Origin of the sequence: Rhodanobacter sp. C05, from assembly GCF_002001165.1 — a bacterium.
Classification (GTDB): Bacteria; Pseudomonadota; Gammaproteobacteria; order Xanthomonadales; family Rhodanobacteraceae; genus Rhodanobacter.
The window spans coordinates 1-57,671 of sequence record NZ_MUNQ01000020.1 but is presented as its reverse complement, the minus strand read 5'-3'; the positions used below and the strand labels follow the sequence as shown (position 1 = coordinate 57,671).

At 62.6% G+C, this 57,671-nt stretch carries 48 protein-coding genes (1 of these 48 running past the window's edge); 17 read left to right on the top strand and 31 right to left on the bottom strand.

Annotated features, from left to right (window positions below; genetic code table 11):
• On the bottom strand, positions 1-693 hold the 5' portion of the coding sequence (locus B0E51_RS16230; protein WP_077445921.1) for an FAD-binding protein. It extends 255 nt beyond the left edge of the window; only the first 693 of its 948 coding nucleotides appear in the window; its start codon is at positions 691-693; its stop codon lies beyond the left edge, outside the window.
• Positions 694-715: 22 nt separating this feature from the next.
• Positions 716-1,462 (bottom strand): electron transfer flavoprotein subunit beta/FixA family protein, encoded by a 747-nt coding sequence (locus tag B0E51_RS16225; protein ID WP_077445919.1) that lies wholly within the window; start codon positions 1,460-1,462, stop codon positions 716-718.
• 285 nt (positions 1,463-1,747) lie between these two features.
• Between B0E51_RS16225 and B0E51_RS16220 the strand changes: the two genes are divergently transcribed.
• Positions 1,748-2,734 carry a glycosyltransferase family 2 protein gene (locus B0E51_RS16220; protein ID WP_077445917.1) on the top strand — a complete coding sequence of 329 codons (987 nt, stop codon included), beginning with the start codon at positions 1,748-1,750 and terminating at the stop codon, positions 2,732-2,734.
• Positions 2,727-3,662: a glycosyltransferase family 2 protein gene (locus tag B0E51_RS16215; protein ID WP_077445916.1), complete on the top strand. Its 936-nt coding sequence runs from the start codon at positions 2,727-2,729 to the stop codon at positions 3,660-3,662. The genes B0E51_RS16220 and B0E51_RS16215 overlap by 8 nt, the downstream gene beginning before the upstream one ends.
• A 21-nt stretch (positions 3,663-3,683) precedes the next feature.
• Here the strand turns inward: B0E51_RS16215 and B0E51_RS16210 are convergent, their stop codons facing one another.
• The gene (locus B0E51_RS16210) at positions 3,684-5,285 is read right to left on the bottom strand and encodes an electron transfer flavoprotein-ubiquinone oxidoreductase (RefSeq protein WP_077446073.1); all 1,602 of its coding nucleotides are present in this window, start codon (positions 5,283-5,285) and stop codon (positions 3,684-3,686) included.
• Between the two features lie 179 nt (positions 5,286-5,464).
• On the opposite strand from B0E51_RS16210, the gene B0E51_RS16205 reads away from it, so the two are divergent.
• The 5 genes from B0E51_RS16205 to B0E51_RS16185 all read left to right on the top strand — a co-directional run bounded on the left by B0E51_RS16205 (position 5,465) and on the right by B0E51_RS16185 (position 11,187).
• Positions 5,465-6,862, top strand: coding sequence for an amidase (locus B0E51_RS16205; RefSeq protein WP_077445915.1), 1,398 nt, complete (start codon positions 5,465-5,467; stop codon positions 6,860-6,862).
• A 93-nt stretch (positions 6,863-6,955) separates the two neighbouring features.
• Positions 6,956-8,056 carry a glycine cleavage system aminomethyltransferase GcvT gene (gcvT, locus tag B0E51_RS16200; protein ID WP_077445914.1) on the top strand — a complete coding sequence of 367 codons (1,101 nt, stop codon included), beginning with the start codon at positions 6,956-6,958 and terminating at the stop codon, positions 8,054-8,056.
• A gap of 102 nt (positions 8,057-8,158) precedes the next feature.
• A complete protein-coding gene (gcvH, locus tag B0E51_RS16195; RefSeq protein ID WP_077445913.1) occupies positions 8,159-8,554 on the top strand; it encodes a glycine cleavage system protein GcvH in 396 nt (131 codons plus the stop codon).
• A gap of 630 nt (positions 8,555-9,184) precedes the next feature.
• Complete coding sequence (metJ, locus tag B0E51_RS19895) at positions 9,185-9,766, top strand: met regulon transcriptional regulator MetJ (RefSeq protein WP_343124672.1); 582 nt, start codon at positions 9,185-9,187, stop codon at positions 9,764-9,766.
• Positions 9,767-10,152: 386 nt separating this feature from the next.
• A complete protein-coding gene (locus tag B0E51_RS16185; protein WP_077445911.1) occupies positions 10,153-11,187 on the top strand; it encodes an energy transducer TonB in 1,035 nt (344 codons plus the stop codon).
• A 103-nt stretch (positions 11,188-11,290) separates the two neighbouring features.
• Here B0E51_RS16185 and B0E51_RS16180 read toward each other — a convergent pair whose 3' ends face one another.
• Entirely contained in the window at positions 11,291-12,571 is a 1,281-nt protein-coding gene (locus B0E51_RS16180; RefSeq protein WP_077445910.1) for a serine hydrolase domain-containing protein, read from the bottom strand.
• Between the two features lie 55 nt (positions 12,572-12,626).
• On the opposite strand from B0E51_RS16180, the gene B0E51_RS16175 reads away from it, so the two are divergent.
• From B0E51_RS16175 to B0E51_RS16165, 3 genes are all read left to right on the top strand, one after another.
• Entirely contained in the window at positions 12,627-13,214 is a 588-nt protein-coding gene (locus B0E51_RS16175; protein ID WP_077446072.1) for a LemA family protein, read from the top strand.
• A 50-nt stretch (positions 13,215-13,264) separates the two neighbouring features.
• Positions 13,265-15,181, top strand: coding sequence for a M48 family metallopeptidase (locus tag B0E51_RS16170; protein WP_077445909.1), 1,917 nt, complete (start codon positions 13,265-13,267; stop codon positions 15,179-15,181).
• A gap of 303 nt (positions 15,182-15,484) precedes the next feature.
• Positions 15,485-16,750: an MFS transporter gene (locus B0E51_RS16165; RefSeq protein WP_077445908.1), complete on the top strand. Its 1,266-nt coding sequence runs from the start codon at positions 15,485-15,487 to the stop codon at positions 16,748-16,750.
• A 22-nt stretch (positions 16,751-16,772) separates the two neighbouring features.
• On the opposite strand, the gene B0E51_RS16160 is transcribed toward B0E51_RS16165, so the two are convergent.
• The 3 genes from B0E51_RS16160 to mtgA all read right to left on the bottom strand — a co-directional run bounded on the left by B0E51_RS16160 (position 16,773) and on the right by mtgA (position 19,051).
• Positions 16,773-17,201, bottom strand: a complete 429-nt coding sequence (locus tag B0E51_RS16160; RefSeq protein ID WP_077445907.1) for a CBS domain-containing protein — start codon at positions 17,199-17,201, stop codon at positions 16,773-16,775.
• A 106-nt stretch (positions 17,202-17,307) separates the two neighbouring features.
• Positions 17,308-18,246 (bottom strand): glycosyltransferase family 2 protein, encoded by a 939-nt coding sequence (locus B0E51_RS16155; protein WP_077445906.1) that lies wholly within the window; start codon positions 18,244-18,246, stop codon positions 17,308-17,310.
• A gap of 64 nt (positions 18,247-18,310) precedes the next feature.
• Entirely contained in the window at positions 18,311-19,051 is a 741-nt protein-coding gene (gene mtgA, locus B0E51_RS16150; protein WP_077445905.1) for a monofunctional biosynthetic peptidoglycan transglycosylase, read from the bottom strand.
• Between the two features lie 95 nt (positions 19,052-19,146).
• Here mtgA and B0E51_RS16145 point away from each other — a divergent pair, with 95 nt between their 5' ends.
• The gene (locus B0E51_RS16145) at positions 19,147-20,046 is read left to right on the top strand and encodes an Hsp33 family molecular chaperone HslO (RefSeq protein ID WP_077445904.1); all 900 of its coding nucleotides are present in this window, start codon (positions 19,147-19,149) and stop codon (positions 20,044-20,046) included.
• A 35-nt stretch (positions 20,047-20,081) separates the two neighbouring features.
• Here the strand turns inward: B0E51_RS16145 and B0E51_RS16140 are convergent, their stop codons facing one another.
• Positions 20,082-22,985, bottom strand: a complete 2,904-nt coding sequence (locus B0E51_RS16140) for an EAL domain-containing protein (RefSeq protein WP_077445903.1) — start codon at positions 22,983-22,985, stop codon at positions 20,082-20,084.
• A gap of 238 nt (positions 22,986-23,223) precedes the next feature.
• Here B0E51_RS16140 and B0E51_RS16135 point away from each other — a divergent pair, with 238 nt between their 5' ends.
• Entirely contained in the window at positions 23,224-24,135 is a 912-nt protein-coding gene (locus B0E51_RS16135) for a hypothetical protein (protein ID WP_077445902.1), read from the top strand.
• 98 nt (positions 24,136-24,233) lie between these two features.
• Here the strand turns inward: B0E51_RS16135 and B0E51_RS16130 are convergent, their stop codons facing one another.
• From B0E51_RS16130 to B0E51_RS16110, 5 genes are all read right to left on the bottom strand, one after another.
• Positions 24,234-25,139 carry a DUF4097 family beta strand repeat-containing protein gene (locus B0E51_RS16130; protein WP_077445901.1) on the bottom strand — a complete coding sequence of 302 codons (906 nt, stop codon included), beginning with the start codon at positions 25,137-25,139 and terminating at the stop codon, positions 24,234-24,236.
• A 14-nt stretch (positions 25,140-25,153) separates the two neighbouring features.
• A complete protein-coding gene (locus tag B0E51_RS16125; protein ID WP_077445900.1) occupies positions 25,154-25,597 on the bottom strand; it encodes a hypothetical protein in 444 nt (147 codons plus the stop codon).
• Positions 25,594-26,139 (bottom strand): sigma-70 family RNA polymerase sigma factor, encoded by a 546-nt coding sequence (locus B0E51_RS16120; protein WP_077445899.1) that lies wholly within the window; start codon positions 26,137-26,139, stop codon positions 25,594-25,596. Before B0E51_RS16120 ends, B0E51_RS16125 begins: the two co-directional genes overlap by 4 nt.
• A gap of 151 nt (positions 26,140-26,290) precedes the next feature.
• Complete coding sequence (locus B0E51_RS16115) at positions 26,291-28,075, bottom strand: phosphoenolpyruvate carboxykinase (GTP) (RefSeq protein WP_077445898.1); 1,785 nt, start codon at positions 28,073-28,075, stop codon at positions 26,291-26,293.
• A 125-nt stretch (positions 28,076-28,200) separates the two neighbouring features.
• Entirely contained in the window at positions 28,201-28,779 is a 579-nt protein-coding gene (locus B0E51_RS16110) for a TetR/AcrR family transcriptional regulator (RefSeq protein WP_077445897.1), read from the bottom strand.
• Positions 28,780-28,920: 141 nt separating this feature from the next.
• Here B0E51_RS16110 and B0E51_RS16105 point away from each other — a divergent pair, with 141 nt between their 5' ends.
• The 3 genes from B0E51_RS16105 (at position 28,921) to B0E51_RS16095 (ending at position 32,884) form a co-directional block, all read left to right on the top strand.
• Complete coding sequence (locus tag B0E51_RS16105) at positions 28,921-29,832, top strand: alpha/beta hydrolase (RefSeq protein WP_077445896.1); 912 nt, start codon at positions 28,921-28,923, stop codon at positions 29,830-29,832.
• A gap of 13 nt (positions 29,833-29,845) precedes the next feature.
• The gene (locus B0E51_RS16100; protein WP_077446071.1) at positions 29,846-32,314 is read left to right on the top strand and encodes an acyl-CoA dehydrogenase; all 2,469 of its coding nucleotides are present in this window, start codon (positions 29,846-29,848) and stop codon (positions 32,312-32,314) included.
• A gap of 96 nt (positions 32,315-32,410) precedes the next feature.
• Positions 32,411-32,884 (top strand): hotdog fold domain-containing protein, encoded by a 474-nt coding sequence (locus tag B0E51_RS16095; RefSeq protein ID WP_077445895.1) that lies wholly within the window; start codon positions 32,411-32,413, stop codon positions 32,882-32,884.
• A 41-nt stretch (positions 32,885-32,925) separates the two neighbouring features.
• On the opposite strand, the gene B0E51_RS16090 is transcribed toward B0E51_RS16095, so the two are convergent.
• The 8 genes from B0E51_RS16090 to B0E51_RS16055 all read right to left on the bottom strand — a co-directional run bounded on the left by B0E51_RS16090 (position 32,926) and on the right by B0E51_RS16055 (position 44,102).
• Positions 32,926-33,918 (bottom strand): diguanylate cyclase, encoded by a 993-nt coding sequence (locus B0E51_RS16090; protein WP_077446070.1) that lies wholly within the window; start codon positions 33,916-33,918, stop codon positions 32,926-32,928.
• Positions 33,919-33,923: 5 nt separating this feature from the next.
• Positions 33,924-34,493 (bottom strand): chemotaxis protein CheB, encoded by a 570-nt coding sequence (locus B0E51_RS16085; RefSeq protein WP_254424556.1) that lies wholly within the window; start codon positions 34,491-34,493, stop codon positions 33,924-33,926.
• Positions 34,477-35,346: a protein-glutamate O-methyltransferase CheR gene (locus B0E51_RS16080; RefSeq protein WP_077445893.1), complete on the bottom strand. Its 870-nt coding sequence runs from the start codon at positions 35,344-35,346 to the stop codon at positions 34,477-34,479. Before B0E51_RS16080 ends, B0E51_RS16085 begins: the two co-directional genes overlap by 17 nt.
• 5 nt (positions 35,347-35,351) lie before the next feature.
• A complete protein-coding gene (locus tag B0E51_RS16075) occupies positions 35,352-38,990 on the bottom strand; it encodes a response regulator (protein ID WP_077446069.1) in 3,639 nt (1,212 codons plus the stop codon).
• 117 nt (positions 38,991-39,107) lie between these two features.
• Positions 39,108-40,034, bottom strand: coding sequence for a type II CAAX endopeptidase family protein (locus B0E51_RS16070; protein ID WP_077445892.1), 927 nt, complete (start codon positions 40,032-40,034; stop codon positions 39,108-39,110).
• Between the two features lie 86 nt (positions 40,035-40,120).
• Positions 40,121-41,722: a peptide chain release factor 3 gene (locus tag B0E51_RS16065; protein WP_077445891.1), complete on the bottom strand. Its 1,602-nt coding sequence runs from the start codon at positions 41,720-41,722 to the stop codon at positions 40,121-40,123.
• A 511-nt stretch (positions 41,723-42,233) separates the two neighbouring features.
• Entirely contained in the window at positions 42,234-43,598 is a 1,365-nt protein-coding gene (locus tag B0E51_RS16060) for an MFS transporter (protein ID WP_077445890.1), read from the bottom strand.
• 345 nt (positions 43,599-43,943) lie between these two features.
• Complete coding sequence (locus B0E51_RS16055) at positions 43,944-44,102, bottom strand: DUF3309 family protein (protein ID WP_077445889.1); 159 nt, start codon at positions 44,100-44,102, stop codon at positions 43,944-43,946.
• Between the two features lie 428 nt (positions 44,103-44,530).
• On the opposite strand from B0E51_RS16055, the gene B0E51_RS16050 reads away from it, so the two are divergent.
• Both B0E51_RS16050 and B0E51_RS16045 read left to right on the top strand, forming a co-directional pair.
• Positions 44,531-44,731 carry a hypothetical protein gene (locus B0E51_RS16050; protein ID WP_077445888.1) on the top strand — a complete coding sequence of 67 codons (201 nt, stop codon included), beginning with the start codon at positions 44,531-44,533 and terminating at the stop codon, positions 44,729-44,731.
• Positions 44,732-44,825: 94 nt separating this feature from the next.
• On the top strand, positions 44,826-45,068 hold the full coding sequence (locus B0E51_RS16045; protein ID WP_077445887.1) for a DUF6582 domain-containing protein: 243 nt from the start codon (positions 44,826-44,828) through the stop codon (positions 45,066-45,068).
• 295 nt (positions 45,069-45,363) lie between these two features.
• Here B0E51_RS16045 and fusA read toward each other — a convergent pair whose 3' ends face one another.
• From fusA to B0E51_RS15995, 10 genes are all read right to left on the bottom strand, one after another.
• A complete protein-coding gene (fusA, locus tag B0E51_RS16040; RefSeq protein WP_077445886.1) occupies positions 45,364-47,493 on the bottom strand; it encodes an elongation factor G in 2,130 nt (709 codons plus the stop codon).
• Positions 47,494-47,862: 369 nt separating this feature from the next.
• Positions 47,863-48,225 carry a response regulator gene (locus B0E51_RS16035; RefSeq protein ID WP_077445885.1) on the bottom strand — a complete coding sequence of 121 codons (363 nt, stop codon included), beginning with the start codon at positions 48,223-48,225 and terminating at the stop codon, positions 47,863-47,865.
• A complete protein-coding gene (locus B0E51_RS16030) occupies positions 48,225-51,797 on the bottom strand; it encodes a chemotaxis protein CheB (protein ID WP_077445884.1) in 3,573 nt (1,190 codons plus the stop codon). Before B0E51_RS16030 ends, B0E51_RS16035 begins: the two co-directional genes overlap by 1 nt.
• A 106-nt stretch (positions 51,798-51,903) precedes the next feature.
• On the bottom strand, positions 51,904-52,566 hold the full coding sequence (locus B0E51_RS16025) for a M24 family metallopeptidase (RefSeq protein WP_077445883.1): 663 nt from the start codon (positions 52,564-52,566) through the stop codon (positions 51,904-51,906).
• 14 nt (positions 52,567-52,580) lie between these two features.
• Positions 52,581-52,937, bottom strand: coding sequence for a DUF1304 domain-containing protein (locus tag B0E51_RS16020; protein WP_077445882.1), 357 nt, complete (start codon positions 52,935-52,937; stop codon positions 52,581-52,583).
• Between the two features lie 219 nt (positions 52,938-53,156).
• Positions 53,157-53,495 carry an RcnB family protein gene (locus B0E51_RS16015; RefSeq protein WP_168172661.1) on the bottom strand — a complete coding sequence of 113 codons (339 nt, stop codon included), beginning with the start codon at positions 53,493-53,495 and terminating at the stop codon, positions 53,157-53,159.
• 417 nt (positions 53,496-53,912) lie between these two features.
• On the bottom strand, positions 53,913-54,251 hold the full coding sequence (locus tag B0E51_RS16010) for an RcnB family protein (RefSeq protein ID WP_168172660.1): 339 nt from the start codon (positions 54,249-54,251) through the stop codon (positions 53,913-53,915).
• A gap of 233 nt (positions 54,252-54,484) precedes the next feature.
• Entirely contained in the window at positions 54,485-55,672 is a 1,188-nt protein-coding gene (locus B0E51_RS16005) for an acyl-CoA desaturase (RefSeq protein ID WP_077445879.1), read from the bottom strand.
• Positions 55,673-55,767: 95 nt separating this feature from the next.
• Positions 55,768-56,496, bottom strand: coding sequence for a 2OG-Fe dioxygenase family protein (locus B0E51_RS16000; protein WP_077445878.1), 729 nt, complete (start codon positions 56,494-56,496; stop codon positions 55,768-55,770).
• A gap of 62 nt (positions 56,497-56,558) precedes the next feature.
• Positions 56,559-57,575, bottom strand: a complete 1,017-nt coding sequence (locus tag B0E51_RS15995) for a cysteine synthase A (RefSeq protein ID WP_077445877.1) — start codon at positions 57,573-57,575, stop codon at positions 56,559-56,561.
• Positions 57,576-57,671 lie beyond the last annotated feature (96 nt).

Genomic DNA, 57,671 nt, shown 5'->3' with positions numbered 1-57,671 from the left:
AGCGCCGACGGCAGCGCCGATCCGGTCGGCGAACTTGTAGATGATCTCGAAGTTTTCCTTCGAGCCGACACCGCGACCACCGGAGACTACCTTGCCGGCGCTCTGCAGGTCCGGGCGATCGCTGCTGCCCTGCTTCAGTTCGACGAAGCGGGTGTGTGTGGGCAGCGTCACGTTATCGATGGCCAGTGCCTCGATGGGTGCGCTGCTGGCGGCATTGCCTGCGGCAGCCCATGAGGCGGAACGGATCGTGGCGACCACGGTGTGGTTCGCGTCGGCCTCGACCGTGATGATCGCGTTGCCGGCGTAGATCGGGCGCTTGAAGCTGTGCGCGGCTTCCACGCTCATCACGTCGCTGACCTGGGCCACGCCCAGCAGGGCGGCGACGCGCGGGGCGACGTCCTTGCCGAACGTGGTGGATGGCACGAATACGTGGCTGTAGCCAGCGGCGGCCTTGGCGATCTGCGGGGCCAGCACGGCGGCCAGTGCATGCACGTTCTCGGGCCTGGCGACGGTAAGCACCCGGCTCACACCGTCGATCTTTGCCGCCTCGGCGGCGATCGCATCAGGTGCATCGGACAGCACCAGTACGTCGATGGTGTCGGGCTTGACGGCCGCGGCGGCGCTCACGGCGCGTGCGGTGGAGGAATTGAGTTTGTCGCCCAGATGTTCGGCGATGACCAGAATCTTGCTCATACGAAGTCTCCCGTGCGGCTGCTTAGAGCAGACCCTTCTGCTTCAGCGCCGCGACCAGTTCGGCGGCATCCTTCACCATCACGCCCTTGCTGCGCTTGGCCGGCGCCGCGTAGTGCGTGGTCTTCAGATGATCGTGTGCCTCGACACCGAGCGAACCGAGTTCGATGCTGTCGATCGGCTTGGACTTCGCCTTCATGATGTCGGGCAGCTTGATGAAGCGCGGCTCGTTCAGGCGCAGATCGGTAGTGATCACCGCCGGCAATTCGGCCTCGATCACTTCCAGTCCGGCATCGACTTCGCGGGTCACCGTGGCCTTGCCGTCAGTGATCTCGACCTTGCTGGCGAAGGTGGCCTGTGGACGATCCCACAGCGCGGCCAGCATCTGGCCGGTCTGGTTGGCGTCGTCGTCGATAGCCTGCTTGCCCAGGACCACCAGCCCCGGCTGTTCCTTCTCGATCAGCTTGAGGAACACGCGCGCCGCGGTCAGTGGTTGTACCGCGTCGGCAGTGACGACGTGGATCGCGCGGTTGGCACCCATCGCCAGGCCATTGCGCAGGTGGGCGGTAAGATCGGCCGGACCGATGCCGACCACCACGACTTCCGTGGCCACACCTTTCTCGCGCAGGCGCAGTGCCTCTTCCAGTGCGATGTCATCGAACGGGTTGGCGGACAGCTTGACGCCATCGGTCACCACGCCGGTGCCGTCGGGCTTGACCTGGATACGCACGTTGTAATCCACCACGCGCTTGTAGCCGACCAGAATTTTCATCAACGATTCCTTCTACGGGCGCCTGTGGGGCGCATGCGGTAATGAAGCAGCGCACTATTCTAACCCGAGCCGGCATCATGGCTCGGGAGTGGCCTGTATTCATCGTGAGATCGCGCCATGGCGGGCCCGGGGCGATCATTTCAGTATGATGTGACGCCGTCTGGCATGAGAATTGAGGCGAATGGATTCGTGCCGTGTGCCGGAGGGCGATGGCCGGTAACGGCCGGCACGGTTCATATCGATGGCGTCACGTGACGGCCTGGCTATCCGCAGCAACGAGTGACCATGACGCAACCCCGCTTTTCCATCGTGATCTGCACTTACAACGGGGCCACCTACCTGCAGCCGCAGCTGGACAGCCTGCTGGCGCAGACCCGGCTACCCGACGAAATCGTGATCGGCGACGACGGCTCGACCGATGCCACTGCGGACATCCTGGAGCGGTTTGCCGAACGTGCGCGGCATGCCGGCATCGAGGTACAGCTGCGACGCAATCCGGCCAACCTTGGCTACGTCGGGAATTTTTCAGCGGGATTGCGGCAGGCTGGCGGTGACGTGCTGTTCCTGTGTGATCAGGATGATGTCTGGCGAACCGACAAGCTGGCCAGAATGGCCGAGCGCTTTCAGGCCGATCCATCCCTGTTGCTGCTGCACAGCGATGCGCGTCTGGTGGATGCGGATGGCGAGTCCCTAGGGTGTTCGCTGTTCGATGCCTTGCAGCTGACAGCGGAAGAAAAGCAGGCGATCCATGCGGATCGCGCTTTCGAGGTGGTGCTGCGGCGCAGCTTCGTGACGGGAGCCACTGCCGCATTGAGGCGTGAACTGGTCGAGCTGGCGTTGCCGGTAGCGCAGGACTGGATTCACGACGAATGGCTGACCGCGGTGGCGGCCGCGTCAGGCCGCGTCGATTTCATCGACGAGCCGTTGATCGACTACCGCCAGCACGATGCCAATCAGATTGGCATGCGCCGGCGCACGCTGGCGATGAAATGGCGTGACCTCCTGCTTCCGCGTGGCCAGCTGCTGTTCGATGAAGCAGGGCGGCTGCAACGGCTTGAGGAATTTCTTGCGCGAGCGGGATTCCATGAGGGCACCGAGCGTGCCGCGCAGATTCGGCACAAGCGATCCCACTTCGAGCGGCGTGTCGCGATCGGTCGATTGCCAAGGCTGCGGCGGCTGCTGCCGGTTCTGCATGAGGCGCGGGAGGGTTGTTATCGTTTATACGGAACCGGTGGTCGTTCCGTATTGCGGGATCTGCTGCGCCATGACTGAGTCATCCATGACCGACGTCTGCGCGGTGATCGTGAGCTATCACCCCGAACCCTCCGCGATCTCGAATCTGGTCGACAAGGCGGCAATGCAGGTCGGCGCCGTGGTGCTGGTCGACAATGCCAGCGTGGGCGACTGGCAGCCGGCATTGGCCGAGAGCCTGTCGCACCGGGGCGGGGCACTGCTGGTGCAGCCGCACAACCTCGGGCTGGCGGCTGCGCAGAACATCGGCATCGCCTGGGCGCGCTCGCACGGATATCGCCATGTGCTGCTGCTGGATCAGGACAGCGAACCGGGCGCCGGCATGGTGGCGTCACTGCTGCAGGTGCTGCAGGCATTGGCGACGAACCGGGTGGCCGCGGTGGGGCCGCGCTTCCATGACTTGCGCGAGGATCGCGACGCACCCTTCGTGCGCATCGGTTTTCCGCTGAATCGCAAGCTGTGGTGTGCAAGCGACATGCAGCACGTCGCCTGCGATTTCCTGATCAGCTCGGGAACGCTGATTCCGCTGGATGTGCTTGACCGGGTCGGCCCGATGGATGAGAGCCTGTTCATCGACAACGTGGACCTGGAATGGGGTTTTCGCGCACGCGCAAAAGGTTATGCCTTGTATGGCGTATGCGCGGCAACGATGCATCATCGGCTGGGCGATGCCCGTCGTGCGCTGCCTTTCGGCATCGGCCAGGTCGTGGTGCATGGGTCGCTGCGGCTTTACTACATGATGCGCAACCGCTTGCTGCTGTATCGGATGCCGCATACGCCGTGGGTCTGGGTTGCCCAGGACGTGCCGCGCGTGCTGGCCAAGCTGTTCCTGTTCGGCGTGCTGATCGGACCGCGGCTGCACAACCTGCGCTGCATGCTGCGCGGTTTGCATGATGGCTGGCGCGGGCAGCGGGGGGCGTGCCCGGCCGATTTGTCCGGGCACGATTGAGTTCGTGCCCGACGCCGTGACTTACAGGTTCTGGTAATTCGGTCCCGAGCCGCCTTCCGGCGTTACCCAGTTGATGATCTGGTAGGGGTCCTTGATATCGCAGGTCTTGCAGTGCACGCAGTTGGCGGCATTGACCTGCAGGCGCTTGCCGGCTTCGTCCTGCACGATTTCGTAGACATTCGCCGGACAGAAACGGGTGCAGGGATTGCCGTATTCCTCGGCGCACTTGGTCACGCAGACCGAGGTATCGGCGACGTGCAGGTGGATCGGCTGGTCCTCGTCGTGCTCGGTGGCGGCGAAGTAGACGCCGGCGAGGCGATCGCGGGGAGCCAGCGTGCGTTGCACGTAGTCGCGCTTCGGCTCTTCCTGCGCACCAAGCTTGTGCAGCGAGGACCAGTCGGCCTTGTTCTTCAGTGTCCACGGTGAGATGCCGCCGGTCACCGTTTCCCATGCCGCATTCAACATGCCGAACCACAGGCCCTTCTTGAAGCCGGGCTTGATATTTCGGACTTTCTTCAGCTCCGCCATCACCTCGGAGCCACGCAGCTTGGCGTCGAAACCGGCGGGCTGCAGTTCGTTCGCAACCAGGTGTTCGGCGGCGAGCATGCCGCTCCTGATCGCCTGGTGGGTGCCCTTGATCTTGGGCACGTTGAGCAGGCCGGCGGTGTCGCCGATCAGCAGTGCGCCAGGCATCTCGGTCTTCGGCAGCGACTGGTAGCCGCCGGTGACGATGGCGCGCGCACCGGCCGAGAGGATGGTGCCGCCATCCAGCAGTGATTTCATCATTGGGTGGTTCTTCCACTGCTGGAAGGCCTCCCACGGCTGATAGTTCGGGTCGCTGTAGTCGAGTCCACTGACGTAGCCGAGCGCGATCCGGTCCTGGTCCAGGTGATACAAAAAACTGCCGCCGTAGGTATGGTTGTCCGCCGGCCAGCCGAAGCTGTGCACGATCTTGCCCGGCGTGATGCGCCCGGCCGGTAGCTGCCACAGCTCCTTGATGCCGATCGAGTAACCCTGCGGGTCGCTGGCCTGATCCAGCTCGAAGCGCTTGATCAGCTGCTTGGTCAGGCTGCCGCGCGCGCCTTCGGCCAGCACCGTGACCTTGGCCTTGATGTCGATGCCTTCGGTATAGCCGGGCTTGTGCGAACCGTCCTTCGCCACGCCCATGTCGCCGATGCGCACACCGGCGACCGAGCCGTCCTCGTCATGGATGGTGTCGGCGGCGGCGAAACCGGGGAACACGTCCACGCCCAGCGCCTCGGCCTGCGGTGCCAGCCAAGCGCACATCGCGCCCAGCGAGACGATGAAATTGCCGTGGTTATGCATGCCCGGCGGTACCGGCAGCTTGCGACCGCCGGTCTTGCTGAGCAGCCAGAACTCGTCCTCGCCAGCCGGCACGCAAATGGGAGGTGGCCGGTCGCGCCAGCCTGGCAGCAAGGCGTCCAGCGGCTGCGGCTCGATCACCGCGCCGGAGAGGATCTGCGCACCGATGGTCGAGGCCTTCTCGATCACGCATACGGTTACTTCAGGCTTCAACTGCTTGAGGCGGATCGCGAACGACAGCCCGGCCGGCCCGGCGCCGACGACGACAACGTCGTATTCCATTGTTTCGCGTTCGCTCATGGCGGACTCCAGCATGTGGTACGGGCAGGCACAGGCAACAGGCAGGTGCCGTGCGTTAGGGTATGGATCAGGCGGACATTGTCCGGTTTCGCGTGCCGTGCGGCAACGCGTGCTGCGCTACCGCTTGCAATAGTTTCACCCGAGGCGGTGATAATCGCCGGAACTTGCAAGGAGCTTCCATGAATTCGATGCCGCCGATCGCCGATCTCGACCTGCGTCGGGCTTCTCTATGCCAGTTGCTGCACTGGCTGGCGGTGGGGCGTGTGCAACCACAGGCGCTGGCCGACGTCTACCAGCAGGCGATCGAGCGGCTCAATCCCGAACTCAATGCGTATGTCGACCAGCACTCGGGCCTGTTGCAGGAACAGGCTCATATGGCCGATCGGCGCCGTCGTGACGGCGTGATCGGACGGCTCGACGGCATCCCGCTGGCCTTGAAGGACAATTTCGACATGGCCGGCTGGCCGACCCGTGCCGGTTTGCCGGGGCGCAGCAAGCCGGCGCGCGATGACGCGCATGTAGTGGCGCGATTGCGGGCGTCCGGCGCAGTGCTGGTCGGCAAGACCAACATGGACGAGGGCGCACTCGGGGTGACAACCAACAATCCGCACTTTGGCGCAACCCATAATCCGCATCGACACGGCTACACGGCCGGTGGCTCCTCCGGTGGTGCCGCCGCCGCAGTGGCGGCAGGTCTGGCCGTGGCGGCGGCGGGATCGGACAGTCTGGGTTCCATCCGCATACCCGCCAGCTACTGCGGCGTCTATGCACTGAAGCCGACGCATGGCGAGATCTCCGCGCGTGGCCTGGTGCCGGCAGCACGGCGTCTTGATGCGGTCGGTTTGCTGGCGCGCAGTGCGGATGACCTCACCGTGCTGCTGCAGGTGCTGGCCGGCTACGATGCCGATGATGCGCGATCACGCCGGCGCCGGGTCGCGTTTGCGTTGCCTGATTGGGAACCAGGCAACCTGCGCACGGGCCTGTTGCCGGATCTGGCAGCGGTTGGCGTGCAGCCGGATGTGATCGAGGTGTTCGAGACTGCCCTGGCCAAGTTGTCGCACGCACTGGGTGATCGGCGCACGGTGGATTTCGCAGACTGGGACTTTGCACGCACCCGCCGTGCTGGCCTGTTGCTGATGGAGGCCGAGATGCTCGGCACCTTCGCAGGCGATCTGGCCAATACCGAGCATCCGGTATCTGCGGGCTTCCGCGGCATGCTCGGTTATGCGGCGGCCAAGAGCGCGGCTGACTATGCCGTGGCGGATCGCGTACTCGATGCCGCTACCTTGAAGATGCGCCGGCTATTTGCCCAGGTCGACGTACTGGTGTTGCCGACCACGCCGCAGGGTGCATTTCCGCTGGATGGGCCGGTGCCCGATTCGCAGGCCGACCTGACCAGCTTTGCCAGTCTGGCCGGCTGTCCGGCCGTCAGCCTGCCGATGGGCATCCTGCCCAATGGGTTGCCGATCGGTCTGCAACTGGTCGGTGCACGTGGCTCCGACTTGCGTCTGCTCGAGCTGGCGTCGGTGTGTGCGGCAACGCTGGATGTCGAGCCGAGGTATCCGGTGATTGCCTGATTGGCGGCAACTAGCCTCGCTGCTGCGGCATTGCTTGGATTGCCTCGGGTCGGCAGCGATAATGCATGTCTTTCCCCGCCAGGCGACCCCGCGATGACCGAGAAGACCGTACTCAACGCCACCCATCGTGCACTTGGCGCGCGCATGGTGGATTTTGGCGGCTGGGACATGCCGATCAACTACGGCTCGCAGATCGAGGAGCATCATGCGGTGCGCCGCGATGCGGGCATGTTCGATGTCTCGCACATGACGGTGATCGACTTGCACGGTCCCCGCACGCGGGAGTTCCTGCGCCACCTGCTGGCCAACAGCGTCGACAAGCTGAAAGTCACCGGCAAGGCGCTGTACTCGTGCATGCTCAACGAGCAGGGTGGCGTGATCGACGACTTGATCGTCTATTTTTTCGACGAGGCGCATTTCCGGTTGGTGGTGAATGCATCCACGCGCGTGAAGGACCTGGCGTGGATCGAACAGCAGGCGCAGGCGTTCGGCGTGGAGGTAAAGGAGCGTCCGGACTTTGCGATGATCGCAGTGCAGGGGCCGGGCGCCCGCGCGAAGGTGCTCGGCCTGTTGCATGAAGTCGATCGCGCGCGCATCGAGAAGCTGGGCAAGTTCGCCGCCGCCGCCGCCCAGGGGCCGCATGGCATGCCGCTGTTTGTCGCGCGCACCGGTTATACCGGAGAGGATGGTTTCGAGATCATCGTGCCGGACGAACATGCTGTCGCCTTGTGGGAGGCGCTCGCTGCCAGTGGCGTCGCACCGGCTGGCCTCGGTGCGCGCGACACGCTGCGGCTGGAAGCCGGCATGAATCTTTATGGACAGGACATGGACGAGACGGTATCGCCATGGGAGGCGAACCTGGGCTGGACGATTGCGCTGGATGAGGGCCGGGCGTTCATCGGTCGTCCCGCACTGGAGCAGCAGAAGGCGGCCGGCGTGCCACGCGTGATGGTCGGGCTGGTGCTGGACGACAAGGGCGTGCTGCGTCACGGCCAGAAGGTTCTCACCGCCAGCGGTGAGGGTGAGATCCTGTCCGGCAGTTTTGCGCCGACCCTGAACAAGGCGGTGGCGTTTGCGCGCATTCCAGCGGGCACGGCGGGCGACGTGCGTGTCGACATTCGCGGCCGCGAAGTGCCGGTGCGGCTGGTCAAGTATCCGTTCGTACGCGACGGCAAGCCCTGCGAAGGGATTTGAACGAGTTGCTGCGTTGTCATCCATGACACGTTTTTCCCCACGGTGGATGTGGCTAGAATCGCCGCTTGCACCCTCAACTGAACACAACGACTGGACCCGATCATGAGCGAGATTCCTGGCGATCTGAAATTCCTCAAGTCCCACGAGTGGGCCCGCGCCGAAGACGATGGCCTGGTTCGCGTGGGTATTTCCGACCATGCACAAGGCCAGCTCGGAGACCTGGTGTATGTCGAGCTGCCTGAAATCGGTTCGGCCGTGAAGGCGGGTACCGGCGCTGCCGTGGTGGAGTCGGTGAAGGCTGCCTCGGATATTTACGCGCCGATATCCGGCGAGGTGGTCGAGGTCAACGAACTGCTCAACGACAAGCCGGAAACCATCAATGAAGATGCCTACGGTGCAGGTTGGATCTTCCTGGTACGCCCGAGCGATCGCGCCGAACTCGATGAGCTGCTCGATGCGAACGAATATGAAGAACTGGTAGAGAACGACGATCACTGACGTCGGTGATGGTTGTGTGACGTTACCGGCCGCCCAGTGCGGCCGGTAACGTTTCCGGGGGATGCATTCAAGGCACGTGATCCAAGTGCGCGCAACGTAGTCCTGCCGCAGGATCGATGCGAATCGATACGCGCGATGGCAAATTTTCATCATGCCTTCTGCACGCAGCGAGCTTGGTGCGGACGTGCAATGCGCGCAGTGTCAGAGTGTCCTCGCGACGGAATATCTGTTTCGGTTGCCTGATCGGCAGAAGCCTTCCGACTGTTCGTTGATGCTCCGAGTTGAGTGCGTCGACCCCTGTGGGCGACGTTTTGTGCCGATGTCGGGAAGCATGAGCGACTGGCCCCAGTCGTGTTCCGTTCATCTGAAAAGTACGGCGCAAACCGACTGGAAATGAGTCGACGATATGCGACCGGCATTGAGTGAAATTTTTCATCTGGAAATAACATGAATCTCTTGAAAGCCTTGGTGCGCAAGGGTTTCGAGGTTTTTTATGCTTTTTCGTGAATATTTGTATGGCCGTATGGACGTCCATATTAATATGCGTCGAATCTGTCAAAAGCCTTGTCGCGACAGGGTTCCTGCCGGATCGGTGGCGGTGGAGCGGTTTGATTTCATGACTAAAATCAATTGACAGCTGAAATCTTCAGGGATAGCTTTCGCAACAGATCACGGGGAACGCGCTTTATGGCGACAACGAAATTCATCAAGCCGTATATCGAGCACGGTGAAAAAGCCAATGCAGTACGCAAGATCACTGTCTCGATTCCGCTGCATGTTTTGCGGCGGCTTTCCGATTTGCGCACCCACCGTCAAGTGAACAATCTTCGGCACGCTACCAACAGCGACTTGTTGGTTGAAGCGTTCCTGCACGCTTTTACTGGGCAACCACTGCCAACTGATGAGGAGCTGAGACGAACCATGGCCACTGCCAAGAAATCCGCTGCAAAGAAACCGGCCGCCAAGAAGGCCGCCAAGAAAGCCACCGTGAAGAAGGTTGCCGCCAAGAAGCCGGCAGCCAAGAAAGCCGCCGTGAAGAAGGTTGCCGCCAAGAAGCCGGCCGCCAAGAAAGCTGCTGCCAAGAAGCCGGCGGCCGCCAAGAAAGTTGCTGTGAAGAAGGTTGCCGCCAAGAAGCCGGCTGCCAAGAAAGCTGCTGCCAAGAAAGCTGCGCCGGCCAAGGTGGTGAAGGCCACCAAGACCGCCAAGAAGTAAGCAACACGCAATACGCGACACGTAATACCCAACAAGAAACGTAATCGACTTCTCTCCCCGCGGTGCCCAGCGCGGGGAGAGCACTTCGAGAAGCCTTCGTCCCGGCCTGGCCGGGACGCTTCGTTTCCGGGGTCACAGAATCCCGCCGGCCCTGCAACAGGCCACCGCGCCAGCCGTCACTTAATGCCTGGCTTTATCCTTTTTCATGCCGCCCTGGCGTCTGGAGCAAATTTTCGCCGCGTGCCGTGAAATCACGCACGATTTGCCGTGTTGGGCTAATGGGGTTACCTTTTGCACATCCGCGCCGCGGTGAGTCCGGGGACTCGTCGCTCCTGGATCGACAGGGGGAAAAAGCGCGGGTATCTGTCGACACTCAGCGAGAGACCATGGATACCCGATACATACTTGATACGCGCCGGCATGCGCGAGGTGCCATAAGGCCCCTGGTCATTGCCATTGTTGCCATCGTCGGGCTGCTTGTCGTAGCTGCCTGGTTCCTAATCATCAAGCCACATCAGGAACTGATGATGGCGGATTCGGGCGGTCATCCGTCCACACCGGTGTCCGCTGCGACGCGAGCAGCGCCACCACCGCCGGTGAATGTGGCGGCGATGGACGTCAATCAGCTGCTGACCGAGGCGCGCACCGCCATGAATCAGCAGCGTTACCTGGCGCCGACCGGAAACAACGCTTTCGAGTTCTACCTGCGGGTGCTGGTGAAGGATCCCGGCAACAAGGTGGCTTCGGATGCCCTGCGCGAGACGTTCCCGTTCGCAGCCAACTCGGCCGAGCAGTCGATCAACTCGCGTGACTTCAATGAGGCACAGCGTCAGATCGATCTGCTGGCCAAGGCTGATCCGACCAATTTCACCCTGACCATCCTGCGCTCCAAGCTGGATGCCCAGCGCAAGACGCTGGACAAGGAGCAGCAGCAAACGCTGGATCAGCAAAAGACGCAGCAGCTGGCAGCGCAGAAGGCGGCAGCGGACAAGTTGGCCGCGGATCAGCTGGCCGAGCAGCAGAAGGCTCAGTTGGCTACGCAACAGAAAGAGAAGCCGGTGCGCACTGCACAGCAGGCTGCGCAATCAGCGGCAGGTTCCACGCCGGCAGCTGCAGGTGCGACAGCCGAAGCCGGTGCCAATGCCGGTGGCGAGACCAGTGACGCGGCTCTGGTGAAAGGTGTTGCACCGGACTATCCCGCGTCAGCGCTGCGTTCGCATCAGAGTGGTTGGGTCGTGGTGTCGTTCTCGATCGGGCCAGATGGGCACACGGGTGACATCCACGTGGTCGATGCACAGCCCAAGCACGTGTTTGATCGTGCCGCCATGGATGCGGTACGCCGCTATGTTTTCAAGCCTGCGATGAAGAGTGGTGTGGCGGTCTCCACGACGCAGCAGCAGAAGATCGAGTTCAACCTCTGATTTTCACGGTATGGACGGAGACGGCGCATGCATGCATGCGCCGTTTCTATTTGGGAAATTGCGCGCGCCGCATCGTGTCCGGTTGATGCTGTGTTGGACAGGCTCAGTTCTGGCGATGCGTCGCGCGGTGTTTCTTCTTGGGGGAGGTCTTGCGCAGGGGAGGGGTGCTTTCGATACCCGCCCAGTCCACGTGCGGCAATCCGAGCAAACTGTCGAACACCATTGGCATCAGCCCGCTCGGCGTCGGACCGGTCGAGTTCCACAAGGTGACCACGCCTGCATGGTATTTCGGAAAGAAGCCGATCATGGTGCGATAGCCGGCTACCGCGCCAGCATGAAAGATCAGGGTCTCGCCGGCGTACTGATAGACGCGCCAGCCCAGCGCATAGTGCGCCGAAGTCAGCCTAGCGCTGCGCCACGGCGTGGCGTGCAGCTCGGTCGGGGTGGCGACTCCGGGCGCGTGCAGCTCGTCAAGCAGCGATGTGGGCAGCACGTCCTGGCGGCCGCCCATTTGTGCGATCAGCCATTTTTCCATGTCATGCAGGCTGGCGTTGACACCAGCCGCGGGTGCTACGCGGTAATAGGTTTCGCTTGGCTCGAACGGTACCCAGCCATGCCCGGTGGCTCGATGCGGACGCGCCCAGCTCTGGCTGGATTCCAGCGCGGCGCGGCCATAGCTCGCTGTAGTCATGCCCAGCGGGTAGAAGATGCGCTTGTCGACCAGGTGATAGAAGAAATCGCCAGTACGTGCGAGCACGACGTCGCCGATCATCCCGAACGCGACGTTCTGGTAGCCATAGCATTGGCCAACGGCGCAGACAAGGTCGACTTCGTCAAGTTTGCGCACCAGCTCTTCGTAGGGAATGTCGTCCTCGAGCATGTTGTCGTAGGTGTTGTGCGGCAAGCCAAGGCGCTGCCCCAGGATGTCGCTCACGGTGGCTTCCGAAGCGGCTTGCATGTCCTTGAGCTTGAAATACGGCAGGACGTCGACCAGCTTGGTGTCCCAGCTCAGTTTGCCATCGTCCACCAGCAGGCCGGTGATCGCGGTGGCGAAAGCCTTGGACAGCGAGGCGAGCCGGAACACGGTATCCGCTGTCACAGGTTGCTGGGTGGCGGCATCGGCGTAACCGAGCGTGTGCTCGAACACCACTTTGTCGTTGACCACCACAGCCGTGGCCAGCCCGGCAACGGCATTGCGTTCGGCTAGCTGATCCAGCCAATGCTGATAATCAGCCAAGGTGCTCTGGATACGCTCTGGCGGTAGCGTCTGCGCGGTGACGACAACCCTGTAGACCGGAACCGGTGCCGCAGTGCCCGCGCAGACTGGCAGACAGGTCAGTCCGAACACACCAGCGATCACTGGAAAGAGCTTGCGAAACGGCATGGTATTCTGGCGTGGTTCCGGCGTGGGGATGCGCCGCAGGGTGGAGAATGTACCGATGGGTCTGATCATTGTTCTGATTGTTGTTGTTCTGATTGTCTTGTACTTCGTGTCGATCTACAACGGACTGGTCACTTCGCGGAATGGCTACAAAAATGCCTTTGCGCAGATCGATGTGCAGCTGACCCGCCGGCATGACCTGATTCCCAACCTGGTGGAGACCGCCAAGGGCTACCTTGCGCACGAACGAGGTACCCTCGAAGAAGTCATACAGGCCCGCAACGCGGCAGTCAGCGGCCTGGCTGGTGCCAAGGCCAACCCTGGCGATCCGGGTGCCATGCAACAGCTCGCCGGCAGCGAAAATGCTTTGACCCAGAGTCTGGGACGCTTGTTCGCGCTCAGCGAGGCTTATCCGGATCTGAAGGCCAATCAGACCATGATGCAGCTCTCCGAGGAACTGACCTCGACCGAGAACCGGGTCGCGTTTGCGCGGCAGGCCTATAACGACTCCGTGCTGACCTACAACAACAGTCGCGAAGTGTTTCCGGCGTCGTTCGTGGCGAACAGCTATGGCTTCGCCGCCGCCGAGCCGTTGAAGGTCGAGGATCCGGCCATACGCGACGTGCCGAAGGTTTCCTTCAGCTGATCACTTGCGCCATCGCGATGTAGATTGCGCGATCTCCAGGGGGAGATTCGATGGATTTTTTTGCCCAACAGGCGCATGTGCGCCGCAGCACCCGGTTTCTTGTGGTGCTGTTCGTGCTGGCGGTGCTCTTCATCGTCGCGGCGACTGATGTGCTCGTGGTGATGATGTGGCTCATCTGGGGTCATCATCATCGTTTGAGTCCGTCGGTCTGGGTCATCAGCAGCATCGTGGTCGTGGGCTTCATTGCGCTGTGCTCGATGTACCGCATCCGCAGCCTTTCCGATGGAGGCAAGTCGGTAGCCGAAAGCGTCGGCGCCGTACCGGTATCTCCGGATACCAGTGATCCGCAGCTGCGCCAGTTGCGCAACGTGATCGAGGAAGTGGCGATCGCTTCGGGCTTGCCAGTGCCGGATATCTACCTGATGCAAGACGAGCGTGGCATCAATGCATTCGCTGCCGGATACTCACCATCCGACGCAGCGATATGCGTGACCCAGGGCTGCATCGACCAGCTCAGTCGTGACGAGTTGCAGGGGGTGATCGCACACGAGTTCAGTCACGTGTTGAATGGCGACATGCGGCTGAACATCCGTCTGATGGGGTTGTTGTTCGGCATCATGGTGCTGGCGATCATCGGCCGTCAGATGATGTGGGTCGGTGGTGGTCGCAGTGGCCGCCTGAGCGGCGACGACGGCAGGCAGGGGTTGATCGCACTGGCACTGCTCGGGATCGGTTACACCGGCTACTTCTTCGGCCGGCTAATCCAGGCAGGCGTAGCGCGTTCGCGGGAATCGCTGGCCGATGCTTCGGCGGTGCAGTTCACCCGTCAGACCGCAGGCATCGCCGGTGCGCTGAAAAAAATCGCGGTCCTCGACGATGGCTCCGCACTGCAGGTGGGTAACCGGCACGAAGTGGCGCACATGTTGTTCGGCGAGGCTGATGACACGTACGACCCGTGGTATGCCACCCATCCGCCACTGCGAGAGCGGATCCGGGTATTGGAGCCCGGTTTCCAGAATGAGGAGCTGGTGCGGCTGGCAGAGTCCATGAGAAGCGCGCCGGCAGCTCGCGATGCCGTGAGCTCAGAGACCACGGCGGCGGCCATACCGGCTGCCGCAGGGGCTGCTCTGCTGCAGCCTACCAGCGCGATCGGCACGCCGGTCGCATCGTTGCAGCCAGGTCAGGTCGGTACGGGGAGCTTCGAGCATGCGGCGGCCTTGCAGCAGAGCATTCCGACCACGCTGACCAGCGCAGCGCAGCAACCGGAGTCCGCCTTGTCGCTGGTACTGGCGTTGGCCTTGTCGGCGCATGATGATCTGCAGGCGCAACAACGGCGAACGATTGCCAATGCGTTTGGCGATGACCTGCAATATGCCGTGACTGCTCTCGCCAGCCAGGTGGAGGCGCTGTCTCCCGTCGTGCGCATGCCGCTGGTCGCACTTTCCTTTCCGGCACTCAAGCAGCTGCCGGATGGGCGCCAACAGACTCTGTTGAGCACACTCGAAGCGCTGGTCGGCATGGACAGCAAGGTCGATCTGGACGAGTACTGCCTGGCCCGCCTGCTGCGCGTGCAGTTGCTGGAGGCGATGCGGCCACGTCGGGCACCGGTGGATGGCCTGAAGAAGCTGCCCGCATGCCGCGACAGCGTCATGCTGGTCTGCGCGGTGGTTGCCGCCTACGGCAGCGCTGATGATGCCGCCGCAAGGCGTGCATGGCTGCTGGCGATGGATCAGGCCTTTCCGGGTGTGGCGCCCACCTGGCAAACACCATCGCTGGATTGGCAGCAGCCATTCGAGCGGGCGCTGGATGATCTCGACGGCCTGATGCCTGCCGCGAAAGAGATCGTGATACTGAGCCTGCTCAGCGCAATCCGGGCCGATGGCGTGATCAGCGCGGCAGAAACCGAGTTGCTGCGGGTGATCTGCGCCAGCCTGCACTGCCCGCTGCCGCCGCAGTCCGGCGCGTAGAAACGCAGGTCAAGTCGCGTCGAAGATCAGGCGCTCACGCGCTCGGCCAGCATGATCGCCGGTGTATTGAGTTGCAGGTGAGCAGATTCGGAGTCACTTCGCCGGCCTTGAGATGCACGCGGAGCCGGTTGGACGGAACACAGCCGGTTGAACCGTCACGGACGATCACGTACTGACGGCTACTCGCGCGATTCCCGGCTTCGCTGGGTGAACCACAGGAGCATGCTAGTCTTTCCGCGCCCCACGCCGGATGTGCCCGTGAGTTTGCCCCGCCAGACTGTAGTGGAACAAGCTACCGCGCCGATGCTGTCCGCGCTGGCGTTCTTTTTCGTGATGACTTCGTACTACATCGTGCGGCCGGTCAGGGATCAGCTGAGTGGCGCCGTCGGTTCGCAGTCGCTGCCGTTGTTCTACGGCGCGGTCTTCGCGGTCATGCTGCTGTTGACGCCGGTGTTCGGCATGCTGGTGGCACGGTTTCCGCGCAAACGCCTACTCGGCTGGAGTTACAGCTTTTTCATCCTGTGCCTGCTCGCCTTCGTGCCGGCGTTTGTGGAACAGGATCGTATCGGCGCGCGCGAGCTGGGTGTCGCGTTCTTTGTCTGGGTCAGCGTGTTCAACCTGTTCGTGGTGTCGCTGTTCTGGAGCTTCATGGCCGACATCTTCAATAGCGGTCAGGCGCGGCGGGTGTTTTCACTGATCGCCTTGGGTGGCATGGCCGGAGCGATCTTCGGCCCGCTCGTGACCAAGCTGCTGGTACAGCTGATCGGTGTGGCGCCGCTGCTGGTAGTGTCGGCCTTGGCGTTGACGCTGGCGTTGGTGCTGCTGTTGCGACTTTCCGCGAGGCACGATCGGCAGGCGGGTGGTCGTGGTGACGAGGCGATTGGCGGTTCGCTGTGGGCGGGCATCAGGGAGCTGTGGTCGCGGCCGTTCCTGCGCTACATGGCTTTGCTGATGTTGTTCGGCGACGGCATCGGCACGCTGGCCTATGCGCTGGTGGCCGACTACGCCAAGGCGCATTTCATCAGCACGGTCGCGCGAACTTCGTTCTACAACGACCTGGATCTCGCTACCAACCTGCTCGGTGCGGCGCTGCAGCTGAGCGTGACGCCGTGGTTGCTGGTGCGTCGTGGCGCCGGCTGGGGACTGGTCCTGCCATCGCTGGTGAATCTGGCCTTGCTGGCCGGGGTGGCGCTGATCGGTGGTGGCAACATCCAGTTCTTCGGTTATAGCGTACCGCTGCTGCTGGCGGTGATGCTGGTGATCACGCGCGGCTTCGCCTACGGCATGACCAAGCCCGCGGTGGATGCGCTGTATGCGCGGGTGCCGCGCGAGACGCGTTACAAGGGCAAGAATTTCGTCGAGACCGCGGTGTGGCGGTTTGGCGACGTGGTGGTCACCAGCGCCGTCAGTGGTTTGCGCATGCTGGGTTGGGGTGTCGGCGGGCTGGCCTTGCTGGGCGCCGGTGTCGCAGCGCTGGCAGCTGTGGTGGCCCGGCGCGCCGGCTGGTCGCCTGATCTGGCACCGGACGAGCATGCGCGAGCAGTAACCGACAAAGCGTCGCCAGCCTGACCCTCTCCTCGGCGCTTCTGCTTCAGCTGGTGATGTAGCGCTGCAGGTGCTCGATCTGCTCGGCCTGCGCGTCGATCACGGCCTTGACCAGATCGCCGATCGAGATCACGCCGACCACCGCATTGGCCTGTACCACCGGCAGATGGCGGATGCGGCTGTCGGTGCACAACCGCATGCAGTCGAACACGTCGGTATCCGGACTGACGGTCAGTGGTTCGCCGGTCATGATGTCGGACACGGCTGTCTGTGACGAGGAGCGGCCCTGCAGGATCACCTTGCGTGCGTAGTCGCGTTCCGAGACCACGCCGACCAGTCGTTCGCCGTGCATCACCAGCAGCGCGCCGACCCTGTATTCGGCCATGCGCTTGATCGCTTCGAGTACCGGTGCATCCGGCGCAATGCTGAAGATCGTGTTGCCCTTGCTTTCCAGCAGATGCTTGACCTGGCTCATGCTTGGATCTCCCGCCGGCCCTTGGGTGGGCCGTCTGTGAAGAGTCTAACGCCGGCATCGGTCTGGCGTGTAGTGAGGCCGTGAAGCCGCGCGGCAGCAGCGATCCTCAGTGTGGATTGCGTGGCAGACGTTGTTCCTCGATGAAATACAGCGGTCGCTGCTTGCTCTCGGCATAGTTGCGGCCGAGGTATTCACCGATCACGCCGAGCGCCAGCAGCTGCACCCCACCAAGAAACAGGATCACCAGCATCAGCGTCGGATAACCACGTACCGGATCGCCGTAGAACAACGACTTGACCAATACCATGATGCCGTAGACGAAGGCCAGCCCTGCCGAGGCCAACCCTACCCAGGTGGCCAGCCGCAAGGGCGCGGTGGAGAACGAGGTGATGCCCTCGATCGCCAGTTGGCCCAGGCGCCAGTAGTTCCACTTGGTCGTGCCACCCTGACGCGGTTCGCGCAAGTAGCGCACCGACGTCTGTCGGTAGCCGATCCAGCTGAACAGGCCTTTCATGAAGCGCTGCCGTTCGCGTAGCTGACCCAGTGCGTCCAGCGCGCGACGCGAGAGCAGGCGGAAGTCGCCGGTGTCGCGCGGAATGGCGGTATCCGACAGTCGCTCCATGCTGCGGTAGAACGCTGCCGCGGTGAACCGCTTGAAACCACTCTCGCCTTCGCGTGCGCTGCGTGTGGCATAGACCACGTCATGGCCAGCCTGCCATTGCTCGACCAGACTGGGGATCAGCTCGGGCGGGTCCTGCAGGTCTGCATCGATCACCACCGCCGCGCCCGTGGTGACGGCGTCGAGTCCGGCGGTGAGTGCTGTCTCCTTGCCGAAATTTCGCGAGAGCTTGAGCGCCCCTGTGCGTGGATCGGTGGCGATCAGTGTCTCGATGATCGACCAGGTGTCATCACCGCTGCCGTCGTCGACGTAAAGCACACACAAGTCCAGTGGCAAAGAGTCCAGCACTTTGCCGAGCCGCCGGTGGAATGTCTCCAGTACGGCCGATTCGTTATAGGCGGGGACGACGACGGTGAGTTGCGGCATGAGCACAGCCAGCGGAAGAAGCGTTCATGCTAACCAACCGCGAGCTGTCCGGCGAGAGTGTTGTTCAACGTGTCCGGTGAGGTGGTATGTGGCCTGCGACGTAGGCCGGACCGCCAAGCTGCTCCATCTGCTGCTGGATCCAGCCTGCACGGCGCAGCACGTAGGCGCTGGGTCGATCCACGTGAAGAAGGCGCGGATTGGGCAGCACGGCGGCCAGTCGCGCCGCCTGCGCCTGGTCGAGCCGCGATGGCGAGGTATGGAAGTACGTCTCACTGGCAGCGCCCACGCCATAAACGCCATCGCCCAGCTCGGCGATGTTCATATAGACCTCAAGGATGCGCTGCTTGGGCCAGCTCAGCTCGATCAGCACGGTGAAATAGGCTTCCAGACCCTTGCGCACGAAGCTGCGTCCGTTCCACAGGAACAGGTTCTTGGCCGTCTGCTGGCTGATCGTGCTGGCTCCACGCAGGCGCCTGCCGTCATCGGCCGCGTCGATCGCGTTCTGGATGGAGTCGAAGTCAAAGCCGTGATGGTATGGAAATTTCTGGTCCTCGCCGGCCACCATCGCCAGCGGCACCCAAGTCGACACCTGACTCCATGGAACCCAGTGCTGACGCAGCTGGAAACCATGTTCGCCGTGGATCGTCGCACCGAGCCGTCGTTCGAGCATGATGGCGGAAGTCCACGGCGGCACGAAGCGCAGTACCAATACCAGCAACCAGCTGATGGCCAGCCAGGCCAGGACCAGCAGGGCCAGTGCACGCAGCAGGCGGGTCAGCGGGTGGCGACGGAACAAGGCTGGCATGGAAGTAGGCTGCGGAAAGTCCAGCCAGTATAAGGGCGTTGTTACGAACGCCCCGTGCCCCCATCTGTGGCGCCTGACCCCAAGAGTGCACTGCCGTGGAAAACCTGCCCGTCGACGATGTGTTGCACCGCTTCCTGCTGGAACGTGCCGGTGTGCGGGGTGTCCTGGTAAAGCTGGGCCCGGCCTGGCGCGAGGTGGCGGGTCGTGCGGAGTACCCGCCGGCCGTGCATGCGCTGCTTGGCGAAACGCTGGCGGCCAGCGCGCTGTTGACCGGAAACATCAAGCTGGATGGCGCGCTGTCGATCGAGCTGAAGAGCAGCGGCGCGCTGCGTCTGCTGTTTGCCGAGTGCACCGACCACGGTCGTTTGCGCGGTCTGGCGCGCTGGAATGAACCGTTGCCTGAATCGCTGGCGTTGCATGCGCTGCCTGATGCGGGCATGGCGATCACCATCGGCAATGTGGAGCGTGGCCAGCGCTATCAGGGGCTGGTCGAGCTGCAGCATGCCGGTGTTGCCGAGGCGCTGGAAAATTACTTCGTTCAGTCCGAGCAACTGCCGGCGCGCATCCTGCTGGCTGCCGACAGTGAGCATGCGGTGGGTCTGATGCTGCAAAAGCTGTCCGACGAGGGTGGTCATCATGCGGCGCAGGATGACGACGCCTGGAATCGCGTCGTGCACCTCACCGCGACGCTGAGTGCGGAGGAATTGCTGGCAAGCGTACCGGAGCAGTTGCTGTACCGGCTTTATCATGAGGAATCGGTGCGCCTGTTCGAGCCGCGCACGCTGGCGTTCGGCTGCAGCTGCAGTCGCGAGCGGGTGACCGGGATGCTGCGCTCGCTCGGTCGCGACGAAGTGGAGGCGGCATTGGCGGCACGTGGTGACGAGATCGAGGTGATCTGTGAATTCTGCGCGCAGCGCTATCACTTCGACCGCATCGATGCGGAGCTTTTGCTCAGCCAGAACGTGGTGCCCGCTGCACCGGATACTACGCAGTGATGACCGTGGATCGGCTTGACGGGACTAGCCGTCACTCAGGCCGGAAGTAAGGAATTTTTCTTGCCCAGCCAGACTCGGGCTGGCTGCGACTCGGCAAACAAAAAGCCCTGACCAAAGCGGCAGCCGACACGGAGCAGGGCCCGCCGCTGCGATTCCTTCTCGATGCCTTCGGCAATCACCTTCATCTGCAGCGAGTCGGCCAGCACCTGGATCGCACGCACCAGCGCCAGCCCCTGGGTTTCCTCGTCACCTTCCGGCAGTTCGGTGATGAAGGAGCGGTCGATCTTCAGCGTCTCGAACGGGTATTGGTGCAGGTAGCTCAGCGAGGAGTAGCCGGTGCCGAAGTCATCCAGTGCGACACGGATGCCGTGACTGCGCAGATTCTTCAGCATCTGCTTGACCTGGGTCGGATTCTCAAGCAGTGCATGCTCGGTGACTTCGATCCGGATGCAGTGGGTTGGCACGGCATATTGCTCGAACAGTGCTAGCAACCGCTGGTCGAGGTCGGCGGAACGGAAGTGCCGGCCGGAAACGTTGATGCTGACGAAGCCCTCGGTGCCGATCAGGCGTACAGCCTGGGTGCAGACCTGTTCGAAGATCTGCCAGTCGATCGCCTCGGCGCAGCCGCACTCCTCGGCGATGAGCAGGAAATCATGCGGTGCCAGCAGGCCGCGCTCGGGATGATGCCAGCGCAGCAGCGCCTCGTAGCCGACGACACGACCGTCGGCGAGTTCCACGATGGGCTGGTAGAACGGCTCGAATTCGTTGCGACTGAGCGCGTGGCGCAGGTCGCTTTCCATGTCCAGCAGCGACAGTGCCTCACGGCGCAGGCGGTCGTCGAACAACGCGGCGCGATGGCGGCCACCATCTTTCGCGTTGTACATCGCCGCGTCGGCATCGCGCAGCAGTTCTTCCGGCTGCCGGTAGTGTGGACTGGACAGCGCAATGCCGATCGAGGCGGAGGTGAAGATTTCCTTGGTGCCTAGCCGGAAAGGCGTCTGCAGCTCGTTGATGATGCGATCGGCAATCAGCGTGGCTTTGCCGGTGTCGCTGATGCCTTCCAGCAGGACAGCGAATTCATCACCGCCAAGGCGTGCGACCACGTCCCGGGTCTTCAGGCAGGCGCGGATACGTCCACCAACCTGGAACAGCAGGTCGTCGCCGACCAGGTGGCCAACCGAATCGTTGATCACCTTGAAGCGGTCCAGATCGATGAACAGCACGGCGAACTGTTCGTTTGGATTGGCGGCGCAGCGCTGCATCGACTGTTCCAGCCGCTGCAGCAACAGTGTGCGATTAGGCAGTCCGGTCAGCGAGTCGTGCAGCGTTTCGTATTTCAATCGGCGCTCGACGCGCTCGCGCTCGGCAATCTGCTCGCGCAGGTCGCGATTGGCCAGCGCCAGTGCCCGGGTACGCTCGGTCACCCGGCGTTCCAGCCCGGCATAGGCCTGTTTCAGTGACGACGCGGCGTGCTTGCGTTGCAGTGCATTGGCGATGTGGTAGCTGACGAAGGTCAGCAGTTCCTGATCGCGCTCGTTGTAGGTGTGTTCCGGCGAATAGCTCTGCAGCGCCATCACGCCCATGGATTTGCCGCCCCAGATCAAGGGCACGCCAAGCCAGCACACCGAACGCGTACCGAAGTGGCTGATTTCGCCCAGGGCCACCAGACGATCGATTTCCTGGGAGTCGGCCAGCAGTGGCTTGGCGTGGCGCAGCACGTATTCGGTGGCGCCACGGCCGTGGGCGCGTGGCGGCCGCACGCTGTCGACATCGTCCACCGAGTAAGGGAAGGTCAGGTGTCCGCTCTCTTCGTCGACCAGCGCGATATAGAAGTTGCGTGCGTAGAGCAGGCCACTGATTACCTGGTGCATGGACGCGTAGAATTTTTCCAGACTCTCCGAGGTATTGGCTAGCTCGGCAATGCGGAACAGGGCCGCCTGCAATCTTTCGCCGCGCTGGCGTTGCAGGACCTGCTGGCGCAACACGCGATTGGCTTCCCGCAATGCAGCGGTGCGATCGGTGACCCGGCGCCCCAGTTCGATATGCGCCTCGTGCCGTTCCAGTGCGGTCTGCACATGCTGGGCCACGTAGTTCAGCAGCTCCAGGTCATGCTGGGAATAATGGGTATCGGCGCGGTAGCTTTGCACCACAATGCCGCCCGCCACGCGTTCGCCACGCAGCAGCGGTACACCGAGCCAGTGTTCGCAACTGGGTCCGACCAGGACGAAGCGATCGCCGAATTGCTGCCTCAGCTCGTCGATCGAACCCATCAGCGGACGCCCTTCCTGCAGCAGATTCCAGGTCAGGCTGTGCAGCATGTCGTGCAGCGGCATATCCTGATCGGGCGGGGGCGGGTCGTTGTCGGCGATATCGACGTAATAAGGAAAGCGAACCGTGTCGGTCGCCGAGTCGTACAGCACGATGTAGAAATTCTCGGCATACATCAGGCTGCCCACGATGGAGTGCAGCGAGTGCATCATTTCGGGCATGTCATGCCCCGATCCGGCCTGTTCGGCAATCGCGTAGAGCGCACGCTGCAGTCGTTCGGCCAGCGCGAGGCGCGAAATGGCCTCATACAGCCGACTGGTTTCTGCCAGCTGGTGCAATCGGGTAGCCGCCAGTCGTCCCAGCCAAGCCAGCTGTGCGCGCATGTCATCGGGCAACGGCAGGCCCGTCGCTTCCAGCGTGAGCATCCGCGAGCCTTGGGGATCTTCCGCCAGGTCGAGCAGGCTACCCGGGAGATGGCTGGGTTGCTCGTCCATGCGGCGCCAGCGCAACCTGCCGTGGATACCGAGACTGCCCAGCATGTGCTCGCAGATTTCCATCATGCTGGCAGCGTCGGCGGCCTCGAACAACCGTTCAACCGTCCTGTACAAGGCCGCAAGATCCCGCTCCGCCGAGGGCGGCTGGGGTGAACGGATCGTTGGGGTGGCGCTCATTGGCGGTGGCTGGTTCCGGGACGATCTGGCAGGATCGACGTCGAGCGCCTTTATAGCGTGTAAGTCGGCCTTGTCGCCAGCGATCTTGCGCCAGGAACCTGCGCATGGCTTGGCCAGTCCTAGCCGGGAGCACGCATATTTTTGTGCGTTGTGGCAGGTTTGGGGGTGTTAGCAAAATGTAAAACTAGGGTATACTTTATTCCGAATTCCGTACTTGAATGAGTGGTTTGCCAAGACCATGCGCCGCCTCACAGCCCTGTTGCTGACTTTCCTGTTGCCGCTAGCCGCGGCCGGGCAGTCTGTGGGCGGAGACAGCACACAGGCTCAGCGCCTGCTCGCGCAGCCGCCAGATCAGTTGACTGAAGTCCAGCCTGGTGTGGTCGTGCCGTTGTGGCGCAGCCGTGATGGCCATCTGCTGGCGCTCAAGGCAGATAACAGCAGCGGCGCCGATGCCTTGCGCCTGAATTCCCCGCTGGCACTCCATGTCGTCGACGCGGCTACAGTCATGACGACGGGTCTGCAATACGGGCTGGGCCCGAACCTGCAGGCGCAGGCTGCGGTCAGTCAGAGCTCATGGGTCAATCAGCCGATTCGGGTCATCGGCAGCGAAGTGGGTGCCACCTACGCGGCCGGGCGTTACAGTCTGGGTGTGAGTGTCGGTTCCACCAGCACTCCCGACAACAGCGCGGCATTGCCGCGCGTGCTGCCCAGTGTTGTGCCGAGCGTTGATGGCTTGTCCGGCTTCGACAGCAGCTCGCAACTCAATGCACGTGGCCGGCTTGCCTTCGGCAGCACCAGCGGCATCGACCTTGGTGCCAGCGTCGGACGCATTCATCTGCTGCCGGGCAACCTGCTCGGCGTCAATACTCTGGATCAGAAGGCACTCAGCTTTGGTGTCGACCATGGTGTGGTAAGCGGTGTCCTGATCGGACGCACCATGCAGCCGGAGGCTGGCATTCCGGGCGGTTTGGGTCCGGACCGACGCTGGAACAGCATCGATCTGGGCGTGACCTGGCGCTTGCCATGGCGTGGCTCGCTGAGCGTCGGCGCACAGAACCTGTGGTCGTCTGGAACACCGGCCAACACACCGGCGGGACCCGAGCCGGATCAATCACGTACGCCATACGTGCAGTATCATCAGGACCTCTGATACAGCGTAGCGCTGGTTCGGTTCCGGATAATTTGACGCCACCGCTCATGCGGTGGCGTTTTCGTTGGTGATGACTGAGCAGCCTGATCTTACCGATCTTAATTCTGCTTGCGGATGCGCAGGTCGCCACTGAAGGTTTCGACGTTGATTGTGCCTTGACCATCGCCAAGGCGGGCATCCAGGCTACTTCCGGGTCCATGTTCTGGCTTTTGCGGTGTGCCGAAATCGCTGCGCAGGTCACCGCTGAAGCTGCTGGCGTGCAAGCGGCCCGACGTGGCCGCGGGTAGTTGCAGCTGCACATCGCCGCTCATGCTATCAATGCCGAGCTTGCCGCCGGCAGCCAGCGCTCCGCCCAGCTGCACACTGCCGGATACCGTGCTGAGCGTCAGGCTCTTCCACGGGCCGCCATCGGCCTGGATGCGACCGGAGATGGTCTGCAGCTTCGCATCGCTGCCAAGCGCAGGGGCGAGGATGTCGCCGCTGACGGTTTGCAGATCAGCCTTGTCGGCATGCCCGGCCAGCTCGATGTTGCCACTGACGCTCTCCACTTTCAGTGTCGGCGCGCGCGCATTGATGCGAGTCCTGCCACTGACCGTGTTGACGGCGATGCTGCCGCCTTCGATGCCGTCGATGACCAGCGGCGCGCTGACCACACCGACATCGAGCGACGCAGCCTTGGGCACGTGCAATTCCAGCGTGCTGGATCCCATCCTGCTGTCACCGCTCCAGTTGAACAAGCCGGAGCTGCCCTGTGGTTCGACCTTGATCGCCAGATTGCTGCTGGTGCCGGTGATGGCCAGCGGCTTGGTACCGTCGCCAAGCTGACCGCGGACTTCGACTTCGTTGCGGTCCCATGCAATCACGGTCACCGAACCAGCGACGTTGCTGACACTGATGTGAGCCGTCGAGGTGGCGTCGTGGTTGAGCTGGATCGGTGTGCTGGCCAGCGCCCGGCCAACGCATAGACACAGGAGCAAGGGAGCATAGTAACGGGCGGTTCTCATGGTCATTCCTGGGTTCAGCCGGCTTGGCCAGCCAGTTGGCGTAGTTGCATCTGTTGGTGTTCGGTACGGTCAAGCAAACGCTGCAATGCGGGTGAGTCGGGTGCCTGCTGGATGGCCAGCTGCAGCTCCATATGCGCGGCGTCCAATTCGACCGCGGCGCCAGCAAGACGCGGATCAGCAGGCTTCCATGGGATCGTCGCGGTACTGGCCAGCGGGGCCGCAGCTGGTGCATGCCGCAGTGCATGCCAGCCGATTGCGCCGGCCAGCAGTACCGACGCGGCAAGACCGGAAGCGATCAGCCAGCGCAGCGGGCGAGCGGGCTGCCGCGTGGGGAGGGTAGTGACGCGTGCAGTATCGGTAGCGTCCAGCGCGGCGTCGATCGCAATCCACAGGTCACGTAGTGGCGCGAGTGGCTGATGCAGATCGCGCAGTTGCCGGCGCCATTCGAATTCGTTCATGACCTTTCTCCCAATACCTTGCGCAGCAGACTGCGGGCACGATGCAGTTGCGCTTTCGACGTACCGATGGCCATGCCGAGCTCGCTGCCGATCTCCTCGTGCCGCCAGCCTTCGATGTCGTGCAGTACCAGCACGGCGCGTGCCCGCGGCGGCAACTGGCCGATCGCGCGCTCCAGTTCCTCGCGCTCGGCAGCGCAGAATGGTGTCTCGCCGGAATCCGGCAGCAGATCGTCGTCGAGCATGCTGACCGGGTCGGCGTTGCGCGCACGGATGTCCATCAACGCCAGGTTTACCGCCAGCCGGTACAGCCATGTGCCGAACGCACTCTCGTGACGAAATCCGGGCAGCTTCTGCCAGGCACGGATGAACGCGTCCTGGGTCAGATCCTCCGCACGGGCACGGTCATAGCCGGCAAGCCGATAGACCGCGCCATGCACACGATCCACGTGCAGCCGGTACAGCCGCTGGAACGCCTGGCGATCACCGGCCGCCGCGGCGCATACGTCATCGGTGTCGTTGGCTCCCGACGAGGCAGGCGACATGGAGCTTCCAATGGCAGGGCAGGCGGCGATCATCTTGCCAGCTTGGATGCGTGGTCGCGCGAAAGGGTTTGCACCATGCTTGCGATACCGATGGAATCACGCCCGCACAGACCAGTCATGCGAACTGGTCTGTGCAGGCACCCGCATTCGGTCAGGAAGCCGCTGCTTCCCGTTTGGGTTGGTCGGCGGCCGCAGCGAGCGCGCTGGCCACGCGCTGCTGTTCCCGGCGCAAATGCCCTGGCAGGCGTGTTCCGAAGCTGTCCAGATATTCGCCGATGGCGGCAAGCTCGACTTGCCAGCCGGCATTGTCCACGTCGAGCAGCTCGCCGAAATGGGCACGATCGAGCGCGAGTCCGTCCAGCTTCAGTTCGCCGGGGCCCGGCAGGATGCCGATCGGCGTCTCGATGCCTGGGACGCGGTTATCGACGCGGTTGATCATCCATTCCAGCACGCGCAGGTTGTCGCCAAAGCCCGGCCACAGGAACTTGCCATCCGCACCCTTGCGGAACCAGTTGACGTGGAAAATCTTCGGCAGCCTGGCGCCGGGTCGATCAAGCGACAACCAGTGCGCGAAATAGTCGCCGTAGTGATAGCCGCAGAACGGCTTCATCGCCATCGAGTCGCGGCGCAGCACACCGACGGCACCGGTGGCGGCGGCCGTGGTCTCCGAACCCATCGCGGCACCCATCAGCACGCCATGCGTCCAGTCGCGCGCTTCCATCACCAGCGGCAGCAGTGAAGGACGGCGGCCACCGAAGACAATGGCACTGATCGGCACGCCTTGCGGCGCCTCGGCCTGTTCCGACCAGGTCGGGCACTGCCTTGCGCTGACCGTGAAGCGCGAGTTCGGGTGTGCCGCCGGGCCGTTGGCTGGATCGTATGGACGCCCCTGCCAGTCGGTGACCGGCGTGCCGGGCAAGCCCTCCCACCATGGCTGGTTGTCGGCGGTGACGGCGACATTGGTGAAGATGGTGTCGTGCGCGATGCTCTTCAGCGCATTCGGATTGGTTGCGTCGCTGGTGCCTGGTGCCACGCCGAAGAAGCCGGCTTCCGGATTGATCGCATACAGGCGTCCATCTTCGCCGGGACGCATCCAGCAGATGTCGTCACCCACGGTCCATACTTTCCACCCATCCTGGCGATAACCTTCCGGTGGTATCAGCATGGCGAGGTTGGTCTTGCCGCAGGCGGACGGGAATGCAGCGGCGACGTAATGCGTCTCGCCCTGCGGGTTCTCGATGCCGACGATCAGCATGTGCTCGGCCAGCCAGCCTTCGCTGCGAGCCTGGTGACTGGCGATGCGCAGTGCGTGGCACTTCTTGCCCAGCAGGGCATTGCCGCCGTAGCCGGAACCGTAGGACTTGATCGACAGCTCTTCCGGGAAGTGCATGATGAAGCGGCGCTCCGGATCGAGTTCGCCGGTGGAATGAAGGCCCTTGATGAAGCGACCCTCGCGCTCGATCCGAGCCTGCGCGGCGGCGCCCATGCGGGTCATGATCTTCATGTTGGCGACTACATACGCGCTATCAGTGATCTCCACGCCGCAGCGGGCCAGCGGAGAATCGATCGGCCCCATGCAGTACGGGATCACGTACATCGTGCGACCTTCCATGCTGCCGTCGAACAATGCGTCGATCTTCGCGTGCGCCTCGGCTGGATCCATCCAGTGGTTGTTCGGACCAGCGTCTTCCTCCTGCGGGTGGCAGACCAGGGTGAGATGTTCGACACGGGCCACATCGGTGGGATGGGAGCGGTGCAGATAGCAGCCGGGATGGGTTTGCTGGTTCAGCTCGATCAGGGTGCCATCGGCCAGCATTTGCTGCACGAGCAACCGGTATTCCGCATCGGAGCCATCGCACCAGTGGATCTTCGCGGGGCGGGTCAGTGCCGCCACCTCGTTCACCCAGCGCTCGAGTGCTTCCAGCTTGCTCGCCATCGTGTCCCTCTAAGGTCTTAGGAAAAAAAGGAACCGGAACGGTAGTTTGCAGCAACTGGTATTGCAAGGCTTCATGCAACAAAAACGGCGCCAGATGGCGCCGTGCGGGCATTTTGTGAGGTCCGTCAGGCCGGAATCAGGGTCGCGATCATGTGTTCGACGTAGGCGTCGAATTCCTCATGGTTGATCCGCGGCAGACCCAGCGTGAAGTTCAGCTGCAGGAAGCCGACATAGGCGGCATAGGTCAGCCGCGCGCGGTTCAGTGCCTGGGGTGCCGGCAATCCGGCTTCGCGATAGGCGGTGGTCAGGAACTCCATCCGTCGTTGCGAGACACGCGCCATCACCGGCACCACCTGCGGATGGTCCAGTGCCTTCAGCAGGGCGGCATAGACGCGATGCGGCTGCAGTTCATGCGCGACGCGACGAAACAGCTCGGGCAGGCGCTTGCGTGGGTCGGCAATTTGCTCGATCTGGCCGAGCACTTCGCGCTCGCCGTATTGCTCCCAGCGCTCCAATGCGGCTTGCAGCAGTGCTTCGCGGGTACGGAAATGCCAGTAGAAGCTGCCCTTGGTTACGCCAAGCTGTCGCGCCAGGGCCTCCACGGCCAAGGCGCCGACGCCTTGTTCGGCGATCAGATGCAGGGCGGCGAGTTCCCAATCTTCGGCGGACAGGCGGGTGCGTTCTGGCTTGCTGCTCACATTCATTCGCGTATGGTAGCGATACCCTGCCGGTTTGTAATCTGCGGAGTACAAGGTGCCTGAAATGAATGGATATTTGGTGCCGGCAAACGACGCGATGCGAGCAGGTGTTGACGACGCTTGTCCAGGCGATCCATACTCGTCCGTATGGTGACTTCTGCAAACAACCTGGCTGTGCTCGATCGTTTTCCGGTTTCGGATCTGGCGCTGGCGGTGGAAACACGTAACCCGGCCGGCCGGCCGGCGCTGCTGTTTGCACATGGTTTCGGCCAGACCCGTGGTGCATGGAATGGCGCTGCCGCGGCCTTGGCTGAGGCGGGCTGTCGCTGCGTGACGTTTGACAGCCGCGGCCACGGCGAGAGTGATCGCGTGGTCGGCGCGGACTCTGGAAGTGGTTATCACATGAACCAGTTTGCCGACGATCTGTTGCGGCTGGCCGCAGCCCAGCCGCAACCACCGATCCTGGTGGGCGCCTCGATGGGTGGCCTGCTCGGGATCGTGATTGCCGGCGAGATGCATCCGCCACCGTTCCGTGCGCTGGTGCTGGTCGATATCACGCCGCGCTGGGAAACCGCGGGAGTGGAACGCATCCTGGCCTTCATGCAGGCGCATCCGGACGGTTTTGCCGATTATGCCGAGGCGGCCGAACAGATCGCCGCCTACCTGCCGCAACGGCGCGAGCGCAAGAGCGAGGAACAACTGCGCCCGCTGCTGCGTGAAGGCGCCGATGGCCGGCTGCGCTGGCACTGGGACCCAGCCCTGCTGGCTGGCGATCTGGTGCAGGAGAGCGAACGCTACCAGCCACGCCTGCAGGCCGCTGCGGTGGAGATCGACGTGCCGGTGCTGCTGCTTTCGGGCGCGCGCAGCGACGTGGTGTCGCGCACCACCGTCGACGAATTCCTGCAGTTGGTACCGCATGCACAGCATGTGGAACTGCCGCATGCCACGCATATGGTGGCGGGCGACGCGAATGATGCGTTCACGCGCGAAGTCGTCCGCTTCGTGCAAAGTCTGGATCCAATCGCTGACCGGCTGCATGCCGGCGCTGTTCAATCGTGATGAGGTGCTCAAGATGTCCGTGATACTGACCCTGCTGGCGGCGCTGATTGCCACCGGCGCCTGTGCCTACCACCGCAGCAGCCTGCGCACCTGGGCGATCGCCACGATCGCCACCACGCTGGTGGTCGGTCTGATCGCGCATGCGCCGTGGACGACGATCATCTTGCTGATCATCGAACTGGCCATCGCGGTACCGTTGCTGCTGGTGGATTTCCGCCGCCGGCAGATCAGCGCGCCACTGTTGAAGCTGTTCGCGAAAGTCACGCCGAAATTGTCCGAGACCGAGCAGACCGCGCTGGAAGCCGGCACGGTCGGTTTCGAAGGCGAACTGTTCTCCGGCAAACCGGACTGGCACGAACTGCTGAAGCAACCCAAGCCCGAACTGAGCGTGGAGGAGCAGGCCTTCCTCGACGGCCCGGTGGAAGAACTGTGCGGCATGATCGACGACTGGCAGATCACCCACGAGCTGGCCGACCTGCCGCCGAACGTGTGGGAGTTCATCAAGAAGAACCGCTTCTTCGGCATGATCATCCCGAAGCAGTACGGCGGCCTGCAGTTCTCCGCGCTGGCGCATTCGGCGGTGCTGCAAAAGCTGGCGACGATGTCGGCCACGGTGGCCTCAACCGTCGCGGTGCCGAACTCGCTCGGGCCGGCTGAGCTGCTGCTGCATTACGGCAGCGATGAGCAGAAGAATCACTATCTGCCACGCCTGGCCGTGGGCGAAGAGATCCCCTGTTTCGCACTGACCGGCCCGTATGCCGGCTCCGATGCCACCTCGATTCCCGACTTCGGCATCGTCTGCAAGCAGACCGTCGACGGCGTCGAGACGATCGGCATCAAGCTCACGTTCGACAAGCGCTACATCACGCTGGCGCCGGTCGCCACCGTGGTCGGCCTGGCGTTCCGCATGTATGACCCCGAGCATCTGCTCGGCGAGAAGGAAGATCTTGGCATCACGCTGGCATTGCTGCCGCGCTCGACGCCGGGCCTGCAGATCGGTCGCCGCCACTTCCCGTTGAACGTGCCGTTCCAGAACGGTCCGATCCACGGCAAGGACATGTTCGTGCCGCTGTCCACCCTGATCGGTGGCCCGCACATGGCCGGTCACGGCTGGCGCATGCTGGTCGAGTGTCTGTCAGTCGGTCGCGCGATTTCGCTGCCGTCCAACGCCACCGGCGGTGTGCGTGCAGCAGTCGCGTCGGTCGGCGCATATGCACGCATGCGCAAGCAGTTCGGCCTGGCAATCGCCCGCTTCGAGGGTGTGGAAGAGGCATTGGCGCGCATCGGCGGCCTGACCTACGCCACGGCCGCACTGTCGCGTGCCACCGCCGCCGCGGTCGATCGCGGCGAGAAGCCGGCCGTGCCGTCGGCGATCGCCAAGTATCACGCCACCGAATGGGGTCGGCGCATCGCTGGCGACGCGATGGACGTGCTCGGCGGCAAGGCGGTCCAGCTCGGCCCGAAGAACTACGCCGGTCGCGCCTGGGAAGGCGTGCCGATCGCGATCACGGTGGAGGGCGCCAACATCATGACGCGCAGCCTGATGATCTTCGGCCAGGGCGCGATCCGCTGCCATCCGTACGTGCTGAAGGAAATGCAGACGCTGGCAATCCCCGATCGCGGCGAGCAGTTGAAGACCTTCGATCGCCTGCTGTTCGGTCACATCGGATTCGGCCTGTCCAACGCGGTGCGCAGTTTCGCGATGGGTCTTACCGGCTCGCGTATCGGCGAAGCTGCAGGTGATGCGTATACGCGCCGCTACTACCGCAAGCTCGATCGCTATTCCGCTGCGCTGGCGCTGTGTGCCGATGTCTTCATGGGCGTGCTCGGCGGCAAGCTGAAGTTCAAGGAGAAGCTGTCCGCGCGTCTTGGTGATGTATTGAGCTATCTGTACATCGCCAGCGCCATGCTCAAGCGCTACGAGGACACCGGTCGGCCGGAAGCGGACCGTCCGCTGCTGGCCTGGGCGTTCCACGAGTGCGTATGGAACATGCAGATGGCGCTGGACGGCGCGATCCGCAATTTCCCGGTGCGCCCGGTGTCCTGGTTGCTGCGCGTGCTGGTGTTCCCGTTCGGTCGCCGCGAAGTGCCGCCGTCCGATCGCCTGGGTCGTCGCGTCGCTGCGCTGATCACCGCGCCCAGCGAGGCGCGCGATCGCCTGCTGGAATGGGTGTACCTGACGCCGACGGCGAACAACACGGTAGGCCGCATGCATGCCTTGCTGCCGGACGTGATCCTCGCCGAGCCGGTCGACCGCAAGTTCGCCAAGGCGCAGAAGAGCGGCCAGTTCAAGTCACACGATTACCTCGACCAGCTGGTCGAGGCCGAGCAGGCCGGCGTGATCAATGCCATCGAAGCCGCGTTGCTCAAGCGCGTGCGCGAAGGCGTGTTCGAGTTCATCTCGGTGGACGACTTCGAGCCGGACGAGCTGCGTGCGTTCAAGACGCGTGCCGACGAGAAAAAGCTGGCCAACGCTGCGTAGTTCTGACCCTGCAGGCAGCCCGCGTTGAATGTCTTTCGCATGACATCCGATGCGGGCTGTTTGTTTTCTGGTGGCTTTCCGTCGGGAGAATGGCCGATGAGTGCGTCCGTGCTGTCGCTGTACCGCCGTATGACGCGCTGGCCGACAGGTCATTGGATCTTCTCGCGTCTGGTCTGTCTCAAGGCGCCTTACTTCGCCACGATCGCGCCACAGTTCGTGGCGCTGGAGCCGGGGCGTTGCGAAGTGCGCATCCGTGACCGGCGGCGCGTGCACAACCATATCGGCACGGTACACGCGATCGCACTGTGCAATCTGGCCGAGCTCAGCGCCGGGGTGATGACCGATGCGAGCATTCCGTCAGACATGCGCTGGATTCCCAAGGGGATGAGCGTCGAGTACCTGAAAAAAGCAGTGGGTACCTTGCACGGCATCGCTACACCTGAGCTTGCAGCCCGTGCCTCGGACGAGGGTTATGAATGGCCGGTCGGCGTGCAGGTCACCGATGCCGCCGGCGAGGTGGTTTTCCATGCGCGCGTCCTGATGTGGGTGTCGCCACGCAAACACGCCTGAGCATGCAGACGGCCTGATGCCGTTGTTTGTGGCGCGAACGGTCAGCTCGCCAGCACGCAGCGGTTCTTGCCGCCACGCTTGGCCTCGTACATGGCGCGGTCGGCGGTCTGGATCAGCTGCTCGTCGGCATCGGGGTGATCACTGGGCAGATAGGGTGCGATGCCGATGCTGGCGCCAATGCGGACATCCACCGAACGGCCGTTGACGCGCAACATGTAGGGTTCGCCCAGCGTCACGCACAGCTTCTGGCAGAGTTGCAACGCCAGTTGTGGGTCCTCGATGTCCTCCAGAATCAGCGCGAACTCGTCGCCACCGAGCCGTGCCACGGTGTCGTTGCCGCGCAGGTGGGCCGACAGCCGTGCAGCGATTTCCTGCAGCAGTGCATCGCCGGCAGGGTGGCCATGGGTGTCGTTGACATCCTTGAAGCCGTCGATGTCGATACAGGCCAGCGCGAAGTGGTCATGGTGACGATGCGCGCGCTGGATCGCGACATGCAGGCGATCCTGGAACAGCACGCGATTGGGCAGGCCAGTCAGCATGTCATGGCTGGCCTGATGGCGGATCATGGCCTCGATCAGCTCGCGTTCGGCAATCTCCTGGACTAGCTGTTGATTGCGTTCGGCCAGTTCGGCCATGGTCTGCTGCAGTTCGGCACGCGCTGCGTACAGTTCCAGAAATACGCGGACCTTGGACTGCAGGATCACGTCGTTGATCGGCTTGGCGATGTAGTCGACTGCACCGGAGCGGTAACCCTTGAGCCGGTTCGGATCGTCGGCATAGGCCGCCGTGACGAAGATGATCGGCGTCTCGCGCAACTGCTCGGCCTCGCTGAGCAGGGCAGCCACCTCGAAGCCGTCCATGTCGGGCATGTTGACGTCGAGCAGGATCAGCGCGAACTGATGATCAAGGCACAACGCCAGGGCTTCGTTGCCGCTGCGTGCCTCGAAGATCTGCGCCCCACTTTGCGCAAGCAGGCGGCGCATCGCCACCAGGTTGGCGTGCGTATCGTCGACGACCAGGATTTTCGGCAGCATGGCATTCATGTCAGGCAAAGGCGGTTGAGCAACGGGGCAATCTGTTCCAGTGGCAGGCAGTAGTCGGCGCCGGCGATGTCCAGGGCGGCCTGTGGCATCGTGGCTGCTTCGGCGCTGACCGGTGCCTGCACCACGGCGATACCGCCATGGGCGCGGATTTGCCCCAGACCGTCGGCACCGTCGCGGTTGGCACCAGTTAACACCACGCCGATCAATGCCGCGTGATAAGTGTCCGCAGCGGAACCGAACAGTACGTCGATGGATGGCCGCGAGAAGCACACCGGCTCGTCCACGGACAGGGCAAAGTGCCGGTCGTGTTCCAGCAGCAGGTGATATCCGCCGGGGGCTACATGCACGATGCCGGGACTGGCCGGTTGCCGTTCGCCCACCTCGATGACCGGCAGCGCTGAGTGAGCAGCGAGCAGGCCGGCCAGCACGCCGGCACCGCTGGCGGTATGGCAGCACACCAGCACGGTCTGTGGCAGCTGCGGGTCCAGCGCGCCCAGCAAGAGCTTCAGCGCGTTGAAGCCGCCCTTCGAGCAACCGATCACGATGGCCTCAGGCCGCCTCATCATGTTCCTCCGAAGATGGTTGGCTGTTGCGCCGGTAGAGCCGCAGGTTTGCATCGACAGCGGTGAAATCGACTGCTGTCGGGGCGAAATCCAGCGACTCCCGCAGTCCAAGGCAAAGGTGACCGCCGCGCACCAGGCTGTTGCGGAAGAGTGCCAGCGTGCGGTTCTGCAGAGGGTTGGAAAAATAGATCAGTACATTCCGGCACAGCACCAGATGCGCCTCGCAGAACACCTTGTCGGTCACCAGGTTGTGATCGGCGAACGTGATGTGGCGACGCAGCCGCTGGTCCAATTTGATGAAGTCGTAGCGGGCGCTGTAATAGCTGGCCAGTGACTGCCTGCCGCCAGCCAGCAGATAGTTCCGCGACCACAACTGGGCATCCCTGGCCGGGTAGATGCCTTCCTGCGCGCGCTGCAAGGCATCGGGATTGAAGTCGGTGGCGAAGATATGGCTGCGTTCGTACAGTCCAGCTTCTTCCAGCAGGATCGCCAGCGAGTAGACCTCCTGGCCATGCGCGCAGCCGGCCTGCCAGATGGTGATCTGCGGATACGATGCCAGTATCGGCAGCACGTGTTCGCGCAAGGCGCTGAATACCGGTGGGTCGCGGAACATTTCCGATACCGGCACCGACAGTCCTTGGATCACCAGCGTCAGGAAATCCGGTTCGTGCAGCAGGCGTGTGGTGAGCGCGCTGATGCTGCCGCAGTGGTGGGCATGCACCAACTGGCGCACGCGCCGGATCAACGATGCCTGCGCGTACTGGCTGAAATCATGGCCATGCCGGCGTTTGAGCGCCTGCACGAACAGGTCCAGTTCGATCTGTTCCAGTTCCGCGTCGGGCTGGGGTGCCGGCATGACAGTCAGCGCTGCAGCCAGACGCGCATCATCGACGACAGCTTGTCGATGTCGATCGGCTTGGACAGGTAGTCGCTGGCGCCCATTTCCAGGCATTTCTCGCGGTCGCCGCGCATCGCCTTGGCGGTCAGCGCGATGATCGGCAGCGTGGCGAAACGCGCCTGTGCGCGGATCGCACGAATCGTCTCGTAGCCATCCATTGCCGGCATCATGATGTCCATCAGCACCAGTTCCGGTGCCTCATCATCCGCCAGCGCCTTGAGTGCCTTGTGGCCGTCCTGCGCCATGTTCACCACCACGCCCCAGCCGCGCAGCACCTTGGACAGCGCGAACAGATTGCGCATGTCGTCATCCACCAGCAATACCTTGCGGCCAGCCAGTTCGGTCGCAGCTGATTGTTTGCCGTTGGCGTCGCGTCGCGGCGCATGCTGGATGCTGTGCAGGAACAGGCTGACCTCGTCGAGCAGGCGTTCCGGCGAGCGCGCGCCCTTGACCACGATCGAGTCGGTGTAATGGCGCAGCAGCAGATTCTCCTCGCGGCTCAGGTCACGACCGGAATACACCACCACCGGTGGCACGCCACCAGGCTCCTTCGACAGCTGCTCAAGCAACTCCAGTCCGGACATCCCGGGCAGGCCAAGATCGAGCACGATGCAGTCGTAGCGCGTCTGCGCGGTTTTCTGCAGCGCCTCCTCGGCGGTTCCAACCTCGTCGATCAGCACGTCAGCGGCATTCAGCATGCTGCGTACGGCAGTGCGCGAGTCGGCTTCATCGTCGACGATCAGCAGGTGCCGTTGATGACCTTCCGAGAAATGCAGCAGGCGCTTGAAGGCGGTATCGATCGCGGCGCGGCTGACCGGTTTGGTGAGGAAGCCGACCGCACCAAGTTCAAGTCCACGGGTGGCATCATCGGTCGCCGAAATGAAATGCACCGGAATCGTCCGCGTGGTGGCGTCGGCCTTGAGCTGGTCCATCACGGCCCAGCCGTCCATGGCCGGCAGCATCACATCCAGCAGGATGCCGGTAGGGTGATATTCACGTGCCAGCTGCAGTCCTGCTTCGCCATCGGTTGCTGCCAGTGCTCGGTAGCCCTTGCGATGGATCATGTCGATCAGGATGCGCGCGAAGGCCGGATCGTCCTCGATCACCAGGATCGTGGTCTGGCCGGACAGCAGCGAGTCGCGATCGTCTTCGATGCTGTCCGGCAGCAGGTATGGAGACGATGGCCGCACAAGTGGGTGCGGCTTGATTTGCGCGGCTCTTTCAGGTGCATCGCGCCGTTGCGGAGGTGGTGTTTCGGGCAACAGCACGGTGAAGCTGCTGCCATGGCCGCTCTCGCTGTGCAGGGCAATGTCGCCACCCAGCAGCATGGCCATCCGACGCGAAATGGCCAGGCCCAGCCCGGTGCCGCCGAACTGCCGGCTGGTGCCCGCGTCCACCTGCTCGAATGCGTTGAAGATGCGCTGGAACTTGTCGGCTGGAATGCCGATGCCGGTGTCGTTGACCGTGATGGCAATCAGTGGCTGTTTCCGCAGCGCCTCGGGAATGGTGATTTCGTTGCCGGGGCGACCGATGCGTACGGCCACGCTGCCAAGCGCGGTGAACTTGAAGGCGTTGCTGAGCAGGTTGTTGGCGATCTGCTCGAGCTTGGTGCTGTCGGTGTGCAGGGCGGCTGGCAGTCCTGATTCGATCTCCAGCGTGAAGCCGAGACCCTTTTCCTCGGCGACGTGCGTAAACGTGCGCCTGAGTCGCTGCGCCAGGTCAGCCAGTGGCAGCTCGTCGATCACCAGCTCCATCTTGCCTGCCTCGATCTTGGACAGATCGAGAATGTCGTTGATCAGGTTCAACAGGCTGGTGCCGGCGTCGTGGATGATGCGTGCCGATTCGATCTGCTCTTCGTCGAGGTTGCCGCTGTCATTGTCGGCCAGGCTGCGCGAAAGGATCAGCAGGCTGTTCAGCGGCGTGCGCAGTTCATGCGACATGTTGGCGAGAAATTCGGATTTGTACTGGCTGGCACGAGCCAGCTCCTCGGCCTTTTCTGCGGTCTCCAGCTGCAGCTCTTCCAGCACATGCTTCTGACGGTTCAGGCTGTCGGTCTTCTCACGCAATTCCTCGTTGGACGCCTGCAGTTCCTCAGCCTGCAGGCGCAATTCCTCTTCGGAGGCGACCAGCCGCTCGGACTGTTCCTCCAGCTCGGCAGTCTTGGCCTGCAAGGCCTCGTTGTTGTCGCGCAGCACTTCTTTCTGCTGTCGCATCACCAGCTCGGACACGCGCAGTTCGTCAGCCTGCTCCTGTGTCTGCAGCAGCAGGTCATGCGTGCTGACGGCGCGATTGAGGTTCTCCAGCGCCAGCCCGACGATCGGCAGCAGCTCCTCCAGCAGCTGCAGTTGCAGCCGCGCGAATGCCGTGAAGCCGGCCAGCTCGAATACGCCGATCAGCGTATCGCGGTAGAGCACCGGCATGATCGCGATATGGCGTGGCAGGGCTTCCCCACTACCCGAGTCGATGTGCAGGTAATTTTCAGGTATGTCGTTGAGCATGATCGGCTTGCGCTCGATCGCGCACTGGCCTACCAGCCCCTCGCCGGGCAGGTAGTGGTCGGCAGTACGGTTGCTCAGGCGCAGACCGTAACTGCCCAGCAGATCGAGCCGGTGACGCGCATCGTCGAACGAATAGAACAGGCCTACGCCGGCCCCAAGCAGTGGCACCAGCTCGCTGGTGAGCCACTGTGCGAAGTCCTTGTGGGTGGTAGCCTGCTGCAGCACATGGGAAATACTCGAGACCTGGGTCTTGATCCAGGTTTGCGCCTCGGTATCGATCACCATTCGCCTGAATACCTGCAGGGCGCGGGCAATTTCACCGATCTCGTCACGGCGGTCGAGCTGGTCGATCTCGAACTGATGGTCGTGATTGGCCAGCCGGGTCATCAGGTCGGCCTTGCGCCGCAGTGGTCGCGTGACCAGGCGTGCGGTCAGGCTGATCACCGCGATCCCGAGCAGGATGCCCAGCAAGGCGGCTATGGCGTTGATGACCTGGGTTTGGTTCAGCGTGCTGTTCAGTTCCTGGCTGCGCGTGGTCAGCAGCTGATTCTCCTCACCGACCATCTGCTCGATGATATTGCTCAGATCCTCAATGCGAACCGTGCGATGTTCGAGGTAGTTTGACTGGATGTGCTGGAACTCCTGCGCCATCGCCACGGGGTCGGCAGTCTTCACGCGTGCCATCGCGTCGATCGCATTGGCCGTGACTTCGCGCCGCCATTTCGCGGCCAGTGTTTCCAGGTTGTCGATGCGCGACTGCTGCAGTGGGTTGTCCGCCGTGAGCTGGCGCAACTGGACAATGCGGTCGTGCAGGCTACCCGCGCCGTTCTCGAACATCGCGCGCTGGTCCGCACGCTGAGTCAGCATGTAGCCGCGTGCGCCGAGCTGGCTGGTCTGCAAACTGTTCTGCACCTGGTCAAGTTCGAGCAGCACCTGGTAGGTGTGAACTGTCCAGTAGCGATTGGTTTCCTGCTGGCGCAGCGAATGCAGGGTCACCACGCTGGTCAGCAGGAACAGTCCCAGCAGCAGGACGACTGCGAACAGGATCTTGCGCTGCAGCGGCTGATCAGCCAGCCAGGAAAAATTCGATTGAGTCGGATGCATGGCGGACCATCGCGGTTCGTGGGCGACCTGTTGCACGATCACCGGAACGGTCATCGTGCCTCTGACAGGGTAGCCGGTGCAGCCGCCGAACCATAGTCGGCCGCGTGTGCCCCAGGGTCAATGACGCCCGGACCCGTGCAGGAATCGCTGCCAGGGCGCGCACGGCACGATCGAGCCACGCCGTCGCGCTACGGTCAGCAGGGCCAGCGTGAGCATCGAACAGACGGCGAGTGCCACCACCGAGGCTTCCGCGCCGAATGTGCCGCCGCTCAGCCAGTCCGGACCGGTGCGGTTGGAGATCAGCCAGCCCCTGCTGGCGCCTCCGGAAACCGGAATGCCATAGACCGTGCCCTGCATGATGTTCCATGCGGCATGCAGGCCGATGCAGGCCCATAGCGAGCGGGTGACGTGATAGATCATGGCCAGTAACAGGCCTGCCTCGATCGCGATTGCCGCGGAACTCCACAGCGTGGCACCGGGATTGAAGATGTGGGCGGCACCGAAAAACAATGCCGAAATCACCAGCGCCCACCAGGTGCCGAGGCCTTCCTCGACAATGCGGAACAGCACACCACGAGTGATGATCTCTTCGCCGATGCCGGCACCGATACCAGCTACCAATACGCCGGGTAACCAGTCCACCTGCGGGTCGGTACCGGTGACGTGATAGCTGCCGGCCAGCCAAAGCACGCCAACCACCACGCTGAACAACACGGCACCGGTCACCAGACCGGCGACGCCGTAGGTTGGAATGGTGCGTGGTGACAGTTCGTGCAGCTGCCGTTGCTCGATCAGGCGGACCAGGATCACGTAGCCGAGCAGCGCCGGCAGTAGTTGCACGCTGAGGGTCGCCAGCGCGTGGTGCAACGGGTCTGCGGCTTTTGCGGTCCAGCCCAGAGCGGCGACAGTCGTGTGTGTGAGTATGCTGAAGCCGATCAGCATCGCCGCGAAGAAGATGATGCGCGCCGCAGGTGATAGCACCAGCCAGCGCTGCCAGCTTGGCGCATTTGGTGATGTGACGAAAGCGAGCTGCGGGTTCTGCATGCGTCTATCTTCGAGAGGTAACGCCCGCAGGCTAGCAGTGCAAAGAGGCGTGCCCCAGTGACGCAAGTCACGAAGGGCGACGTGCGCTACAGTTCGACTGCAGCTGCATGCTCGCGTGTATTGGAGAAGCGAACCTGCGGCCAGCGCTCCTGCGCCAGCTGCAGGTTCACCCGCGTCGGCGCGATGTAGACCAGCTCCCCGGCGCCGTCGATCGCCAGGTTCATCGCGTTTTTCTCGCGGAACTCGGCCATCTTCTTTTCATCGTCGCAGTGCACCCAGCGCGCGGTGGCCACCGTCACCGGCTCGAAGCTGGCGTCGACGTTGTATTCGTCCTTCAACCGGTACGCCACCACGTCGAACTGCAGCACGCCGACCGCGCCCAGGATCAGGTCGTTGCTCATCAGCGGTCGGAAGAACTGGGTGGCGCCTTCCTCGGACAGCTGGGCGAGACCTTTCTGCAGCGCTTTCATCTTCAGTGGATCGCGCAGACGCGCCCGGCGAAAGAGTTCGGGCGCGAAGTTGGGAATGCCGGTGAAGTTCACGGACTCACCTTCGGTGAAGGTGTCGCCAATAGTGATGGTGCCGTGGTTGTGCAGTCCGATCACGTCGCCAGGGTAGGCGGTCTCGACGATCTCGCGGTCACTGGCCATGAAGGTCAGCGCGTTGGCGATGCGGATGTCCTTGCCGGTGCGCGTCTGCACCATCTTCATGCCAGCGGTATACGTGCCCGAGCACACACGCATGAAAGCCACACGGTCACGGTGCGCGGGATCCATGTTCGCCTGGATCTTGAACACGAAGCCGGAAAGTTTTTCTTCCTCGGGCTGCACTTCACGGGTCAGCGTGCCGCGAGGGCGCGGCGAGGGTGCGTGCTCGACAAAGAAATCCAGCAGCAACTGCACGCCGAAGTTGTTCACCGCCGAGCCGAAGAACACCGGTGTCTGCTTGCCGGCCAGGTATGCATCGATGTCGAACGAAGGCGCGGCCCCCTGTACCAGCTCCAGTTCATCGCGCAGTTCGCGCATCGCCTCGCTGCCGATCGCCGCCTCCAGACCGGGTGCGTCGAGACCCTTGAAGATGGTCGAATCCTGCCGGGTGAAGTTCTTGCCCTGCTCGAACACATGCACTTCGTCCAGCAGCAGGTGGTACACGCCCTTCAGCCGCTTGCCCATGCCGATCGGCCAGGTCAGCGGCGCGCAGGCGATGCCGAGCACCGATTCCACTTCATCCAGCAGTTCGATCGGCGAGCGGCCTTCGCGATCGAGCTTGTTGATGAAGGTCATGATCGGCGTGTCGCGCAGGCGGCACACCTCCATCAGCTTGATCGTGCGCTCTTCCACGCCCTTGGCGCAGTCGATCACCATCAGCGCCGAATCGACCGCGGTCAGCACGCGGTAGGTGTCCTCGGAGAAATCCGCATGGCCTGGCGTGTCGAGCAGATTGACGATCTTGTCCTCGTATGGGAACTGCATCACCGACGAGGTCACCGAGATGCCGCGTTCCTTCTCTAGCGCCATCCAGTCCGAGGTGGCATGCCGCGCCGCCTTGCGTCCCTTTACCGAGCCGGCCATCTGGATCGCACCGCCGAACAAAAGCAGTTTTTCAGTCAGCGTGGTCTTGCCCGCATCAGGATGGCTGACGATGGCGAAAGTACGGCGGCGGCGGGTTTCTTGCAGATGGGTGGACATGGTGGCAGGTCAGCTGGAGCGCGAACCGGCAATTGTAGCTTGGATCGGCCGCTGGCCTCAGAACGACCAATTCACCCATATTCGACATGGCCAAAAAGCAGGCATTGGCCATGTCGTCACTATCAACTTGATTTGGATGAGCGCCAAAACGACGTGGCCGCATGCATATTTCTGAACGGAGTCACCATGCAGCTGCGGTAGAAACCAGCTCCAGGGACTCAAGGTTGCACCCATCGCACAAAAGAAACCGCCCATGGGGCGGTGAATTTTAAAAAGCATCAGGTAGATAAACAGTCGGCGTCATCAGTCCTTGACGAGGCAGAGAGGCTACCTTCGCCGACTGACGTCAGTTATCCAGCATGGGGCGTGATGATCGCGTCTGCACCAACTCTTCCTGATTGCGAAATGCGGATAACGACCGCACGCGGAGTGTGGCGACATGGGCGCGACGTACAGCGATATGAGAACGGGCAGAAATGGTTCGCGCAGTCCGTGCTTCATGGCAGGTGATCTAGTTCCTGCTGCGACCACCGACCATGATCGTCACCGCAGCTCCGAGTAAAAGGATCGCGCACATCATGAGCGATTCCCGGGTGCCGAAGATAAATGCCCCTGCCTTGGCTACAAATGCCCCGAACAAAGCGACACCCAGGACACTGCCAGTCTGTCTGGTGGCGTTGAGAACGCCCGCAGCAATGCCCGAGCGTTTCTTCTCCACGCTGCCGAGCAGCGTCGAGGTGAGCGGTGGTACCAGCAAGCCCAGGCCAGCGCCGATCGCGACAAGCTGGACGCACATGGACCCATAGCTCGTGCCGCGGTCGGTGCCAAGGAGTGCCATGCATCCCACGGCTGCCATGGTTGCGCCGATGGCGATGATGGCAGGGGCGCCAAATCGCTCGGTTGCGCGAGCGGCCAGCAAGTTCGCCGGCAACACGGCTCCCATCATTGGAAGAAAGGCCAGACCTGTTGCAAGAGGTGACAGGCCGTTGATCTGCTGGAAGTACAGGCTGAGCACGAAGATGAGGCCGTAAAAGGCCACGTTCACCAGCAGGCCGATCGCCGACGTCAGCGCGAACAGTCGGTGTCGAAACAGCGAAAGCGGAAGCATGGGCTGCCTGGCGCGCCGTTCCTGAAATACAAAAGCCACTGCCAGAGCGGTGAAGGCCGCAAAGCCTGCCAGAACCCATGGATTGCTCCAGCCGTGAGTGCCACCTTCAATAATGGCGCCGGCCAGACAGCCCAGCGCGCCGATTGCCGCGGCCTGGCCGCCCAGATCGAGTGAATGGTGCGGTGACCGCGGCGTCTCGCTCGCATAGCGCCACGTCAGCCAGAGACCGGCGAGGCCAATGGGCAGATTGACCAGGAAGATGCTGCGCCAGCCCACGAGGGCAATCAGAGCACCTCCTGCAAGCGGGCCCGCCGTGAGAGCAAGGCTCGCTCCAGCGGCCCAGATGCCAACTGCTCGCCCACGTTCCTTTTCATCAGGATAGGCATGGTTGAGCAGGGCAAGCGAATTCGGCACCAGGATGGCCGCTCCCATGCCCTGCGCGGCTCTGGCTGCAATCAGCAGTACCGCGGTTGGTGCCAGCGCACACGCGAGCGAAGCACCCGTAAAGATGGCGAAGCCGGCCATGAAGACTTTCTTCGCACCAATGCGATCACCCAGTGCGCCTGCGGTCAGGATCAAGGCTGCAAACGCGATCGTATAAGTACTGACAATCCACTGCAGCTCGGACACGCCGCCGCCCAGGGAGGTGCCGATGCTGCGCAAGGCCGTGTTGACGATGGTGACATCGAGTTGCACGACGCCATAACCGAGGCTCATCGCGGCAAGCGTCAGCGACTTCGCGAGAGGTGCCGACCCGGAATCGTTCATGACTGCGCCATGCGTCCAGGCCGTCGGTGCATCACGAGGATGAAGGCAACGGCGTGGGTTCGTCGCTCTCGTGTTTCTCTAGCGAGAAATCGTATTGCAGCGGCGTTGTCGACACTTGGCCACGCATGAGGACTACTCACTTTGGATGTTGCGGAGTCGAGGCTTGATGCAGGTTCGCTACCGCAGTGGTACAGACGTGCCTGCCGCCGGGTCGCTTTCGACAGGGTGCGATCCCTGATGTGTTGCGCTCAGGTAGAGACCTGTTCCAAGCATGGCGACAATCGAGATGATCAGGAACAGGAACGCAATCCATCGACTACGTTTCACGAGGTGTCGATACGCGTTTCACAGGACGCCGAGCAACAACAGCACGATGACCACAATGAGGATGACGCCGAGACCGCCTGTCGGGCGATAGCCCCACGAGCGACTGTATCCCCACGTCGGGAGTGCGCCGATCAACATCAGTACGAGGACAATGATCAATAGCAATGATAGAGACATGGTGGTGTCCTTGCGGCAGGTGCGATGAACCTTAGGCAAGGGTCGCAGTGGAGGAATCTTCGCGCAGAATTTCGAACCTACGCGCGAACGATGCACGGTAACAAGGCCGCAGTGGACGGACTGTCAATGCGAACCCTGTTGTCCAATCACGACATGCTCACGGGGATCTGGCACGACAAGCATGTACAACGGATGGGTCACGTGCATGTGCTTCGCCAGTTCTCATGGCAACAACCAATGATCGTGTTCATGCAGAAGCGAGAGATCGCAGGCCGGGAAACCGGAGGCGATGTTAAACAGTCATTGCAATTCACGCATGCCGATAACACCGAATGTTCACATGCGTTGGCAGCATCATCACCAACGCGTTCGTAGCATCTGCGTTGTTGCTCATCATCTTGTTGCCCACGTGAATCTGGATATCCGCCATGACTGCCACTGCACCGCATTCCCTTTCCGCATTCGTGCTTGATAACCACGCTGTGACGAGCACCCGGAACGAAGCTCCCAGCGACATGAAGGAGGTCATGACCGATACATCGGTCGAGCGGGATTGTCTGTGTGGGACCTTCAATGCGGACGACAGGCTGTTCGTCATGCCGGGAAAAGTCATCAAAAGTCGATGGTGAGCAGAGCCTTGATTGAAATGCTGGCAAAGGCTTCTCGGGGTGCGATGCCCATGGGTGAAAGATTGCTCGGCGCCTCGGCAGCTGGAGAGACAACATGACAAAACTCGACACCGAAAAGCGCAACGACCTGACAAAGCGCAACTTCGCGTTTCCCAGGCAACGCAAGGAACCTCTTGAAGATGCGGCGCATGTGCGCAACGCCGTCGCGCGCTTCAACCAGGTTGAAGGCGCAAGCGCCGAAGAAAAAGACGAGGCATGGAAACGGATCCAGGCCGCCGCGAAGAAATACGGTGTCAAGCTCAGCGAAAAGAGCCGGCACGAGCTGGGCAAAGGTTGAGCTGCCGGTTCATTCAACTCGGTATTGGCGACGCCAGCAGCTCTCCTGACGAATCCCCCGTGATGCCATTCGATAGCTCTCCTGCAGTCAAGACATCATGCGCCGATGACATGCCTGCCGATCGGAGAGTGCCGCCGTGGATAACCCGATGCAAAGCTCCGGCGTCTGCCTGGATCGAATGCTGACGTTGCAGCAGCTTTCTTTCAGCACCTAAAAATAAAGAACCCGGAGATCACTCCCCGGGTTCTTTATGTTCATGGCGCAATGAGATCAGTGCGAGCATGGAAACGAAGACTTACTTCGCTTCCTTCTCCATCAGCTTCTCGACCATGCTGGCCGGCACTTCTTCGTAATGATCGAAGATCATGGTGAAGTTGCCGCGGCCGCTGGTGGCTGAGCGCAGGAAGTTGATGTAGCCGAACATTTCGGCCAGCGGCACGAAGCCCTGCACGAAGGCATTGGCACCCTTCTGGCCCTGTTCGGTGATCGAGCCGCGACGACGGTTCATGTCGCCGATCACGTCGCCCAGGTAGGTCGCCTCGGTGACCACTTCCAGCTTCATCACCGGCTCGAGCAGTTTCGGCTTGGACATCTTCTGTGCCTCGCGGAAGCAGGCGCGGGTGGCGATTTCAAAGGCGAGCGCCGAGGAGTCGACGTCGTGGTACTTGCCGTCGATCAGGCGTGCCTTGAAGTCCAGTACCTGGTAGCCGGCGACCTGGCCCTGGCGGGACTCCTTCGTGATGGCCTGCTCCACCGCCGGGATGAACTCGCGCGGCACGCGACCACCGACCACTTCGTCGGAGAACACCACGCCGGTGCCGGGCTCGCCCGGCTCGAAGATGATCTTCACTTCGGCGAACTGACCCGTGCCGCCGGTCTGCTTCTTGTGCGTGTAGGTGTGTTCGACGGACTGGCCGAAGGCCTCGCGGAAGCTGACCTTGGGCTTGCCCATGTTGGCTTCCACGCCCAGCTCGGTGCGCATGCGGTCGATGGTGATTTCCAGGTGCAGCTCGCCCATGCCCTTGAGCACGGTCTGGCCGGTTTCCTGGTCCACTTCCATGCGCAGCGACGGATCGGCCTTGACCATCTTGTAGAGCGCGGTCGACATCTTGTCGACGTCGCCGCGGGTTTTCGGTTCGACCGAGACGCTGATCACCGGATCCGGGAAGCGCATGCGCTCGAGCAGGGCCGGATGCGCCGGATCGGACAGCGAATCGCCTGTCTCGGTGTCCTTCATCGAGACGAACGCGCAGATGTCACCGGCGCGAACCTCGTCGATTTCCTTGGTGGCGTTGGCCTGCACTTCCACGATGCGGCCCACCCGCTCCTTCTTGCCGCGGGTGACGTTCTGCAGCGTGTCGCCCTTCTTGATCACGCCGGAGTAGATGCGGCAGAAAGTCAGCGTACCGAACTGGTCATTGATGACCTTGAACGCCAGCGCGCGCGCCGGCGCGTCGTCCTTTACTTCCTGCTCGCCGATGACGTTGCCGTCCTCGTCGACCATCGCGATGCCGCCGTTCTCGCCGGGGTACGGCATGTAGTCGACCACGGCGTCGAGCAGCTGCTGCACGCCCTTGTTCTTGTACGACGAGCCGCAGAACACCGGTACCAGCTTGCCGGTGACGCAGCCCTTGCGGATGCATTCCTTCAGCTTCACCGGATCGTGCTCGCCGGTCTCGATCAGGTGACCGAACGCGTCGTCGTCCATCGCCAAGGCGGTTTCGAGCATTTCCTCGCGCAGCTTCGGCAACTGGTCGATCCAGTCGTTGTCGACGGTGGAGCCGAACTTCAGGCGCGCCCTCGCTTCCTCGAACGACACGGTTTCCCAGGTGCTGTCCTTGTCGTCCGACGCCCAGATGTAGGCCACGTTGGCGACCAGGTCGGCCATGCCGATGAATTCGTCGGAGCTGCCCAGAGGAATCTGGCACAGCAGCGCCGGCGCATTGAGGCGCTCGCGGATGCCTTTCACGCAATGCGCGAAACTGGCGCCGATGCGGTCCATCTTGTTGACGTAGCACACGCGCGGCACGTTGTACTGGTCGGCCAGGCGCCAGTTGGTCTCGGTCTGCGGTTCCACGCCGGCGACGCCGTCGAATACCACCACCGCGCCGTCCAGCACGCGCAGTGAACGGTTCACCTCGATGGTGAAGTCCACGTGTCCCGGGGTGTCGATCACGTTGATCTGGTGACCCTTCCATTCGGCCGTCACGGCCGCCGACTGGATCGTAATGCCGCGCTTGCGCTCCTGCTCCATGTAGTCGGTGGTGGTCGAGCCCTTGCCGTCCTTGGTGTCATGCACGTCGATGATCTGGTGCTTCTTGCCCGTGTAATACAGCACGCGCTCGGTGGTGGTGGTCTTGCCGGCGTCGATATGCGCAATGATGCCGATGTTGCGGTAAAGCGAGAGAGGTTTCTGTCGGGCCACGGTCTGGATTCCGGATAGGGCGTAGGGCAAGCGTGAAGAGGCCAGCTCAGATGCTGTCCTCCGGGATATTTTTCAATGCGCCTGCGGGTTTTCAGCCGGATTTTCGCTGGCCCGGCAGGCAGGGTGCGAATGTTTGGGACGCGGCACGATACCCGATCGACGGCAAGCTTGCTCGGATCGGTTCAGCCGGCAGGCGCCGGCGGGCTGTGGCTTGGGTTCCGTTCTACCGCCCGGATGGGCCGCGTAGTCAGCCGAAGATGGCGCTACGAGCAGTCGTCATCACGTTGGTAGCGGCTGGCCAGGAGCCCGCTGCTGCATGAAGCCATGCCCGTGCAGAACGGATGATCGTGGATCACCCTATGCGTATGCTCAGGCAGCGCGCAGGGCAGTCAGGGCTGCGGTCAGTTGCCTGGTGTCATAGGGCTTTTGCAGGGTCTTTTCATGACACCAGGCTTCGGGCAGGTCCTCGCCGCCGTAGCCGGAGGAAAATACGAACGGAATGCCGCGACGGCGCAACACCAGGGCGACGGGGTAACTGACCTCACCGGCCAGGTTGATGTCGAGAATGGCCAGATCGATCGGCGCGGACTCGGCCAGTTCCAGGCATTTGGTGAGGCGCGCGGCCTTGAGTACGCGGTAGCCCGACGCACTGAGGTGATCTTCCAGCATCATCGCCAGCAGCATTTCGTCTTCGGCGAGCAGAATGCAGGGCAGGTTCCTGTCGGTAGTCATCAGGAAGTTTCCTCGTTCAGTGGTACATCGATGGTGCAGGTGACGCCGTTGCGGGGGAACTCGAGCGCGACCTCGCCATCCAGTTCATAAGGCACGCCTTCATCGATCAGACGTGAACCGAAGCCGCGACGGGTAGGCGGCTCGACTGCCGGGCCACCGGTTTCCGTCCACTGCAGCAGCAGCCATGGACGTTGACCCTTCAAGTGTGTCGCCCAGGTGACGGTGACCCGGCCTTCAGGAATCGACAGCGAGCCGTACTTGCCGGCGTTGGTAGCCAGCTCATGGAAGGCCATGCTCATCGTCAGTGCCTGTTTCGGCAGCAGATTGATTTCGTCGCCCTGCAGGCGCACCCGCTCATCATTCATGTGCACACTGCTGTCGTGACGGTACGGCGCCAGTTCGTTGTTGATGATGCCGACCAGCGGCGCCCCGAGCCACGCATCCCGGGCAAGCAGATTGTGGGTGTTCGACAGCGCCAGCAGTCGCGACAGAAAGCTTTCCCTGAAGGTGGGCAAGTCCGACGCATTGGTGATGGTCTGGTGGGCGATCGCCTGCACCGTGGCCAGGGTGTTCTTCACCCGGTGGTTGAGCTCGGCCATCATCATTTCCGTGTGTCGTTCCGCGCGCACGCGTTCGGTCACGTCACGTGCGATCAGCTTGCCGGCGAACAGCGTGCCGTCGTGGTCACATACCGGTGAGTAGCTGATCGCCAGCGGTACCGAGGTACCGTCCGGTCGCACCCAGGTCATGTCGAATTCCGCCAGCCGTGTCGGTCGTTCGTGGCGGACAAAAAATTTCCTGGTTTCCTCGGACGGTTCGGGCGGCAGAAGCATGCTCAACGGCTGGCCGACCACCTGCTCGGCCGACAGGCCGAAGATGCGTTCGGCGCTGGCGTTCCAGCTGCTGATCCGTTCGTCCAGCGAGAAACCGAAGATCGCATCGCGCGAGGAGTTCACGATCGCCGCGAGGCGGGCATGCTCGCTGTTCAGCTGCTGGCTCTCGGTGATGTCGACGAAGGTCAGCACCACCCCGTCGACGACATTGTCGAACGTCAGGTAGGGGCGCATGCGCAGCAGGTAGGTCGGGGCGTCGCCTTCGCCACGCAGCATGCGCTCGATGACCGTCATATTGTGCAGTACCTGCGCCACGTCGCTTTTCAGTTCCGGGTAGCTGATACGCGGGGATATCTCGGTGATCGGGCGTCCTTTGTCGCCGTCACGCAGGTGGAACAGCTCGGTCATCATCGGCGTATAGCTGCGGATGTGCAGCTCGCGGTCGAGGAAGATCGTCGCGATCTGCGTGCTGTCCAGCAGGTTGCGGATGTCGTTGTTGAGCCGGTTCAGCGCCTCGTTCTTGCTGTTGAGCTCGGCGTTGACGATCTGCAGTTCCTCGTTGATCGACTGCATTTCCTCGGTCGAGGTTTCCAGTTCCTCGTTGGCGGACTGCAGCTCCTCGTTGACCGACTGGTATTCCTCGTTCGCCGATTTCAGTTCCTCGCTGGCCGTTTCGTGCAGGTCGACCGCCGCGTGCAGCTGCATGCGGGTGCTGCGCAGTTCATCCTCCAGTGCCTGGATGCGCGTGAGCTCGTTGCCGGGTTTGCCGTCCGCTGCCGACTGGGTCGAGTGCGGAGCAGGTTCGAGCTCATGGAAGGCGACCACACACATCTCGATCTTGCCGTCGTCACGTGGCTCATCCTGACCCAGCGGCTCCACGATCAGCCGCAACGAGCGTTCATGCCCATTGAGCAGGAGGGTCAGTCCATCGCGGATCACCTGCTTGCCGCTGGCAAATGCCTGCAGTGCGGCTGCGCGCACGGCGCCGCGCAAGGGTTTGTCGAGCAGCTGGAACAAATTGAGGCTGGCCGCGCCGGTCGAGGGCGCCAGGTAACGCCCGGTGTCGCCGCCGAAGCGCAGCACGTCGTGGCTGCTGTTGATCACCACGTAGGCCGGCGACCACGGCTCCAGCGCCTGTCGCGCCTGCTGATCGATGGGATCTTCCACATGTCGCGGTGTGGCATGCTCCGTGTTGCTGAAGGGGCGCGGATGCATGCTCACAAAATCCCGTGGGCGTGTATGTGCATCGTCGCGGCGCACGTACAGCCGTTGCTTCTTGTCCAGCTCGGTGAACAGGCGCGCGTTCCGTGCCAATCGTTCCGACGGACCCAGCAGCAGGAAACCGCCGGGTCGCAGCGCATAGTGGAACGACTGCACCAGCCGTTCCTGCAGGTCGTTGTTGAGATAGATCAGCAGATTGCGGCAGGAGACCAGGTCCATTCGCGAGAACGGCGGATCCTTGATCACGCTGTGCGGTGAGAAGATGCACATCTCGCGGATCTGCTTGACCACGCAGTAGTCGTCGCGATCCTGGGTGAACCAACGCTCGAGGCGCTCGGGTGAGATGCCGTTCAATGGCGCCCGATAGCGTCCCGCGCGGGCGCGGTCGATCGCTTGATCGTCGATATCGGTGGCGAAGATCTTCACCTTCAGGCCGCGTTGCGAACCCATCGCCTCGCGCAGCAGGATCGCGATGGAATAGGCCTCCTCGCCGGTGGCGCAACCAGGTACCCAGACCCGCAGCACATCGTCGCTGGCCCGGTCGGCCAACAACGAAGGAATCGCGATGGTGCGCAATGCTTCGAATGCAACCGGATCGCGGAAGAACTCGGTCACCCCGATCAGGAACTCGCGGAACAGCAGCTCGTGTTCGTTCGGATGCCCGCGCAGGTGCTCGATGTAATCCGTCACCGTCTCGGCCTGCACCACCAGCATGCGCCGCTGGATCCGCCGCATCAGGGTCTTTTCCTTGTACTGGCTGAAGTCGTGGCCGACTTCGGCGTGCAGCAATCCGCAGATGGTATTCAGGTGCGCCGCCACGTCGCCGCGCACGCCGTCGGAGCCCTTCTTCTGCTGCGCGGCATGCATCTGCTTCTGATAGACGAGCAGCCGCGCCGGCATGTCGGATACCGGCAGCACGGCGTCGACCAGTCCGGTGGCCACTGCGTTGGCCGGCATGCCGGTCATCGCCTCGTGGTCGAAGCCGGATTGCGCCAACGCCAGCCCGCCGTGATCCTTTACTGCGCGCAGTCCCTGCGCACCATCGCTGCCGGTACCGGCCAGCACCACGCAGACCGCGCGATCGCCCTGATCCTCGGCCAGCGACGTGAAGAACGTATTGATCGGCCAGCGATGTTCGCGCGGCGGCGCCGGTTTGCATACCTGCAGCACGCCGTCGGCAATCGTCAGTGTGGCATTCGGCGGAATCACATAGACATGCCGCGCTTCTACCCGCATGCCATGCGTCGCCTCAAGCACCGGCATCGTGGTGCTGCGGCCGATCAGTTCAGCCAGCAGGCTGTTGTGATCCGGCGCCAGATGCTGCACCAGCACGAAGGCCAGCTCGCCATCTACCGGCATGTGCGCGAAGAACGCCTTGAACGCTTCCAGTCCGCCGGCCGAGGCGCCGATGCCAACGATCATCATGCTTGGTGGAGGCAGCTTGCGGATTTTCGCCGTTAGTGCGCCCTTGCCGGTGGTCGCGGCGGGAGTGGGCACGGGCTTCAGATACGACGGCATGCGATGCAGCCTGAAATCCAGGCAACGCCTGGATGAGGCTGCAGCATAGCGCGCATGGCGTTCAGTCCGGGTGATAGGGCGAACGCGGTTGCTGCGTTCGCGTGGATCAGCGCGTCAGCAGGTCCTCGTAGAACGCACCGAACGGTTCGCTTGGATGTGCGATCTGGATTTCCAGAATCCACAGCCCGCTTGAAGGCGATGCTTCCAGATCACCGAGGTCGCCGCCCTTGTGGATCGCGTGCGGAAAGTCGCTGACCCGGTGACCCTTGACCGCGTGGTTGAACCGCCAGCCCATTGCCGCGGCACGCTCGCCGGCAAACGCATACAGCGCGTGGCCGCTCAGTCCTTGCGTGCGCCACGCGTCGGCCACCTCGCCGAACAATGCACGCGCCGCATCCGCACAAGCCTGTCGCTCCGGCGCGTGACCGACCACAAACGTATCGCCTACATCGCCCTCGTGCCCGTCGAAGACCAGCCCCAGATCGATGAAGTAGCTGTCGTTCTCGCCCAGCCGCACGCTGGGGTCGGAGCGCTGCCGGTAGGTCTTGGTGGTGTTGGGCCCGATGCGGATCAGCACCGGATGCCACAGCCGCTCGAAGCCCAGTTCGCGGAATACCTCTGCCGCTTCAAGCTTCGCCTCGTCTTCACTGATACCCGGATGCATGCGCTCCCGGATGCCGTGCAACGCGGTCCAGGTTCTTTCACGAGCATGTTGCATCAGGTCGTGATCGAAGCGTTGTCCGACAGCTTCGCAAGAAGGAGTCACCATGAGTGCTTGCCTGGTCAGGTCAGATGGACGAGTACTAGCCCAATCAGTGCCGGCAATGCCTGTATCCATAGAATCTTCCGGCTCGCCGTGAGTCCGCCGAAGATGCCGGCGACCAGCACGCAGCCGAGGAAGAACACTTTTACGTAGAAGCCGGCGATGCCGAGACAGAGTCCCCAGACCAGTCCGGCGGCGAGGAAGCCGTTGTAGAGACCCTGGTTGGCGGCGAGTGCTTTCGACTGCTCGGCGAATTCCGCAGTGATGCCAAATGCGCGGCGACCCGCGGGCTTGGTCCACAGGAACATCTCCAGGATCAGGAACCACAGGTGCAGCAGAGCGATGACGGCGATGACGACGTTCGCAGCGATGGACATGGCACTCCCCTTGGATAGTTGATCGTGGCGTTCCATGGCTGGAGCACCATGGCGGCAGTGTCGCAGCCGGATCGGTTCATCGCAAACCTGAAGTGCGACAGACAGAGGCAGCGGTCAACTCGGGCAGTGGATTGAAATACGCAATAAAAACGGATCCGTGGAAACCACGGATCCGTTTGCAAGGGCACGGCGACAGGCCGTGCCGTTGCCCGATCAGCTTCAGTGTTGCTGGTGGACGATGCTGATGATTGCACCGGTGTTTTCATCGACCAGCAGGAAGTCACCACTGTCGCCACGCACCCAGTGGGAACCTTCTGCGGGTTCGTTCAAGTGCTCGGTCTGCCACTTCTGAACGACATAGGTGTCACCGCGATACTGGACAGGTACCACACCACCCTCTCTGTACCAGGTCTCGTGGTTGCCACCGATATGCTGCACGGTGGTGGTAACCGTCTTGGTGGTTTCAACCGTGCCACCACTTTGATCGTCGGTTTGTGCCAGCGCCACATTGGACAGCAGCAGGGCAGAGCACATAGCCAAAGCAAGTTTCGTTTTCATGATGTATTCCTTCGTGTATGGCGGAGTTACAACAAGAAAGGCAGCAAATCTCGGCGTGCACAAGCCAAGAGTTGAATCGCACCGGGGCATGCCTAATGCACGAACAGCCTTGCAAGCGGCAAGCCCTCAACATGTGAATTCCGCGCCAGCGAACAGTTCACGTTTGAACGTGGGTCATCTTTCTGCGCGGTATGGTCAGGCTGTTGCGTGATCTTCAGTTTTGGGCGCGGCATGTCACTTGATCAGGTCGGTGGATATCTGAGATGCCGGTGAACTTTCATGGGATCCAGCGTCATTGTCATGCGTGACCAGAGGGTGTTGAAAACAGATTGACTGCTGCAAAAAAACGGACCCATGGAAACCATGGGTCCGTTTGCATGGACACGGCAGAGCCGTGCTCATGGTGGGGCGGGTCAATCAGTGCTGGTGGACGATACTGGTGATCGCGCCGGTATTTTCGTCGACCAGCAAGTAGTCACCATTGTCGCCACGCACCCAGTGGGATCCTTCCGCGGGTTCGTTCAAATGCTCGGTCTGCCACTTCTGAACGACATAGGTATTGCCGCGATATTCGACAGGGACAACGCCGCCTTCCTTGTACCAGGCGGTGTCGGCGCCGTGGACGTGCTGCACGGTCGTGGTGACCGTTTTGGTGGTTTGAACGGTGCCGGCGCTTTGATCGTCGGTCTGCGCTGCCATCGCCGCACCGGAAGCCAGCAGAGCTGCGCACATGGCCAAGACAAGTTTCGTTTTCATGAGGTGTCCTTTATGAATGCCAAGCTTGTGGCGGAGCCACAGGTCAAGGACAGCGGCAAATGTCAGCGCACGCACCTGCCGGAGGTGAAACCGTACCGAAGGCATGGCTACTGCGAATACAGCATCGCAAGCCGCAGGCTCTTTGCATGTGAATTTCGCGGCAGTGCGTCGTTCACACACGGACGATAGTCACGCGCGTCCTGAATATTTCATGGGTGCGTGGAATGCGTGGGTCAGGTCTGCGGCAGCGGCTCGGGTTCCAGTACAGGTACTGGAGCGGTGACTGCCACGATCACGGGCCGGCCCAGTTGCCGCAGCCAGCGGTAATGCGAGGCGATGCCTGCAGCGAATGTGCGATGTTCGAGGTAGGTCACGCCGAATTCGCGGCAGGTCTCTTCCACCACGCGTGCGACGGCCGGATAGTGCACGTGCGAGATGCGCGGAAACAGGTGGTGTTCCACCTGGAAATTCAGGCCGCCGATCAGCCAGCTGAGTACGCGATTGCCGCGTGCGAAATCCACCGTGGTTTCCAGCTGATGGATCGCCCATGGCGTGTCCATCTGCTGACCGCCTTCATGGGGTTCGGGAAACGCTGCCTCTTCCACCACATGCGCCATCTGGAACACCAGCGCCAGCAGCACGCCGGCAACGGCGGCGGTCACCGTGTAGAACAGCAGCACGGCACCGATCGAATGGAAGACCAGCGGCAATCCGAACGCAAGGGTGAAGAACGCGAGCTTGCCGATCACGAACACGGCCAGGTCCCAGCCGCGCGGTCGCGCGAACGGACGCTCGCCGACGGTGCCGGTGATCATGTCGCGGAAATCGCCATAAAGATGCCAGCGGATCGCGGTGACGCCGTACAGCACCCACAGATAGAAGTGCTGCCAGCGATGCCACGGCCGTCGCGGTTGCAATGGCGACAGGCGCCCCAGCACACCGAGGTCGATATCACTGTCATGCCCGGCGACGTTGACCCAGGTGTGGTGAAAGCGAGCGTGCTTCCACTGCCAGATGTATGAACTGCCGCCGACCATGTCCAGCGTCATCGCCATCAGCCGGTTGATCCAGCGGCGCTCCGAATACGCCTGATGGCCGCCGTCATGCATGATGTTGAAGCCGATCCCCGCGGTAGCGATGCCGAGCACGATGCTCAGCAGCAGGCCCTGCCATCCGCTGGTCGCGAAGAACACCAGCGCCACATAGGTGGCCGCGAACACACCCAGGATGATCGCCGTTTTGAGGTACATCTGTGCACTGTCGCGCTGGTGGCGATCGCTGCGCTTGAACTCGGCGTCGACACGTCGGCGCAGTTCGCGATGGAAGGAGTTGTCACCGCTGAACTTCAACCGCTCCTCGATGGCATCGTATGGCAAAGGGGAAGCAGCGTTGTCCCTGCGATGAGATGAATCGAGGGACATGGGGGTACCTTGCGAAGAATGTGGCCTACATCATAGCTGGCCCTACGTAACGTGGATGTTGCGGGCGATCACGCAGATGCGCGGCGACTTGCCTGCTACGCAACAGCCTTGAACGTCACCACCAGCACATCGCGGTGGGCAGGCTGCGTGGGGTCGAGCGGTGTCACTGCAGTGACACCGTGAAAGACGCGGGCATCATTGACCAGGGCGGCATCCAGGGCATGCGTCAGGGTGAAGCTGCCCAGCAGGCCGCCGTCGTGGTCATGGATGGTGGTGGTGCCGCTTTCGATGTTCTCGCGATCGATCAGCAGAACCAGCACGTAATCGACGCCGTCGCGATGCACGCCTTCCGGCGTGGGTTCACCGGGCTCGCCGGCACGGGCCTCGATGCGGAACTGGTGGGCCTCGACATGCCAGCGCCGGGGCGTCGCCATCAGTGCAGCGAACAATTCGTAACTGAACTGCAAAATGCGGTGCAGGCTGGCACCGTCGGCGAGTGCCGGCCGCATCGGCCGGAACCAGCGCTGGATATCACCCTGCAGGGGGTTGTGCTGCAGGCTCTGGTAGTGCGGCTGGTGTGCCGCACGGCGCAGTTCGCCATCGGCCTCGATCGAGAAGGTGGCGTGACGCCGACGTCGGTGCCGGCCTTGCGCGGCGAGATAGGTATCGGGTGCCAGATCGTTCCAACTGTCGGCAAACGCATGCCAGTCGTCCAGCGCTTGCGGCTCGCCGAGCAGTCCGCGCATGGTCTCGGCGGTGACAAAGGCAAAGCCGTCACGCTGCAGCTTGGGGTAAAGGGCTGAGGTATCTGGCGGAGAATGCATACCGGGCACGTTAGCAGGAGCGGGGCGCGAAGGGATGGCAATCCGGTGATTGCACCGGTCAATCAGTCTGGAAATGCATCTGTGAGCCAGTCCGGCACCGGAATGCCTTTGTCGCGCAGGAAGGCAGGGTTGAACAGCTTGGCCTGATAGCGCGTGCCGGCATCGGCGAGCACGGTGACGATGCTGTGGCCGGGGCCGAGTGAGCGTGCGAGGCGGATCGCGCCGGCCAGATTGACGCCGCTGGAGCCGCCGACGCACCAACCCTCCTCGGCCAGCAGCTGATGCACCAGCGGTACCGATTCGTCGTCGGGAATCGACCAGGCCAGATCGATGGGTGCGCCGTCGAAGTTCGCGGTGACGCGGCTGGAGCCGATACCTTCGCTGATCGAATTGCCGGTGGCGACGAGTTCGCCCGTGTTGACGTAGCTTGCCAGCGCGGAGCCGGTTGGGTCGGCCAGTGCGATGCTTGTGCCGGGATTGCGTGCCTTCAACGTGCGGCCGACGCCAGCCAAAGTGCCACCCGTGCCTGCGGCACAAACGAAGCCGTCCACACGGCCGCCAGTGCCTTCCCAGATTTCCACGCCGGTGGTCGCTTCGTGGAAGTCGCGGTTGGCGGTGTTGTCGAACTGGTTGGCGAACCATGCGCTGCCCGCGTCGATCGCGTTCAATGCCTCGGCGTGTCGGCGGGCGTGGTGCGCGTAATGGTTCGGGTCCTTGTACGGCACGGCGGCCACCAGTCGCACCTCGGCGCCGGTGATGCGCAGTGCGTCGATCTTCTCGCGACTCTGCGTCTCCGGCATGAAGATCACCGTGCGATAACCCAGACTGGCGCCGAGCAGGGCCAGCCCGATGCCGGTATTGCCGGCAGTGCCTTCGACAATGGTGCCGCCGGCGCGAATCAGGCCACGCTGCTCCGCATCCCGCAGCAGGCCGAGCGCGGTGCGATCCTTGATCGAACCGCCGGGATTCAGGAACTCGGCCTTGGCTAGGATCTCGCAGCCGGTCAACGCTGAGGCGTGGCGCAGCCGCAGCAACGGAGTGTGGCCGATGGTGGCGGAAAGGTCGGGGTGGATGCTCATGGGCTAAGGCTTGATGGGTGGTGACCCTTTGGGTTTTGCTCCTCCCCCTGCTTGCAGGGGGAGGTTGGGAGGGGGTAAAGCTTTTGACTTGAAGAT

Coding starts and splice junctions, on each gene's coding strand:
- B0E51_RS16080 (WP_077445893.1), bottom strand. CDS start 35,346: ATGCCGGCACCCCAGCCCGACGCGGAACTGGAACAGATCGAACTGGAC.
- B0E51_RS16185 (WP_077445911.1), top strand. CDS start 10,153: ATGGATACCCGATACATACTTGATACGCGCCGGCATGCGCGAGGTGCC.
- B0E51_RS16055 (WP_077445889.1), bottom strand. CDS start 44,102: ATGTCTCTATCATTGCTATTGATCATTGTCCTCGTACTGATGTTGATC.
- B0E51_RS16010 (WP_168172660.1), bottom strand. CDS start 54,251: ATGAAAACGAAACTTGTCTTGGCCATGTGCGCAGCTCTGCTGGCTTCC.
- B0E51_RS16160 (WP_077445907.1), bottom strand. CDS start 17,201: ATGAGCCAGGTCAAGCATCTGCTGGAAAGCAAGGGCAACACGATCTTC.
- B0E51_RS16030 (WP_077445884.1), bottom strand. CDS start 51,797: ATGCCGTCGTATCTGAAGCCCGTGCCCACTCCCGCCGCGACCACCGGC.
- B0E51_RS16110 (WP_077445897.1), bottom strand. CDS start 28,779: ATGAATGTGAGCAGCAAGCCAGAACGCACCCGCCTGTCCGCCGAAGAT.
- B0E51_RS16210 (WP_077446073.1), bottom strand. CDS start 5,285: ATGAGCGAACGCGAAACAATGGAATACGACGTTGTCGTCGTCGGCGCC.
- B0E51_RS16035 (WP_077445885.1), bottom strand. CDS start 48,225: ATGACTACCGACAGGAACCTGCCCTGCATTCTGCTCGCCGAAGACGAA.
- B0E51_RS15995 (WP_077445877.1), bottom strand. CDS start 57,575: ATGAGCATCCACCCCGACCTTTCCGCCACCATCGGCCACACTCCGTTG.
- B0E51_RS16050 (WP_077445888.1), top strand. CDS start 44,531: ATGACTGCCACTGCACCGCATTCCCTTTCCGCATTCGTGCTTGATAAC.
- B0E51_RS16215 (WP_077445916.1), top strand. CDS start 2,727: ATGACTGAGTCATCCATGACCGACGTCTGCGCGGTGATCGTGAGCTAT.
- mtgA (WP_077445905.1), bottom strand. CDS start 19,051: ATGCCAGCCTTGTTCCGTCGCCACCCGCTGACCCGCCTGCTGCGTGCA.
- B0E51_RS16155 (WP_077445906.1), bottom strand. CDS start 18,246: ATGCCGCAACTCACCGTCGTCGTCCCCGCCTATAACGAATCGGCCGTA.
- B0E51_RS16100 (WP_077446071.1), top strand. CDS start 29,846: ATGTCCGTGATACTGACCCTGCTGGCGGCGCTGATTGCCACCGGCGCC.
- B0E51_RS16175 (WP_077446072.1), top strand. CDS start 12,627: ATGGGTCTGATCATTGTTCTGATTGTTGTTGTTCTGATTGTCTTGTAC.
- B0E51_RS16125 (WP_077445900.1), bottom strand. CDS start 25,597: ATGAACGAATTCGAATGGCGCCGGCAACTGCGCGATCTGCATCAGCCA.
- B0E51_RS16005 (WP_077445879.1), bottom strand. CDS start 55,672: ATGTCCCTCGATTCATCTCATCGCAGGGACAACGCTGCTTCCCCTTTG.
- B0E51_RS16090 (WP_077446070.1), bottom strand. CDS start 33,918: ATGCTGCCGAAAATCCTGGTCGTCGACGATACGCACGCCAACCTGGTG.
- B0E51_RS16085 (WP_254424556.1), bottom strand. CDS start 34,493: ATGATGAGGCGGCCTGAGGCCATCGTGATCGGTTGCTCGAAGGGCGGC.
- B0E51_RS16220 (WP_077445917.1), top strand. CDS start 1,748: ATGACGCAACCCCGCTTTTCCATCGTGATCTGCACTTACAACGGGGCC.
- B0E51_RS16170 (WP_077445909.1), top strand. CDS start 13,265: ATGGATTTTTTTGCCCAACAGGCGCATGTGCGCCGCAGCACCCGGTTT.
- B0E51_RS16070 (WP_077445892.1), bottom strand. CDS start 40,034: ATGCAGAACCCGCAGCTCGCTTTCGTCACATCACCAAATGCGCCAAGC.
- B0E51_RS16180 (WP_077445910.1), bottom strand. CDS start 12,571: ATGCCGTTTCGCAAGCTCTTTCCAGTGATCGCTGGTGTGTTCGGACTG.
- B0E51_RS16095 (WP_077445895.1), top strand. CDS start 32,411: ATGAGTGCGTCCGTGCTGTCGCTGTACCGCCGTATGACGCGCTGGCCG.
- B0E51_RS16000 (WP_077445878.1), bottom strand. CDS start 56,496: ATGCATTCTCCGCCAGATACCTCAGCCCTTTACCCCAAGCTGCAGCGT.
- B0E51_RS16140 (WP_077445903.1), bottom strand. CDS start 22,985: ATGAGCGCCACCCCAACGATCCGTTCACCCCAGCCGCCCTCGGCGGAG.
- B0E51_RS16135 (WP_077445902.1), top strand. CDS start 23,224: ATGCGCCGCCTCACAGCCCTGTTGCTGACTTTCCTGTTGCCGCTAGCC.
- B0E51_RS16025 (WP_077445883.1), bottom strand. CDS start 52,566: ATGGTGACTCCTTCTTGCGAAGCTGTCGGACAACGCTTCGATCACGAC.
- B0E51_RS16065 (WP_077445891.1), bottom strand. CDS start 41,722: ATGTCCACCCATCTGCAAGAAACCCGCCGCCGCCGTACTTTCGCCATC.
- B0E51_RS16045 (WP_077445887.1), top strand. CDS start 44,826: ATGACAAAACTCGACACCGAAAAGCGCAACGACCTGACAAAGCGCAAC.
- B0E51_RS16225 (WP_077445919.1), bottom strand. CDS start 1,462: ATGAAAATTCTGGTCGGCTACAAGCGCGTGGTGGATTACAACGTGCGT.
- gcvH (WP_077445913.1), top strand. CDS start 8,159: ATGAGCGAGATTCCTGGCGATCTGAAATTCCTCAAGTCCCACGAGTGG.
- B0E51_RS16120 (WP_077445899.1), bottom strand. CDS start 26,139: ATGTCGCCTGCCTCGTCGGGAGCCAACGACACCGATGACGTATGCGCC.
- B0E51_RS16115 (WP_077445898.1), bottom strand. CDS start 28,075: ATGGCGAGCAAGCTGGAAGCACTCGAGCGCTGGGTGAACGAGGTGGCG.
- B0E51_RS16105 (WP_077445896.1), top strand. CDS start 28,921: ATGGTGACTTCTGCAAACAACCTGGCTGTGCTCGATCGTTTTCCGGTT.
- B0E51_RS16020 (WP_077445882.1), bottom strand. CDS start 52,937: ATGTCCATCGCTGCGAACGTCGTCATCGCCGTCATCGCTCTGCTGCAC.
- B0E51_RS16015 (WP_168172661.1), bottom strand. CDS start 53,495: ATGAAAACGAAACTTGCTTTGGCTATGTGCTCTGCCCTGCTGCTGTCC.
- B0E51_RS16060 (WP_077445890.1), bottom strand. CDS start 43,598: ATGAACGATTCCGGGTCGGCACCTCTCGCGAAGTCGCTGACGCTTGCC.
- B0E51_RS16165 (WP_077445908.1), top strand. CDS start 15,485: ATGCTGTCCGCGCTGGCGTTCTTTTTCGTGATGACTTCGTACTACATC.
- B0E51_RS16205 (WP_077445915.1), top strand. CDS start 5,465: ATGAATTCGATGCCGCCGATCGCCGATCTCGACCTGCGTCGGGCTTCT.
- B0E51_RS16075 (WP_077446069.1), bottom strand. CDS start 38,990: ATGCATCCGACTCAATCGAATTTTTCCTGGCTGGCTGATCAGCCGCTG.
- B0E51_RS16130 (WP_077445901.1), bottom strand. CDS start 25,139: ATGAGAACCGCCCGTTACTATGCTCCCTTGCTCCTGTGTCTATGCGTT.
- gcvT (WP_077445914.1), top strand. CDS start 6,956: ATGACCGAGAAGACCGTACTCAACGCCACCCATCGTGCACTTGGCGCG.